A 57671-nucleotide genomic window follows, 5' to 3' on the forward strand; every position below is an offset into this window, starting at 1 on the left:
CCCTGTTTCTAATCGAAACAGGGTTTTTTCGTTTTTATTGGTTTTATTTTAAACAGCCAATAAAGATTTCTTGATATTCTCATTATTGCAATATTGGCTGTATCTACACTATTTTAATCCTTTGTATAATGAAAAGTAAATGCTCTGAAAGATAGAATTATTGAGGAATATAAATGTGAAAAGTGGCTCCTTCCATATGTTTTCCTGTCGCTGTAATTATTCCGTTATGATTGTCTACTATCTTTTTCACAATAGCCAGTCCTATTCCGGTTCCATCGTAATCATCTCTGCTGTGCAGTCTTTGAAAAACACCAAATATTTTCTCGCTGTGCTGGGAATCAAAACCAATCCCATTATCTTTAAAAGCAATGTGACAGTAGTTTTGCTCGGGCTGTAACTTTTCATTTTCTAATTCCTGTCCAGAAAGCAGACGGCTTTTAATTTCAATGGTAAGAGGAATATCTTTCTGTGAAAATTTTAAAGCATTATTGGTTAGGTTTTCCAGCAGTTGTACAAATAAAAATGGGATAATATAAATCTTACCATGTAGTTCAGTTGTAATGACAGCTTTTTTATCCTTGATGTTTTCAGAGAGAGCTTCTTTCACATTTTCAATAATGACGCTTAGGTCTGTATGTTCATAAATGTGCTCCGTAGTGCTTGCTTGTGAGAATACTAGTAAATCGTTAATTAGATTTCGCATGCGGTTGGCTGCATATAAAATCCTGTCAAATTTTGATTTTCCATCTTCGCTCAAATTCGAATATTCTTTTGTAAGAATCATGTTGGAAAAAGTCTGGATTTTTCGCAGCGGTTCCTGAAGATCATGGCTGGAAATCTGAGTAAATGCATCCAGTTCCGCATTCTTCTGTTTTAATTCTGCCGCATATTTTTCAATAGCTGCATACTGTTGAGCTAATTTTTCGTTAGCTTTTACAATTTTGTGATTTAAGGCAGCTGTTTCTTCTTCCTTAAGCTGCAGTTCCTTATTCTTTTTATACAATTCGGTAAAAACTAAAACTTTGGCTTTAAGAATTTCTGAAGAAAGCGGTTTAATCATATAATCCACAGCTCCAGATTGGTATCCTTTGAAAATATAGTCGGAAGTATCCATATTAGCTGTTAGAAAGATAATAGGAACATGCTTAAGTTTATCACTTTGGCGTATGAGCTCGGCTGTTTCAAAACCGTCCATAAGCGGCATCTGCACATCCATGAGGATAATGGCAAAATCTTGGTTTTTTAGGAGTATTCTTAAAGCATCTTTACCTGAAGAAGCTTCTACAAATTCATATCCCTGACCAGCCAGAATGACTTGAAGAGAAAGTAGGTTTTCTTTCTTGTCATCGACTATTAATATTTTTACGGGATGTTTTTCCATGAGGCTTTCCATATTAAAATATTATTTTAGCCATACTCTCATCAGTGAAGACAGCTGTTCTACATTGACAGGTTTGGTAATGTAGTCAGAAGCTCCAGATTCAATACATCGTTGTCTGTCTCCTTTCATGGCTTTAGCAGTGACTGCAATAATAGTCAGATCTTTATGTCTAGGATTTCTTCGAATAATTTTCATAGTTTCATAACCATCAAGTTCGGGCATCATGATATCCATTAGTACAATATCGATAGTTTCGTTTCCGTTTAGTATTTCAACCGCCTCGTGACCACTTTCGGCGCTTATAACATCCAGTCCAAATCGTTCCAGTGCTGTAGTAAGGGCAAAAAGGTTTCGAACATCGTCATCTACCAAAAGTACTTTTTTATTTAGTAGTACATCTTCTTTTAAGTAAAACGTTTCAATACGCTTTTTCATATCTTCAGGCAGTTCTTTATGCACACGATGCATGAAAAGAGCAGTCTGGTCCACAAGCTCATCCATTGAAACAGCACTTTTGCTAATAATACTATGGGCAAAACGGCCGAGTTTACTGCGCTGTTTTTTGCTTAGATCACCAGCTGAATGGACAATAATTGCTGTTTCCTGTCCGCTGATATTGTTTTCAAGATCGCTGATGAGATCTAGTCCGTCTGCATCAGGAAGAACAAGATCTAGTATAATACAGTCGAAAGATTTTGTCTCAATAAGCTCCACTGCCTGTTTTGCTGTCAAAGCAGTATCAATTGAAATATCGTCTCCCTGTACCGCTTTAATTATACGGTCCAGTTCCGCTGGATTGTCATCTACAATAAGCAGGTTTTTTTGTGCATTATTTTTGAAATTCTGAATATCATTAAAAAGTGAGGTTAGAATATCATTTTTTACAGGTTTGACTAGAAAGTTTCTGGCACCTCGTTTGAGTCCTTTGTTTCTTTCATCTTCTCCCGAGATAATATATACGGGAATGTGGCGCAGGGTAAAATCAGTTTTTAATCTGTCTAGAATTTTCCAGCCGCTGGTATCGGGCATATTAAGATCCATTGTAATGGCATGAGGCTGGAAGTGATTGATATAATCCACCACGTCATTACCTCTTGTGGTTACAATAGCTTTAATATTGTGCTGATGAGCTCTCTCAAGAAGAATTTTAGCAAAAGTTTCATTATCCTCTGCGATCAGCAGCACTTTGTCTTCTGGTTTGATAGAAGTCCTGTCATCACCAATTTCGTCTGCAAAATACAGATCAGTATCTGATGATTTAAAACTCGAAGATGGAAGTGATTTTAAACGGCTCTTTCCAGCATGAAGCACACTTGTTTCTTCATTGACTGTAATATCTTCGATTTCTGGAATATGGACAAATTTTAAAGGTAGAAATAAAGTGAATTTACTTCCAATGTTGGTGTCACTTTCCAGTTCTATGCTTCCTCCCAGTAGGTCAGAAAGTCCTCGGCTGATTGATAATCCAAGACCTGTTCCTCCATACTTACGGCTTGTAGAACCTTCTGCCTGTTGAAAGGCTTCAAAAATAATATTCTGTTTTTCTTTAGAGATTCCAATTCCAGTATCTGATATTTCAAAAGCTACGACAGCTTCGGCATTATCCAGACTGCTGCTTTTAGCTTTCCAATTATGTTCTGCCTTGTAAATGTTTAGTTTAACAGATCCTTTTTCAGTGAATTTAAAAGAGTTGGATAAAAGATTTTTCAGAATTTGGTTTAAACGTTGTGAATCAGTTTCCATAATTTCAGGAAGATTTTCATCCATTTTGATTTCAAAATTAAGATGTTTGGCTTCTGAAATAGGGTTGAAGGTAGAAGCTACAAAACGGCTTATTTCCTCAAAGCTAATCGGGTTGTAATCCACAGAAATATACCCTGACTCAATTTTAGAAAGATCTAGGATGTCATTAATCAGCTGAATAAGGTCATCTCCACAAGAGTTAATGGTTTTCGCAAACTGAATTTGTTTTTCGGATAAATTCCCGTCTCGGTTCGCAATTAGTTCATTAGCTAGAATCTGTAAACTGTTCAAAGGAGTACGAAGTTCGTGAGACATATTGGCCAAGAACTCGGATTTGTATTTTGAAGTAAGCGTCAGCTGATCGGCTTTTTCCTCAAGTGCTTTACGGGCAACCTCGACTTCTTGGTTTTTAAGTTCTACTTCTTCTTTCTGATTGGCCAATAATATTGCTTTTTCCTCTAATTCTTCGTTGGTATTTTTAAGTACTTCCTGCTGACTTTTAAGCTCGCTGGCAAGTGATTGGGATTGTACCAAGAGCTCTTCAGTTCTTGAATTGGATTCGATGGTATTAATTACAATACCAATACTTTCTGTAAGTCCTTCAAGGAAATCCAAGTGTATCTGGCTGAAGGTATCAAGTGATGCCAATTCAATAACTGCTTTAAGTCTGCCTTCAAAGAGCACTGGAAGAATAATGACGTCTTTAGGTCTGGCATCGCCAAGTCCTGAATTTATTTTAATGTAGTCTTTCGGAACGTTGCTCAGTATTATTCTTTCTTTTTCTACTGCAACCTGGCCAATTAGACCTTCTCCCATACCGTATTGAGTAAGGGAATTTTTTCGTTTTATATAAGCGTAAGAAGCAATTAGGTTTAATTTAGAATCCATAAATTCTTCGCCTTCTTCTAAAATATAAAATAGACCATGCTGAGCGGTTACCACTGCAGCAAGTTCTGAAAGGATTTTTTTAGTAACTGCATTCAATTCTTTTTGACCCTGAAGCATTTGGGTAAACTTAGCCAAATTCGATTTCAGCCAGTCTTGTTCCTGATTACGTAAAGTAGTTGCTTTAAGATTAAAAATCATCTGATTAATAGTGTCTTTAAGTGCCTCAACTTCACCTTTTGCTTCAACACCAATAGTTCGTGTTAAATCTCCCTGTGTTACTGCCGATGCTACCTCAGAAATCGCACGTACCTGAGTGGTTAGATTCGCCGCTAACTGGTTTACATTTTCTGTTAAGTTTTTCCACGTTCCAGAAGCTCCTGGTACGTTTGCTTGTCCTCCCAGTTTTCCTTCGGCACCAACTTCACGCGCAACTGTTGTTACCTGATCTGAGAATGTGGCAAGCGTATCAATCATTTCGTTGATGGTATCGGTTAACTGTGCAACTTCACCTTTGGCATCAATGGATAATTTTTGTTTTAGATTTCCTTTTGCTACAGATGTTACCACTTTTGCGATTCCACGAACCTGACCTGTTAAGTTAGAAGCCATTACGTTAACCGAATCGGTTAAATCTTTCCATGTTCCCGCAACACCTTTTACTTCAGACTGTCCGCCCAGTTTTCCTTCGGTACCCACCTCACGCGCCACACGCGTAACTTCAGAAGCAAATGAATTTAACTGTTCTACCATCGTATTAAAGGTATTTTTCAAATCTAGAATTTCTCCTTTTACGTCAACGGTAATTTGTTTGGAAAGGTCACCATTTGCAACTGCTTTGGTTACATCGGCAATATTACGCACCTGACCGGTTAAGTTCGATGCCATCTGGTTAACCGAATCCGTTAAATCTTTCCATGTCCCAGCAACACCAGGCACGAATGCTTGTCCACCCAGTTTTCCGTCGGTACCCACCTCACGCGCCACACGAGTTACCTCAGAGGCGAAGGCACGAAGCTGATCCACCATTGTATTTACGGTTTCTTTCAATTGTAGAATTTCTCCACGAACGTCGGCCGTAATCTTTTTCGACATATCTCCGTTGGCTACGGCAATTGTTACTTCGGCAATATTACGAACCTGAGTCGTTAAGTTACCCGCCATCTGGTTCACCGAATCTGTTAAATCCTTCCATGTTCCGGCAACACCTGGTACATTCGCCTGACCTCCCAATTTTCCTTCGGTTCCTACCTCACGAGCCACACGAGTTACCTCAGAAGCAAATTCACGAAGCTGGTCCACCATTGTATTTAAGGTTTCTTTTAGCTGCAAAATTTCTCCACGAACGTCAACAGTAATTTTTCGGGACATATCTCCATTCGCCACTGCAATTGCCACATCGGCAATATTACGTACCTGAGCGGTAAGATTTCCTGCCATTTGGTTAACGGAATCTGTTAAATCTTTCCATGTTCCGGCAACTCCTGGTACGTTTGCTTGTCCTCCCAGTTTTCCTTCGGTTCCTACTTCTCGTGAAACCCTTGTTACCTCCGAAGCAAAGCCTCGAAGCTGATCCACCATGGTATTAATTGTATTTTTTAACTCTAAGATTTCTCCTTTTACATCAACCGTAATCTGAAGCGATAAATCTCCTTTTGCTACGGCTGTTGTTACTTCGGCAATATTACGCACTTGTCCAGTAAGGTTGGATGCCATTTGGTTTACCGAATCCGTTAAATCTTTCCAAGTTCCACCAACACCTTCAACCTGCGCTTGTCCTCCCAGTTTTCCTTCGGTACCAACTTCACGTGCCACACGAGTTACCTCAGAAGCGAAAGAGTTCAGCTGACCCACCATGGTATTAATTGTATTTTTTAACTCTAGGATTTCTCCTTTGGTATCAACCGTAATCTGGCGGGATAAATCTCCTTTTGCTACGGCTGTTGTTACCTCCGCAATATTACGTACTTGTCCGGTTAAGTTGGAAGCCATTTGGTTCACAGAATCAGTCAAATCTTTCCATGTTCCTCCGACACCTTTTACTTTCGCTTGACCGCCTAGTTTTCCTTCTGTACCCACCTCAAGTGCCACACGCGTAACCTCAGAAGAGAAAGAGTTCAGCTGATCCACCATTGTATTAATGGTTTTTTTCAACTCGAGGATTTCTCCCTCGGCTACAGCTGTAATTTTTTTCGAAAGGTCACCATTTGCCACGGCCGTTGTTACCTCTGCAATATTACGAACCTGTCCGGTAAGGTTAGATGCCATCTGGTTCACCGAATCGGTTAAATCTTTCCATGTTCCTCCGACACCTTTTACTTTTGCCTGACCTCCCAGTTTTCCTTCAGAACCTACCTCACGCGCCACACGAGTTACCTCGGCACCAAATGAGTTCAGCTGATCCACCATGGTATTGATGGTGTTTTTTAATTCCAGGATTTCTCCTTCAACGTTTACGGTAATTTTTTTAGATAAATCTCCTTTTGCCACTGCTGTTGTTACCTCGGCAATATTACGCACCTGACCTGTTAAGTTGGATGCCATTTGATTTACCGAATCGGTCAAATCTTTCCAAACTCCGCCGACCCCTCGTACTTTTGCCTGGCCGCCCAATTTTCCTTCGGAACCTACCTCACGAGCAACACGGGTTACTTCAGAAGAGAAAGAGTTCAGCTGATCCACCATCGTGTTAATGGTATCTTTAAGCTCCAGGATTTCTCCTTTTACGTCTACTGTAATTTTTTTAGATAAATCTCCTCTTGCTACGGCCGTTGTTACATCGGCAATATTACGTACCTGTCCGGTTAAGTTGGATGCCATCTGATTTACGGAATCCGTTAAATCTTTCCAAGTTCCGCCGACACCTTTTACTTGTGCTTGTCCGCCCAGTTTTCCTTCGGTTCCTACCTCACGCGCCACACGAGTTACCTCAGAAGAAAAAGAGTTCAGCTGATCTACCATGGTATTGATAGTATTTTTTAATTCTAAGATTTCCCCTTTTACGTCAACGGTAATTTTTTTAGACAAATCTCCTTTTGCTACCGCAGTGGTTACATCTGCAATATTACGTACCTGACCCGTTAAGTTACTCGCCATTTTATTTACAGAGTCTGTCAAATCTTTCCATACACCGCCCACACCGCGTACTTTTGCCTGTCCTCCCAGTTTTCCATCAGTTCCCACCTCACGGGCTACACGGGTAACCTCCATAGAGAATAGGTTCAGCTGTTTTACCATCCCGTTTACCTCTTTGGCAATTCTAAGGAATTCTCCTTGAAGTGGATTTCCTTCAATGGATAAAGGCATTTCCTGTGATAAATTTCCTTTTGCAACAGAGGTAATTACGTGTGCAATTTCAATTGTTGGATGCACCAGATCAGAGATCAGTGTATTAACAGAATCCACGCAGGAACTCCACGAACCGCGTGCACCGTCTAGAACGACACGATTCGTTAATTTTCCTTGTTTACCAATGCTTTTTCCAACTTTCTGAAATTCGAATACCATTCGTTCATTCAGATCAATTATTTCATTTAAAGTGTCGCAGATTGATCTTTTGATACCATTTTGATCGGTAGGAAAACGCTGCGAGAAATTACCGTTTTTTACTTTCATCAGAATTTTTAAAAACTCGGCATCGCTTAGCACGGATTCTTCGGACTGATCTTTGATCTTGGCGCTTTTTTTATCAGTTACCACGGGAAGTACAAGCAGTTCTTCGCCGCTGGATTTTTTTGTGACAGGTTTTGATTTTTTCATAATAGACGGTTCTTGGTTTGATTATTTTTTTGGTTTATGGGATGTGTAAAAGGAATGCTTTATACGCTTTCGTCCAATAATATTTTACGCAGATGAAACTGTACAAAAGCATCCATTGAATCAGGTCTTTTGGTATTGTCTGTATAATTGAGAGGCTTTATAATATAGCCTGATATTCCTAAATTTTCTGCATTGATGCGGTCATTACTTTCAGAGGAGGTAGTCATTATAAAAACTTTCAGGTCTTTTAATTTTTCATCTCCACGTATGATTTTAAGAAACTCTATTCCATTCATTCTTGGCATATTAATGTCCAAAAGAATTACATCAGGATAAAGGGCTTTACCAGCTTCACCACGTAGAAGATGCAACGCTTCAAGTCCGTTATAAGCCGTATGAAGCTCGTATTGGATTTCTAGTTTTTTTAATGAACGTTCTACAGATATAGTGTCCAGTTCATCATCTTCAATTAGTAAAATGGTGGGTGTTTTCATATTCTTTTATTATTTTTCCAAGTGAAAGTAAATGTTGTTCCTTCTCCCAATCGTGAGTGTACTTGTATGCTTTCTCCCTGATCGTCAATAATTTTTTTTACAATTGCCAGACCAACACCAGTGCTTTCCATTTCATTTTTTTCTCGGAGTGTTTGAAAGATTTCAAATATTTTCTTGTGATATTCGGGATCAATTCCAATTCCATAATCTTTTACGGAAAATTCGTAAACATCTAAAATTGTCAGGCAATCAATTTCAATACGGCCCTCGTTTGGTTTTGAATACTTAACGGCATTGCTGATTAAATTAGAAAATACCTGTTCAAGTTTAAGACGCTCGGTAAAAATTTCAGGCAGGTTACGCAATTCAACAGTAAAATCCCTCGGTACTATGGCTTGAGTGATTTCATTTACAAGTGCATTTGTATCAACTAATTCGGGAGCTGATTTCTGGTTGATGCGGGCATAGTCGAGCAGTCCGTTGATCAAAGCTTCCATGCGTTGAGTTCTTTTAGGTATGATGTTTAAATAATTGCGAAGAGCAGGAGAAATTTCCTCCGACAAGTCTTCTTCAATCCAGGTAATAACATTATAAATCCCACGCAGCGGCGCCTTTAGATCATGAGAAACCACATAAGCAAATTTATTAAGTTCTTCATTTTTGTTTTCTAGTTCCTGAATATTCTTCTCTAATTTTTGGGACATGATGTTTAAAGAGGAGGCTAAGGCGCTAAGCTCGTCGTTTTTAGAATCCCGAACTATGGTAAAACGACCTTTTGAAATGGTATCAGCAAGACGCACCATCGAATTAATGCGGTTGGTTATCATAATTACAATATAAGCAGTACTGCATATTCCAGCGAAAATAGTCAGGGACAAGAAAATCAAAGAATATGTTCTTGTCTTATGAAGGGAATGCAGCAGCATTTCACTATGATGTTTTCGAGTTTTATATTCTAACTTGTCAAATCTTTTAAATTTAGCTGTTATAGAATCATTAATATTCTTACCGACATGTTTTCGAAGTTTGGAGTCTAACAGTAACTGATAAGTTTCAGGGTTTTCCATTCTGGCGTTTATTATTTCAGCAGTATAGACAAGCCATGCATCATGAAGCACGGCTACTGAGTCCAAAATACGGCGCTGTGTTTCATTATCATCAATAAGTTTATGCTGTTGTTTGAAAAATAGCGGTACTTTTTCCAGTCCCTTGTAATAGGGGCGCAGAAAAGTGGTATCATTAGTAAGCAGGTAGCCCCTCAAAGCACTTTGCATTTCCAGTATAGCTCTATGGGTCTTGTTTGAGTTACGGATCACATCTTCTGATTTGGAGAGAAACTGTGAGTTGAGATGCACTTTACGAGATAAGCGGTAATTCGAATATGAATCTGCAACAGAAAGTAGTATGATCAGCGAAAACGCCAGAAGTATTTGTGTTGATAATTTCATTTTCCAACTGTTATAAAGCCCCGTAAATGGTCAGTTTCTTTAACGATAAAAATAGCGGGAAATATGCTGTTTCTGAAAATGAATACATTACCAATCTCAGGTGTAAATTTCTCACGCTGTATAATGGGCTAGAATTTTTTTCATTTCATCAAAGTCACTTGGTTTGGATATATATTCATCAGCCCCATAGTTTCTTGCTTTGCGTTTTATCTCTTCCATCTGTGAAGTAGAAAAAATAATAACTGGGATGTTTTTTATAATTTCCTGCTTTTTTATTTCAATTAAAAACTCAAAACCAGACATAATAGGCATATTCAAATCAAGGAATATTATATCAGGTTTAAGTTCTTTTAGAATCAATTTGTTAAGCGCTTCTACAGGATTATGCATAGAAGTATATCCCGCTTGAGATACTGCCTGGAGCGCTTCCATAAAAAATTCGCAGTCGTCAATATCGTCATCTATCTGCAGTATATTTTTATAATTCATTTTAGTTTGCTGTTAAATTAAAGTGCAATAATTAGGAAGCCTCATTAACCAAAGCTCGCTGTGCGAGCCGTTAAAGTATCGGTGAGTTAGAGAAGTATTTTGCATTCGTCTAATCTTCATTTTTAAATTTTGGGACAACCGGATTTAATTATGCTGTTAATTAACAAACAGTAAAAATTTTGAGTAATTTTTTTTCATATTAGATTTTTAGATGTATAGAATTTGGTAACTGAAAAGTAAAATTACGGCAACAATTAAATTTATATAATTTCAACTTCGATTTATATAATTAACATTTTAAATTGTTTTTTAATCAAATTTATACAACTAATAAGGTGGAATATTTTTATTAAATCCATTTCATTTAAAGAATTTACCTTGCTGTAAATTAACATCTACATATCTGAATTTTCTCGCTTTGAATGATCAAACTCCACATTAAATCTATGTTAAAAATGTAACGCATTTCGATTTTAGTTTGAACTTTGTATAACTGTTTAATTAATAATAAGATAGTCATGGAAAAGCAAATTATTGAACTGGAAAAAAAATATTGGCAGGGAATGGAAAATCACGATTATGAAACGGTGAAACAACTTACTCATTTTCCCTGTATAATCGCTGGAAAGAATGGTGTGCAAAGTGTAAATGAAGATAAGTTTAAAAAGATGTTTGAGTCAGGAGATGGAGATAAAATAAAAGTATTGAATATTTCTGATATTGAAGCGCAGTTACTTACTGAAAATACGGCGATAATAGCTTATTCAATAGAATTAGGAATAGCAGATGATACCAAAAAAAGTTCTATGAAATGTGCCTGTACTTCTACTTGGATTAAAGAAAATAATAATTGGGTTTGTGCGCTACATACAGAAGCTGAATTATCGCAGCAGTAAATTATTTTGTACAATAAAAAGTAATGAATTGTAAGAGCACTTCAAAATCCCGTATTATTTATTACGGGATTTTAATTATGAATAAGTGCTGCATTTAAATTTTATTTGGTTTGCTGACATATTTGTTTTCTTTAATGAAAAACCTCCACGGAAGCAAAGCATGGTCTTGAGCATAAGCTACGCCAACTCTCGGCGATGCAGCAATTTGTTCCTCATCATAACGGATGCCATGATCTTCAACCCATATTTCATCGCCGCCTAAATCTTTTTTATTAAAAGAGCGATCAATTCCTAAGGCTTTTGCTGCAGAGCCAGGTCCAGCCGAAATTGCGCCTTTTGAAGCAGACATTTTCCGTCTCTCTTCCATAATATCTTTTCCTATCAATGGTTCGATACCTCGTATTAAAACGGCATGTGGTTCGCCTTCAACAGAACTTACAATATTAAACAAGTGATGAATTCCATAACAGAGATAAACATAAGAAATACCGCCTTGGCTGTAAAGTGTTTCTGTTCTATCAGTTCTTCGTCCGCCATATGCGTGAGAAGCTTTATCATGTACACCAAAATAGGCTTCTGTTTCAACAATTATTCCAGCAGTTATTTTTCCATCGATTTGAGTAAAAAGTACTTTTCCCAAAAGATCTTTCGCAAGGAAAATAACATCTTGGTTTAGAAAATAAGAAAATGGCAGTTTAATAGGAGTTGTGAAAGATAATTTAGTCATTCTAGGTTTTTCATTTATCATTAAAGAAAGTAAAAATTACGGAGAATTTTTGGATCAAGTATTAGGTGGTATAAAATAATTGTAATTGAATTTTTAAGGATTAGTAAAATATAATGTCTGTCACAGCTACTAATGATGGTTGCTGCAGTTTTTTTAAGTTAAGATTCTGTTTAATAAAGAACTTATCAAACATGAATAAAACGTACCTTTAAGTAAGAAAAAGTTACAGTTATAATATCTCTAATTAAATGGGGAATTATTTTCTGTCAAAAAAATGCGATACATATGAAATTATTTGAAACAGCTATAAAAGAAAATATAGAAACAGAAGAACAAAATAAAAATAATTTTCTTCAGGATGTAATTGCTGGTTTACGGCAGCATCCAAAACATCTCCAGTCAAAATATTTTTATGATCAACGTGGCGACACACTTTTTCAGGAAATTATGAACTTACCTGAATATTATTTGACTCGCTGTGAAATGGATATTTTTGAAAATAAAACTGCTGAAATAGCGGCTGGTATTAATGCAGCTCAAACGCCATTTGATTTAATTGAATTAGGAGCAGGTGATGCATCAAAATCAATGCATTTGCTGCGATATCTAAAAAATGAACTTACAGATTTTAGATACATGCCAATTGATATATCAGGAAATATACTTTCGGTTTTAGATGAAAAATTGAAGAAAAATATACCAGGCCTAGATATTTTATGTCTTGAAGGAGAATATTTTGACATGCTGTACAAAGCTGCACAACTTTCCTCTCGTAGAAAAGTGATATTGTTTTTAGGAAGTAATATCGGCAATATGGAGCTAGAAGAAGCCTATCGTTTTTGTTTTGAACTGAGAAAGAATCTCAATAAAGGCGATATAGTTATGATTGGCTTTGACTTAAAAAAAGAACCTAATACAATTCTTAATGCATACAATGATGCAAAAGGAGTAACAGCTTCCTTTAACCTTAATCTGCTTGAGCGTATTAATAAAGAGCTGAAAGCTGATTTTAAGGTGGATAAATTTGAGCATTATGAAACTTATGATCCTCTTAGCGGCGCGTGCAGAAGTTATCTAATTAGTCTTGAAGATCAGAAGGTTTCTATTGACGACGCTGTATTTCATTTTGCCGAAAATGAGGCGGTTTATATGGAGGTTTCACAGAAATTCTCTATTGAAGATACCGAGAAAATGGCCGCACAGTCGGGATTTACACAGGTTTATAGCATTAAGGATAGCAAGGAGTGGTTTGTCGATGCGTTTTGGAAAGCCGTTTAAAAGCAATAATTATGGAACAGACAGCACAAAAAAATGATGCGCTATTAATTTTATCGCAGTACAAAAAAATACGCAGACATTCTGAGACAATATGCCGTCCACTTGAAATAGAGGATTATGTAGTACAGCCTATTGCAGATGTGAGTCCGCCCAAATGGCATTTAGGACATACAACTTGGTTTTTTGAGACTTTTATTCTTATTCCGAATTTTCAAGGATATAAAGAATTCAATCCACAGTACAACTTTGTTTTTAACAGCTATTATGAAACTGTAGGAGCCAGAGTAGTGCGTACAGACCGTGGTAATCTAAGCCGTCCGTCGGTTGCCGATATATATGCATACCGAGCTCATGTCGATGAACAGATGGAAGCTTATTTAAATCACGATAATGATCTTTCAGACGAGCTTTACGCTGTTTTAGAATTAGGTTTGAACCACGAACAGCAGCATCAAGAACTTCTATTAACCGACATTAAATATATTTTAGGGCACAATCCACTTTTTCCTGTCTATAAAGAAATGGAAGAAGTTATTGTAAAAAGAGAAGAATCTCGATTTATTGCGATGCCAGAGGATATTTATGAAATAGGATTTAATGGAACAGGTTTTAGTTTTGACAACGAATCTGGAAGGCATAAAAAATATTTAGGAGCTTTTGAAATTGCGTCATCGCTTGTAACGAATGAGGAATATCTCCAGTTTATGGAAGAGGGTGGTTACGAAAATTTTAAATACTGGCATTCAGAAGGCTGGGACTGGGTTATGCAGCAAAATGCAAAAGCACCACTTTACTGGCATTCTATTGATGGTAAATGGCAGCACTATACTTTGAGCGGATTGCAGGATATTGATCCACTTGATCTAGTCTGCCATGTGAATTTTTATGAAGCTTCGGCGTTTGCAGCATGGAAGGGTATGAGACTGCCTACAGAAGAAGAATGGGAAGCAGCGTCTAGTTATTTTAATTGGGGTGAAAGATGGGAATGGACAGGAAGCGCCTATCTTCCTTATCCTAGGTATAAGAAAGAAGCAGGTGCGATTGGTGAGTATAACGGTAAATTTATGGTCAATCAGATGGTTTTAAGAGGAGCTTCAATCGCTACTCCACAAGGTCACAGCCGTTCGTCCTATCGTAATTTTTTCCACCCAAAACACCAATGGCAATTTTCAGGAATTCGTCTGGTAAAATAGAAAGTTATTTATAATAATATTTTTTTGCCGAAAACATACAAGCTCGTCAATTTTTACAGCTTTTTACTCACTAACAGTAAAGCTGTAGTTATACCTAATCCTGCAAGCAGTCCTAAACCGAAGTTATGAGTAGTTTTTGACGGAAGTTTTCCATGAACTCGAAGAGGTTCTTTAGAGTTTTCCAAAACATTTCCAGGATTATTTTCCTTATTGTCGTTAAGCTTCATTTTTAACCTTACGGCTGCAGATGCTGTATTAATCACAGTTTTTGGAAAAACTCGATAAAGGTTTGTTATTGCCGCAGCGGGAAAATCGGGAAACATATCTTTTTTTGGATGTTTTGCTAGTTCTACCATTTTAGCTGCGGTATTACGCGGATCAGAAGCAATAAATGGAATTTTCATATCAAAACCCGAGTATTTTGCTGAATGCAGATTTCCAGTTGAATTTTGTAACTGAGGATATAGATTACAGATGTGGATATTTGAACGGTTTGATATTTCACCTTGGAGACATTCCATCATACCTTTTATTCCAAATTTTGAAGCAGAATACACAGCGCTATAAGGTGCAGGCATAAATCCACCAATAGATATGTTATTAATTAAAATTCCTTCATCTTGATTCTTAAAAATTTTAATGACATTATAAGCCCCATGCATGTATCCGAACAAATTGGTTTTAATGACCTGCTGATGAATTTCTAAAGGAATTTCTTCAAATTTTCCGCTTGCCATCACTCCGGCATTATTTACCCATATATCAATTTTACCATTTATGGCAAGGGCTTCTTTAACGACTTTCTCAACATCTTCAGCAATTGACATGTCTGCACTTACACCAACACACAAAACATTTAAACTTCGGCAATAGTCCACAACTTCATTAATGCCTTTCTGACCTCTGGCAACTGCAATAATATTACAACCCTCTCTTGCGAATGCTTCTGCTGCAGCCCGGCCAACACCACTGCTTGCTCCAGTTATAACTACATTTTTTCCTTTAAGACTGTTTTCAAGTATTTTAATATCTTCCATCATCTTTATTATTTTAAGTTGATAATTATTATTGTCCTATAACATTTATTTAAGTTACTAAAAATAATTTTTGGAGTGTTAAGCTTTAAGAAAACTTTAATTTACAGAAGATTAGTTCAGTTATGTTTGAATTGTCTCTTTTTTTATACGACGAGTATTTATTGCTGTTAATAATGTAATCTTCGAATTGTAATTCTATATTATAAAAACCAAGATTTAGCAGAAATTTGTAAATCATTCATCATTCGATGTATGAGCACTAATCTTTTTCTGTCTGTACGTTCATTCAGAATTTTTTAAAATAAAACTGCTATGGAACAAAATAATAACCAAAACAAACGTTATCGTCCCTTAAGTTTATCAGGACTGGGCGGAGTCGCAGCGGGAAACGGATTTCATGAAAATCCCGATACTAGTATTACGCAAGCCTTGGAAGAGGCATGGAATAATGGTGTACGTTATTTTGACACTTCACCTTGGTATGGCTTAGGACTTAGTGAACGCCGCTTCGGGCATTTCCTTAGAAATAAAAAACGTGAAGAATTTACTCTTTCCACAAAAGTAGGCCGTTTGCTTACTCCAGACAAAGATTTCAAATTAGAAAATGGTTTGTGGAAAGGAAAACTTAATTTTTCTTATCGTTACGATTATTCCGCAGAAGGAATTAGAAGAAGTATCGAAGATAGTTTGCAGCGCTTAGGCCTGCCGTATTTAGATATTGTTTATATACACGATCTCTCTCCAGATAACGAAGATATGAAGGAAAACTGGACAAAGTACTTTGATGAAGCCATGAAAGGAGCAATTCCGGAACTAACCAAAATGCGTGAAGAAGGTATTATAAAGGCCTGGGGTTTTGGTGTAAATACTCTTGAACCAGCATTGAAAGCAATTGAGCATGCAGATCCCGATATTTTCCTTTCAGCAACACAGTATTCATTAATTAAGCACGAAGAGGCATTAAACAAATTGTTTCCTCTATGTGAAGAAAGAGATATTTCTATAGTTGTAGGTGCTCCGCTAAATGCTGGCTTTCTGGCAGGTGTTGAACGATACGATTATTTGGGAACATTCCCTGACGGTGTAATTGAAAAGAGAAACAGACTGCTTGATATATCTATAAAACATGACGTTGATCTACGTACAGCTGCGCTTCAGTTTTCGGCAGCACCTAATGTTGTTTCTGCGGTTATTCCGGGAGCCTGGAATGCAGAACAGGTTTTTGAAAATGCCAATTCTTTCAAGAAATCAATTCCTACAGCATTTTGGGAAGAGCTAAAACATGAAAAACTGATTGCAGAAAATGCTCCTGTGCCTAATGATAAATAAAATGTAAATTTCCAGAGGGGGGACTTAAGACAATTTTTTTAATGCTGAATAATTTATAGTAAGTATGAAAAGTGCAAACAATACAGAGTCTTAGCTTAGATAGATTTTTGTTTTTATTAATTTTTTTTTTGCTGTAATTTTGTGTCATATTTATGCCTCAAAGGTGTAAATCATTATAATAACAAATGACTATACAAGATTTAGCAGGTAAATATTCCATTTCTGGAAGTAATCAAGATGAGAGTAACGAGATAACCTACAAGGGTATTTTAACCTTGACACTAGATAAAAATAATAGAATTGCAGCGCATTGGCTTATTAACGATTCGCAGATTCAAAAAGGACATGGCTTTTTTAAGGATAATATTTTAGTAATTAATTTTAGTTACAAAGGAGATGATAAGAAAACTTATAAAGGTGTTGCAGTTTATAGATGCATTACCAAAGATGTCTTAAATGGATTTTGGTCGGAAAAACACGGAAATCCGCTATATTTGGGAGCAGAAAATTGTTTAAGAATAGAAAGTACCGAAAGATTAAATTAAATCTCGTAGAAAATCCAAACTAAATGTAGATATTAGATTTTCATTATCTTTATTTCAAGCAAGGTAACTGCAAAACATTCGCATTCAACGGCTGTTCTATTTTTCTTTCCAGCTTTTCATCATTTACGGTAATATAAATTTCCATCGAACCAGTTCCCACTTTTAGAGCAAGGATGTGACCTCCATAAGCATCAAATTTGTCATCGGTTGCAACTCCGTGCATGTGTATCGATGATTTGTTTTCACTCCAGGCAATAGAACCAGTAATACTTCCCATTTCTACTTTATTGAAAGTTTTTGGATGAAATTTCTTTTCTCCAAAATCATAAAAACCAAAAGTAGCATCTTGGGCAAAACCAATTCCTGTAAAATTTGCTGATGGAATTTTTTGTTCTTTTGCCAGATTTTCAATTTGAGAAAGAACATTATCGCCTTCGCGAAGAACCATTAAATAGCCATAATTTGTTTTGGTATAACGACATTTTTGAGTGTCATTACTTTGCTGCGCTTGTGATAAATTAAAAGCCAGACAAAAAAATATTCCAGGAATAATTCTCTTTATTTTAGTTTTCATAATCGTAAATTTTAAGTTAATTGGTATTTGTACGCGTATCTAACTGCATAATTCTATTATAATCTTCGTTATATTTTTCCGGATCTGAAGCCGCATATTCATTTTCTGGTTCTGGAATTACATGAATTTGTGAATCACTTATAGAGATTACTGCCGAACACACATAAATTCCAACTTTTCCTTCGTTGTATTTAAAATCCAACAAAGTTAATTTGACAATATCATTAATTGAAAGTTCATAGTAATTTCCGTAACGAATAATCTTAAAATAGATTTGTTTCTCTTCTCCAATTTCAAATTGATTGGTTTGAATATTTTCGAAGATAAAATTGTTCTTCACATCTTTTTCATTAAATCCCCACGCTCTAAACTGAACAAAGCCATTCATAAAATCAATCGAAATATAATATCCTGTTCCTTCTTTGTCACATTCAATTACAAAGCCGGTTTTTCCCATTCCTTCAACAGCAAGAGTTCCTTCCCAGACAAAATCGCTTGAAGGTTTTTCGAAACCATAAATTTCGTAACCGCTTCGACAGCCAAAGCGCCATTTATTTTCATTCTCTAAAACAAATTCGGCGGTTGGATTTCCTAAAATAGGCAAGGGATGAGGGAGATCTTTTTGTAGAATGGTCTTTTGATAAAGTTTTTCCCAGTAATAATAGCTTTTTAAAAGAAGTCTTCCGCTTTTATCAATATCTAATTCTTTGGGCGGCGGGATAACACGGTGTGTGTTCACATTTCCGTCAGCGAAATAAAAATTATAGACCAAAAAGTGTTTACCATCTTTTACAACACGTGCGGCATAATTTCCTTGTGGCAGCAATACATTATTATGAAAAGCAAAATATTCGCCTTTAAATTCAGGAGCAGACCAATAACGGACTTTAATATCTTCTCTAATAGATCCTAAAAGATAGTGCATTCCCTTGATTTCGAAAACGCATGGGCATTCCACATCGTCATAAACGTATGGAATATGAAGCGGTTTTTGCAACACATATCCGTCTTTTTCTCTCTTGGCAACGCCAATGCAACCTCGGCGATATATTGGCCCAGAGGCACTTCTAGCACATATTAAGAGATAATCTTCACCTTTATATTGATATTTAAAAGGATCTCGAAAACTAATCCATTCTCGCGGATTATTATTTTTTCCTTCATAATGCGGTGCTTCGCTTTTAAACGGAAGTCCGTATAAGTTTTCCTTTTTCCAAGTAATTAAATCGGCAGAAATTGCTCGGCCAACTTTCTGTTCAATTCCTTTATCTTGACGTTTTAAGCCTGTATAATACATTTCATAGCCATCACCTTCCGATTTTTTACTGACATGCATAGTCCATAACATATCATCATCCCATTCTCCTGGATCGCCTACAAATAAGGCGTTTTTTACCCTTTTCCACGAAAGACCGTCTTTTGATACTGCATGAGCAATATAATCGTGATTTGGAATAATTAAATGAAATAAATGGTGAATTCCTTTTTCATCTATAAATACATCAACATCTCCAATTTCCCAACTACTAAACCCTGAACCTGAATACATTTTATTACTTATTTAATCTGTTAGTATTTTTTTTTTTNTCTATGTTTCTATATATTTATTATTAAATAACCAGCCTGTTATTTAATGATTTTATAATGTTTCAATCCTTCTAAAATCCCTTCAGATGCTGCAGTTTTAGCTACGTAAATGCTTTTTGTTGTCTCGTAATCTGCCAGCTCGGCACTTCTGTTTCCAACAATAATTCCTTTTACAGGACCTCTAAACATATCTACATCATTTCCTGAATCTCCTGCCGCAATGACATTTGACAACGGAATAGACCACTTACGGCATAGAAATTTGATAGCATTTCCTTTAGAAGCTCTTTTCGGAATAAAATCCAAAAACTGACCGTGACTCGGAATTATATTTACTTTGTACCAGCCCGTTCCTAAAACGCGGATTAGTTCTTCATGATCGTAGTTTTCCTTTTCATAGTAAAAAGAAATTTTATAAGGATTCTGAGCTTCTTCTTCCTGTAATTTGATCCATTTAACAGAGCTTAATCTGTTTACAATGTCATCTCTTTTCCATCGTCCTGCTAAAAATTTTGCCCAGCCTTTGTCAAGAATATAATCTTTGCCGTTCGTATAATAAATTTCTGTTCCAACAGAGCAGATAATAAAGTCGGGGAGAGGAAATTCTTCTTCGTCAATTACTTTTTTGACCAAATCTAAATTTCGTCCAGAAGCCATTGCAAAAGCCATTTTATCAGTACGATTGATAAGATGTGTTTTTAATTCCTTTAAACCAGGATTGGCAAGTTTAGGTTCGATAAGAGTTCCGTCAATATCTGAAACTAATAAATGATCGATTTTTCTTTTTAAACGGCTGATATTAATATTAGGATAGTGCTGTTTTTTAATTCCAGCTCCAGAAGAAAGCGATAAATTTTCATTAATCAATTCAACATATTGATTGACGTGGCTTACCCAGCTGTAATGTTTTTGAATATTGATGGCGCCATTATTAGAATAATATTTCCATTGATTTTCATCGGTTAAAATATTTCGAAGTGCTTTTTTAATTTGATTTTCTTCCTGCGGATCTACTAATTCTCCATTTTGGCAGACAGGAATAATTTCTGATGGTCCTCCGTTTTTGGTAACAACTACCGGAAGTCCCGAACTTGCTGATTCAATAACGGTCAAGCCGAAATTTTCATGCAAAGCCAAATTCACAAAAACACCTCTTTTTTCTGCGGCATATCGATAAATAATAGAAACTTCATTCTCGACATCATGCTTTTTAGGAATGGCCATTTTTCCGTACAAATCGTATTTATCCATTAGCAGAAGCAAGTCAGTCAAAACGTTTTTTTCAGATTCAGGCATTTTGGCTATATCTTTTCGGATACCAGCAAAAATCACCAAATTGGCAATGCTTTGGAGCTCTTTGTCTTTTCCGTAAACTTCAATTAACGTATTCAAGTTTTTATGACGGTCAGGTCTTGAAAGTGCCAGAATAATAGGCTTATGCGGATTAGTAAGAAATTTTGAAATGCTTTCTGAAACCCAGTATTTTCGCTGTATTTCTTCCATATTTTTTTCAGAATCACCTTCTTGAAAATAATACGGAACAAATTTTCTTGTATCTATTCCTGGAGAAATCGCATGGTATTTTCCTAATTCGAAATTTTTGTAAGCTTTATAAGTTTCAATTTCCTGTTCGGTTGAAGTAACAATAAATTCGGAAAGTTCTAAGGTTCTTTCTTCAGCCGCCATTCTTGCTTTAAATTTGAATTTCTTTTCAAGATCTTCCTCAATTTGTCCGCTTTCTAATAATTTTTTCTTTTTGTAGAAACCTAATGAATGTCCTGTATGAGCAAAAGGAATATTTAAAATTGCTGATAATTCTGCAGCAGCATATCCGGCATCGGCATAATGAGAATGCAGCCAGTCGGGAAAAATGTTGTACTGTTTAATATGTTGTACAACGCCATTTACAAAAGTGTCCAAACCTTCCCAAAGTTGTTCTTTTGCCTTGTATTTTTTTCCTAAAAACGGAATTCGTCTGATATCTAATTTTTCGTTGATAATTTCAACTGGAACTGCGTATTCGGGAGAAAGAGAAGGATCGTCAATTAATCTTGTAAAAAGGTGAACATGCTCTACATCTTCATGTTGTGATAAAAATTCTGCTAATTCGTAAATGTATTTGGTTTGTCCTCCATTATCAGCATCTCGTCCTATTTCAAGACCAGAACCTTTTAGGAGTCCGTGAATATTTATAAGAGAAATTCGTAATTTTTTCATCATTCTTCATTATTGTTTGAATCGCCAAGTTACTATGCTCATGCTGATTTAGTAGAAATAATTACAGCTTTAATTTACATATTTCCCATGTTTTCCGTGCATTTTCTAATGTTATAACTATAAAAAAGCCCGATATTGAGATATCGGGCTTATATTAATAAATTTTAATTTAGTGCTAATTTTTATTTATTAAATCGTCAATAGCCACTAACGGAATTTCAGGGTTTGCACCATCCAATCCTGCTACTAAGGCTCCTGTAGCACAAGCAAAATTTAAAGCTTCCTGCGGTTCTTTGCCAGTTAAAAGAGAAGTCACTAAAGCGCCTAAGAAAGAATCTCCAGCACCAACAGTGTCGGCCACTTTAATGGTATAACCAGAATTTGAATAAAGATTTTTGTCCCATAATAATAATGCTCCGTCTTTACCTTTTGTTACACATATAGCTTTTGCATTAGTCAAAGAACAAATAAAATTCATGTTTTCTTCTAAAGTATGAAAAGGAGAATCTAAAGCCTGGCTAATTTCTGTTATTTCTTCATCATTAAACTTTATAAAATCCGCAGACTGCATTAGTTGCTGGAGAATCTCGTATGTGTAATGGGGCTTTCTTAAGTTAACATCAAAAACTTTATAAGTATTCGTAATTAATAATTCTTCAAGCGCTTGTCTGGAGACCTCATCTCTGCAGACTAAACTTCCGTAGATTAAAACGTCTGCATCTTGAACTAATTTTCTAGCCGTATCATTTGGAATAATTTTATCCCATGCAGACGGATATAGAATTTCATAAGTCGCAGATTTACTTTCGTCTAAAGTTACATTCACTAATCCTGTTGGAAAATCGTCTGATGTTAAAATCGTATCTGTATCTAATCCCAGTCTTTTTACCTCAGCAATAATCGCTTCTCCATCCATATCGTTGCCGACACAGCTTATCATATTTACATCAGCTCCTAATGATTTCATTCGAAGTGCAACATTAAGCGGAGCGCCACCGATTTTTTTTTCATTTCCAAAAATATCCCACAATACTTCTCCGAAAGCGACAGCTTTAAGTTTTTTGTTGTTAATCATTATAAGTTTTCTTTTTGTAAATTATAGGCTATTTGGATTTTGCCCTATTTTATAAAAATAAGAAAGAATAAAGGTTTGTGCAAATACTACTCTTGCCTAAAAAATGTTAAAAATGATTTAGATGCTATAAATGGAAATTTAAATAGGCCATTTTCGATTTTATTTGTTAAAATAATAATGTTCATAAACTGTTGATAAATAATACATTGCGAACTGTGTTAAAGTATTATTTCCAGTCATTAATTATTATAAATTTATAATTGAATGACAGCTAATTACTGTGAAAATTTTTAAATATGGGAAAAGCTATACAATTACAGGTTCGTAAAGAGCTGAACGGAAGACAACAGTTCAATATTATTAAATTAAAAGGCAGTTTAATCTCTAAAGGATACACTGAAATTATACATATCAGTGATCAAGATGATGAATTTCATATTAATTCATTTGAGACCAAAATGGAGGCAAGGGGAGAAGTGCAGGAATTCATTCAGGATTTTATTATGAAAGAAGACTTGGCTAATACCATTAGTGTATTAAGATAATAGCCGTTAAGTCATATAGTTCATAATTTTAATTTAAATGAGAAATACAGCAAGAAAGACAGTTCGCCAGAACTGTCTTTCTTGCTATAAAAGAGATTTTTTAACCGTGTGCTTCAACAGAAACATTGTTCCATTTCTCCCAATTTTCTAATCTTTGTTCATAGCTCTGTTTTACAAATGGCAACGCTATTTTTCCAAGTAATAATCGTAAAGGAGGATTTTCGTTTTCGACTAATTTTACAATTATAGGAGCTGTTGCTTCAACTTTTCCGAATATATTTTCTGATGCCGCCATAGCTTTTTTAATTTCATCATAAACAGGTAAACTTTCGCTGTTAATTCCAGTGTGCCAGATATTTGACGCGTATCCGTTTGGTTCTAGTATCGTTACTTTGATTCCGAATTGTTTTACTTCCGAAGCTAAAGTTTCACTTAAACCTTCAATAGCAAATTTTGAAGCGCTGTAAAGTCCCATTGTGGCTGGTAAAGTTGCCAATCCTAAAATAGAAGAAACTTGAATAATATGCCCGCTTTTTTGCTCTCTCATAATAGGTAAAACGGCTTGTGTTAACCACAAAGTTCCAAAAAAGTTAGTTTCAAATTGTTCTCTTGCTTCCTGTTCACTAGCTTCTTCAACCGCGCCGGTAAGTGCGTAGCCTGCGTTGTTTATTAAAACGTCAATTGTTCCAAAATGCTGTTTTACTTTTTGTATTACTTGAAGAGATTCCTCTCTATTATTTACATCCAATTGTAAAGGTAGAATCGTATTCCCGTATTTTTCTTTTAAATCGTTTAAAGTATCTAGATTTCTAGCAGTTGCTGCTACATTGTATCCTTTAGCTAAAAAAGCTTCTGTCCAAGTTCTTCCAAATCCTTTTGAAGCTCCTGTAATTAAAATTGTTTTTGACATGGTAATTGTTTTTATAATTAATTAATTGAAAAATGTGACTGATCGGTCATTTTTATGGTAAAAAAAATTATATCGAGTTTTCAGATATAATTTTTTTAAGTGTTTCTTCTATTGTTTTCATATTATCATTATTGCCAGACATGCGCGACATTAAATGACCGCCTTCAAGCATGGCAAAAAGCACAGTGGCAAATTCTGATCCTTTCCATTTTGGATTAAATTCTCCATCAGCAATTCCTTTTTCTATAATAGCAGATAAAAGCTGTTGTCCTCGTTTAATGCCTGTGTTCACTTTTTCTTTTACAATCGGATTAGTATCGTCAGCTTCCGTTCCAAAATTTAATAACGGACAGCCGCCGCTAACAGGTGGATTAAGTGGATTGCTGAAAAAATCGATATAAGCAAAAAGCTGTTCTTTGGCACTTTTTCCCTGACTTAATTGCGCCTGAAGTTTTGTGCTTAATATTTTCATATTGTGGTCTACGGCAGCGCAGGCCAAAACATCTTTATTTTCAAAATGAACATACATACTTCCTTTAGACAATTTGGTTGCCTCCATGATATCGCTCATAGAAGTAGCTGCAATTCCTTTTGTATTAAAAATAGGAGCGGCTTTTTCTATAATAAATTGTTTGGTTTCTTCCCCTTTTGTCATGATAGGTTGTATTTAATGATGCAAATATATGACCGATTGGTCATATATACAAGTATTTATGAGATTAATTTTTTAATTATTTGGTTTTAAGGTTTTTATTGAGAGTTGTTTTAAGTAAAAATTGCTTAAATCACTGGACTTAACGCAGTTTTTTATCAATTTAATTCGCTCGATCTCTTTCGCCTTCATTTCCAAAACCACGATCTAATTTATTAGATTCATTGGTTGTACATTATTCCAAAAGATAAATAAAAGTTACTGATGGAAATCAGATTTTAATGAAAAGTGGCAAGGCTTTACAAGGCTTCCAAAATAAGAAGGTCTGCTCTCGACACGGCCGCAAAAGCCATTAAAAGATAGCTTACGCAAGCTCCAACCATTGCAGTATCTGGTAGATAATCCAAATCACGGATATATGTCGACATTCCTATGAGCAGAACCTTCTTCTTTAATTTTAAGTTTTAATCGAAATTTGTTTTGAAATGTTTTTAAGCTTTTTAATTTGGACAGGGTAAATATATTAGAATCATTTTTTTCAAAACATGATTCTAATCATGCTGTTAGATATTTATTTTTTTATTTTTTGCCTAACTTTTATCGATTATATAAAATAATAAAGCTGCAACTTTTTTAGTGTTGCAGCTTTATTGTAAGAAGTATAATGTCTTTTATTTTTCTATTAACTAGAGAAATGTAAACCTTTGTTTTTAAAACTATTATATAATTCTTGTCTCGCCAGACTTATTGTTTCTTCGGTTCTGTAAATACTACACCAAAATTTGATCAGAAGTTTATATTTTCCGTCAGAAATAGCGCTGTAATAAATCTGAGATGGTTTTGCATTATTTACCATTGGCAAGTTGGCAAGTGTTTCGTTTACAACTAAATTGATTTCTTCTGGAACGGTTTCACCAACGATTTCAAAAGTAACTTCAACAAGTTTGAAATTATCAGTATACGTCCAATTGGTAATATTTTGTGATAATAAATTACCATTCGGAATAATAATTTCGGCACCGTTTGGCGCATTAATTTTGGTAGTTCTCAGTCCCATAGATTTAACGCGGCCAGATTCTGAACTAATTTCAACAACGTCACCAATCTGAATCGGTTTATCAAAAATCAAAATGATTCCCGATACAAAGTTGCTGACGATATTTTGAAGACCAAGTCCGACACCGACACCTAAAGCTCCTAATAAAATACTTAATTTGTCTAAAGGCATTCCTGACGCCGCAACCGCAAGCAGATATCCGCTTATTAAAACTACTAATCGGGTAATTAATAATTTTGAATGCTGTCTTTTGTTGACGTTTTCTTCGTTTTCATCATCAATTTCACCAAAGAAATACGCCACATACTTTTGCAATAAATGCGCAACCCAAATAATAATAAAGAACAGAACAATGTTACCAAGTGTAAATGTGATGCTTCCGATAGTATTTGGATGGTTTAATATTTTTTGAAAAGCAGCACGAAGTGATTCCCAAATATTAAGATTTGAAGCAATTACAACAAGCCACATATAGCTGATTACGATAATAAAAGGCTTTTTTAAGGTATCTGATAAATTTTCGAAATCAAACATTTTTTCGATGCCTCTTTTTACTCGCGTAGTATAAATCTGCAAAAGGATAATCTCTAAAATAATTTTTAATAAAACGCTTAAAGCGACAATCTGCGTAAGCGAAATAAATGCTGTAAGGCTTAACATATTGGAAAGAGAAACTCTTCCGAACAAATTAAAAAGAATTGATAAACCATTTAATCCGATAAAAATGATGCTTGCCCATTTAAAAAATCCTTTAATATAAAGTTCTTCTTTTAGGGTTTTAATTTGCACCAAACCATATCGAATTCCTAAAATATTAATTGCAACAAAAGCAAAACGCTGTAATAACCCTATTGTAATAAATAAGTCTAAGAAACAAAGGGCAAAAAACAATCCGAGTAAGAAAAGCCAATTGCGCATAGCAACTTTAGACCATTGATTTTTAAAGAGTACAGTTAAAACTCCAAGTAAAAGAAGCTGCATTAATTCTAAAAATAATGCTGGTGCATATAAATTAGTAACAACAGCAATGTTTAGTGCAATTACTAAAACGGGCAGTAACACACCACGATTTAAATATTTAAAATTTAAAAGAGAAAGACTTTCGCTGTATCCATTTGCATTTAGATATTTTACGTTTCTGGAGATGTACCAAAACAAAAGTCCCATGAAAAAACATAAAGTGATCAATCCGCCGGCTTTGTAACCTAGATAATAAGCAGCAACATTTTCTTCAATTATAATTTTATTTTTAATGTTGTGTGTTACCTTTTTATTGGCAGCCGAATCTGTGATCTGCCATAAAGTTGGATATTCTTTCTTAAAAATGCTGATTCCAGATTTTTCAAGTTTACTTTCAACTGTAATTAAAGCGCTAGAAACAGCAATTTTTCGCTGTACAGTCAATCGCTTCTTATTGTTTAAAATGGTTTGATTTTTAGTCATAAGACTATCAGTTCCAACATATCTCTTTCTAAGATCAGCAAATTCTTTCTTGAACTGCTTACGGCGAATGGTGTCTTTAAGTAAAGTAATTAAAGTTTTGTCTTTACGAAGATCAATTACGCGGGTTTTAATTTTTTCAAGATTAAGATTTCGAGCGTTTATAGCTTTATTCTGTTCTTCTAATTCTTGTTGGATTTCCTGCAGTACAATGCGGTACATCTGCTGGTTGCGCACATTAGGATTGGCGCCTTTTAAACTGGCTAAAATAAGGTTTAGTTTACTTTCTGTGCGTTTCATTTCGCCAAAAAGATGATGAGTATCACCTTCAAAATCAATGTCATTGTAGGCAGATTCTAATACTTCTCCTGCTTTTTCGATCGCCATTAGGTAATCGCTGTCTGTTGCTGTGGTGTCGTTAAATAATCTGCCGGAACTTTCTTTTTTGACAGGTTTTTGTTCTTGCGAAAAACTTTGCAGAGAACAGAAAAGAAATAAAAACAGAGCGAAAAAATAAAATGTTCTTTTTTGAAAAATCATAATGTAAATGGCTTATTTAGGGAGATCAAATTTAATTTTTTTTGCAAAACTTTTCGTGAAGAAAAAATTAAATTAGACATTTCAGCACATTTTATCGTCAGATTACGATTATATATCTCTCAAAGCGATTTCTTGCTTAATTTCTTTTAATGAATTTGAGTTGTCAATTATAATTGAAATCATAGAAAAGGGAATTACAATTAAAGCGCTAAATTCCTTTTTTAGAAATAAAAACACGATAATTAAGAGTAAAAGTATAGAAGCGCCCAGTAGAATATATATCATAAATTGTATTGTTTTCTGTCTTTTTAATAGTTGCTCGGTCGTCATTTCGCTAGGTTTCTTTGTTTTCATTTTATATTTTTACATTAAGTTTTATACAAAATTTAATTAAAAAACATTCCGAAACAATAGGTCAGATTTTCTTGACTACCCAATAAATTATGGAAGAAACAGAAACTTGTCCAGCACAAAGACTTTTAAAAATGTTATCTGGTAAATGGAAAGCAGAAATTTTTCGTTTAGCAGTAGAATCACCTCTACGATTTAATACTTTACTGCGACAAATTCAGGGTTCCAACAAACAATCTTTGTCTACCGCTTTGAAAGAATTGGAAGAAGAAGGACTTTTAGAAAAAACGACAATTAAATTAAAGCCTTTGCATATTGAATATTATCTGACAGCGAAAGGAAAAGCTTTGATCCCAGTTTTTGAACAATTGGAAGGATTATCTTAACTGAAATGGAAAAGATTTGCTGTTGTTAATAAAACAAACCTAGTAAATTTAGTTTTGATTATTTTTTAAATTTTACTTTAAATAAAATGCTGTAAATTGCTTATTATCAATTTTATAACATAATATGATAATGTTTTTTTATTCTTTACTAATCTGAATTACCTCATTTCCAGCAATAGCATAAACAATATCTTCAACATTAGGTTTCAGAAAATACTTTCCAGTAAACTCACCAAAAGCAGGTAAAATCATTTGATTTGGTTTATGAAAAAAGCAAGGAAGTCTAAGACTTTGTAAACCTAAACCACGCAAGAGAATTCCAGGATGAATATGCCCAGAGAAATTAAAAGAATTCTCTTTTTCAGTTGGGTGATGTGTAAAAAAGAAGTGATCAATTTCTAACATTTCAACTACAATTACGCCAATTTTTCTATAATGAGTTTCATCGATAATATCGTGATTTCCTGTAATTAAATACGTCTCATGATTATTATCTAAAACCCAGTTTTCAAACAAATCCCATTCTGCATTTTTGGTACTGTGGAATAAATCTCCTAAAAAGATAATTTTATCGGGATTAAAATAATCTAAAACTTCTGTAATTTTTCTGAAATTCTCTGAAATGGCATTCTGCGGAATTGCGATTCCGTGTTTTCTAAAATGCGTCACTTTTCCTAAATGAACATCAGAAATAATTATTGTATTTTTTTCTTCCCAAAAAACAGCTCCATTGCAATGCAATATAAATGTTTCGTTGTTGATTTTAATTTTCATAAAGTATTATTTCATGTAAGAAGCGGTCATTTTCTGAATTCTTTCTGCTAATGTTTCGCTTGAAAGTTTTTCTCTTAAACGGTCCGTAATTATAGGAAAACTAAACGGAGTAGGTTTAAGACATTGTTTCCAAACTATTTTTTGATTGGCAATTCGTTCCAAAGCCAAAATCAAACGACCTTCTTCCAGCTGATGTTCGAAGGTCTCACGATACGCTTGATGCAGCAATAAGTTATCAGGCTCAAAATCTCTGAATACTTCAAACAGCAATTGAGAACCGCTTTGTAGATGTTTTGTTTTGACCATTTTTCCAGGAAAACCTGTAAAAACCAATCCTGCAATTACGGCAATATCTCGAAATTTTCTTCTTGCCATTTCCGTCGAATTTAAACTTTTCTGCAAATCATGATGTACATATTCTGTTGATAATAGATTGTTATCCAATACCGCTTCAATATCAATTTCCTGATCAGAAAGCAATTCAAATCCGTAATCATTATAAGCCAGAGAAAAACTGATCGATTGCAGTAAACTAATTCTGTAGGCCAATAAACTTGCCAGCGCTTCGTGTACAAAACGTCCTTCAAACGGATAAAATATTGCATGATAACCTTCTCGGCTTTTAAAAGTTTCTATCAAAAATTCATTGTTATCAGGAACAATCGATTCCTTTCGCTGTCTATTAAACAATGGCTGAAGCGCTTTTAATTCGGGTGAAAGATTCTCAGTATTGGCTCGATATAATTCCTGACGAAGCAATTCACTCATTTGTGCAGATAACGCCATGCGTCCGCCCATCCAGCTGGCAATTTTCGATTCTTTTTTTGGACTGGCTTTTTTGACCAAAACCTGCATATTTCGAATTCGGAATAATTCCAGTTTTTTTCCTGCAAAAATAAAAGTATCGCCGGGTTTCAATTTCGAAATAAACCATTCTTCAATAGTTCCAATATAACCGCCGCTCATATATTTTACATTCAAAACAGCATCGCCTACAATTGTTCCAATCTGCATTCGGTGATGCATTGCAATCATTCGGTTATTAATTTTATAGCGCCCGTCTTCTTCAATTTCTACTTTTTTGAATTCGTCGTAAGCGTGCAGACTCTGACTTCCGTTGGTAATGAAATTGAGTATCCAGTTCCAGTTTTCTTTTGTAATGGTTTGGTAGCTGAATGTTTCCTGTACTTCTTTAAAAATTTCATCTGGAAAGAAACCGTCAGAAACCGCTAAAGTATTGAGATACTGAACCAAAACATCCCAACTGTTTAAATACGGAACACGATCTTCGATTACGCTGTTTTCTACTGCTTTTTTCAAAGCAGAAGCTTCTATAAGTTCGATAGCATGAGTGGCAAGAAAATAAATAACACTTTCTTTTCCTGGCTGATGACCGCTTCGTCCTGCTCTCTGCATAAATCGCGCAACGCCTTTTGGACCACCAACCTGAATAATAGATTCGACTGGAGCAAAATCAACTCCCAAATCTAAACTAGAAGTACAAACTACGACTTTTAATTCTTCATTTCGAATAGCATTTTCAACCCATTGTCTGGTTTCTCGATCAATACTTCCGTGATGCATCGCCATTTCGCCGGCAAATTCAGGATATTTTTCTAGTAATCTCTGATACCAAATTTCGCATGCCGAACGAACATTGGTAAAAATAAGTGTTGTTTTACTGGCTTTTACAATTTTTGCTGCTTCATCAATTAAATGTAAGCCCATGTGTCCTCGCCAAGGATAAGTATCCATTTTCTCTGGAATAATCGAAACAACTTTTATTTTTTTATTAATTATGGCTTTAATTAAAACAGAATTATGATAAGCCTCAGAATCGACACCGAGCAAAACTTCCTGAGCTTGCTGCAAGTTGCCAATTGTTGCAGAAATTCCCCAAATGCGAATGTTTTTTGCAATTGTTTTGAGTCTCGATAAACCTAATTCTACTTGAACGCCACGCTTTGTTCCCAGCAATTCATGCCATTCATCAATTACAATTGAACTGCAATTTTTAAAAGTAGATTCGTATCCTTTTGAGGCTAAAAGCAATTGCAGGCTTTCTGGAGTTGTAATTAATAAATCTGGCATTCTTCCTTTTTGCTTGGCTCTTTCCGCTGCGGAAGTGTCTCCAGAACGGATTCCAACCGTCATTTTAATATCTAAATCATTTATAACTCTTTCTGCAGCTTGTTTGATTTCGACTGATAAAGAGCGCAAGGGCGTAATCCAAATAGCTTTTAAACCAGGAGTTTGTTTTGTTTTATAGTTTGGATTTTCTTTAATATAATTTAAAATAATTGGAAGCCAGAGTGCATACGTTTTTCCGCTTCCGGTTGGAGCGTTTAGCAATCCATTTTTTCCCTGCAGGAAAGCAGTCCATGTCTGAGTCTGAAACGGAAAAGGTTTCCAGCCCTGATTTTCAAACCAAGTGCTGGCAATTGTAAATAACTGCTCTCTATTCATTTATGAAATCATATTTTTTAAATCCTCGATCGAATTGGCATCTTCTATTTTTTTATCCTGACGCCATCTTAAAATTCTGGGAAAACGGGTTGCAACACCGCTTTTATGTCTTTTAGAAAGTGCAATTCCTTCAAAACCAATTTCAAATACTAATTTTGGAGTTACACTTCTTACAGGCCCGAATCTTTCTAGAGTATTTTTTTTAATAAAATCGTCTACCATTCTAAACTCAGCGTCGGTTAAACCAGAATATGCTTTCGCGAAAGTGACGAGTTCACGTTCGTTATTTTCATTTTCATGCCACAACGCAAAAGTATAATCGGTAAACAAATTAGATCTTCGTCCGTGGCCACGCATGGCGTAGGTCAGTACCGCATCTATTGTTAAAGGTTCAATTTTCCATTTCCACCAATCACCTTTTTTTCGTCCAACTAAATAAGGAGAATCTTTTCGCTTCAACATTAAACCTTCGCTTCGCATTTCGCGTGATTTTAGTCTTTCAGCTGTTATTTCTTCCCAAGTTGAAAAATTAAGTCTTTCTGATAATTGAAGCGGAATATCTTTTCCGATTAAAGTCGTAAATAATTCTTCTAATAATGTACGGCGTTCTTCATAAGGCAGATTTCGAATATCATTTCCCTGCCATTCCAGTAAATCATAAGCTTTGATGATAACTGGAGTGTTTTTTAAAACAGAAGCTGATACATTTTTTCGTCCAATTCTCGTCTGCAGATCATTAAAAGTACCAATTTGATTATCTATGAAAGGAAGAATCTCGCCATCAATTACAGTTCCATTTGGAATATTTCCGATAAACGAATTGAACTCTGGATATTTATCGGTTACCAATTCTTCTCCTCGGCTCCAGACGTAAATTTCATTATCGCGGATAATAGTTTGAGATCGAATTCCGTCCCATTTATGTTCGGCACTCCAATCTTCTGGATTTCCAAGATTTGAAAGTTCTCCTTCAACTGGATAAGCTAAATAGAACGGATATGGTTTTGATAAATAATCGCTGCTTCTTTCGTCTAAAATTAACTCTTGAAAAGTAATCGTGTTCGGATTCCAGTCTCCCATTAATTTGTATGCAAGAGTATCTTCGTCAATATTTTCAGATTTAGAAAGTGCTCGAGTCATCAATTTCTGACTTAAACCAATTCTAAAACTACCTGTAATTAACTTTGTGAAAACGAATCGTTCATAATAATTTAAATTAAGCCAATTGGTCTGTAAATATTCTTTTTTTTCGAAATCGGTTTTCTTTTTTAGAGCGATAATTTCTTGTAGAAATTCCGTCAGACTTTTATCAGAATGTTCTTCTGTAGTTGGAATAACCAATGCAATAGTTTCGGCCAGATCACCCACAATATGATAACTTTCCTCAAAAAGCCAAAGCGGTATATTCGCCAGTTCGTTTGCCCACAATCTTAATAAAGTCGTATTAACAGGTCGGGGAGGGCGACGGTGAGAAAGAATAGCTATTGTCCACACTTTATCTTCATCGCTGGCTTTTTGAAAGTAATTCGTTAAAGCATCAACTTTTACCGATGTTTTATTAGAACTATCCAGGGTTTTTATAAGCTCGGCAAAGTTTTTCATAATTTTTTTGGTTGATGGTTGATGGTTAATGGTTGATGGTGATAGTTGATGGTTATTGTTAATGCTCTGTATTGGTGATCGATATTTAGGGTGTGATTTTGAATAAATTGACAACTCCTAATTCACAACTCACAATTCACAACTCACAATTCAAAACTCCTTTCAGTTTTCTTCAGAATCATTCGTTTCTCCTTCATATTGTGTGTGGGCGGTTCTTGCATCGTACCCCAATTCTCTTAAATATTTAGAGAATATATCCGAATATCCATGGGTGCAGATTACTTTTTCTGCGCCTGTCGCTTGAATGCTTTCTAATAATCCTGTCCAGTCGCAATGATCACTTAAGACAAATCCGCGGTCCACAGCTCTTCTTCGTCTTGCGCCTCGAAATGCCATCCAGCCGCTTGCTGAACCTGTTACAAAAGGCGTCATCCTTCTAATCCAAGTACTTCCATGCGCGCTTGGAGGTGCGATAACGATACTTCCCAACAAATCTTCTTTTTTAGTTTCAGGCGTTACTCGAATTGTTGCAGGTAAATCAATTAACGGACGAACAACTTCGGTCATATTTTCGATTGCACCATGAGTGTAAATTCTTCCAATATTTGGATCCAAATTTTTTAATAAACGTTGTGCTTTTCCTAACGAATAACCAAATAGAACAGAGGTTTTTCCTTCAGCGCGATTTTCTGCCCACCAATTATTAATATCGGTCATTACATCTGTCTGCGGTTCCCATTTAAAAGCGGGAAGTCCAAATGTACATTCCGTTATAAATGAATGGCATTTTACGACTTCATAAGGGGCAGAAATTCCATCGTCTTCTGTTTTGTAATCTCCTGTAAATACCCAAATCTCACCTTTGTATTCTACTCTTATTTGAGCAGAACCAATTATGTGGCCAGCAGGATGAAAAGAGAATTTTACACCGTTTATAGTAAAATTTTCGTTCCAGTCTTTGCCGGTTACATTAATATCGCCAAGACGATGTTTTATGATGGGCACATTGGTATAATGCGTGATATAGTTTTGATGTCCCCACCTTGAATGATCTGAGTGACCGTGTGTGATAATGGCATTTTTAACTGGACGCCAAGGGTCGAGATAAACATCTGCCTGCTGACAGTAAATGCCCTTATCGTTAAATTGTAATAATGGTGGATTCATCTTTATAATTTTAATAATTAGATAATTTGAGAATTAGACAATTACAATTTATGTACTTGCAGCAATAATAAGATAGGCGATAAGAGAAATACTCAAAACAAAAAGCATCATTGTTATAAACGTCAGCATTGCAGTTGAATATTGGTATTTGCCCTGTTTCAATAATTTGACAGTTTTAGTGTAGCGCAAATAAGATAGAAGAATCGTTAATGCGCCTGCAATCAATAATCCAATTCCTAAATAGATAGTAAAATTACTATTTGGAGGTACAGTTTCTGCTAAATATTTAGCCGGAAGCTGTTTTAAAAACAATGAAAATTTTACTGCTACAAAACCAAAAACCATTATGCCAATTCCAGTACGAAGCCACGCTAACAAAGTTCTTTCGTTAGACAAATATTCATTCATTATTTCTTGATCATTTTTTGGCGACATAATTTACTAAAGGTTTTTTAATTTTCAAGATTTTTATAAGGAGGATTAGAGTATTTTTCGTCTTCATGATCCAAATTATAACTATCATACGGATTTGATTGATCATAAGTTGAAAATGAAGTATTATCTTCAGCTAGATTTAATCCGCTTTCTATAATTTCATAACTATCTTCAGAAAACTGATCACATTTATTTCTATAAGTAGTATCAGGATTTTGGCCAGTTGTGAATTCTTCATCCATTGCCTCATTTTCATGAGCTGTATCAATATGATCTGGTCTACTGCATATGAAGTGATTTTTTGCAGCAATGCTATTGTCGGCATTTGTTTTCATAGCTGTTATTTTAAATTAATAAACATTCAACTTTTGCATATATACAAATTTGAAAATTAGTTATTTAAAAAAATTATAGGATTTAATTTTAATCTTACATGATTGTTTGCTTTTTATTTTATAAGATTCGAATTTAATTCTATAAAAAAATCAATCGCCTATTTTGCAACTTTGTATATCAATAATTTAAAAAATTATATTATCATGGAAACTTCAAGAAAAGATTCGAAATCTGGAATGAAAGATTCTGGAAAAACTCAAAAATCATCAACTGGTTCTAGAGGAAAAAGCACTACAACAAAATCAACAGATTCAAAAGGTAGAGGTAGTCATTAATTTTTAGTTTGAAATAAACTAAATAATAAAAGCGTGCTGTTTAAATATAGACAGCACGCTTTTACGTTTTTTAAATGTTTCTTTTATTTGAGAATTTCTTCAATAGTTTTTATAAAGGTTTCTACAGGCTGTGCTCCAGAAACTGCGTATTTGCGGTCGAAAACAAAAAACGGAACTCCTTGAACTCCAATTTCACCAGCTTCTTTAATATCTGCTTGTACTTCTTTTATAAATAAATTATCGCTTTCAAGTACTTCTCTAATTTCATTTTCTTCCAAACCCGCTTCAATTCCTAATTGAATTAAAGTAGGACCGTTGTTTAAATCTTTTCCATCAGTGAAATAAGCTTTGAAGAAAATTTCTTCCATACGATCACCAATGTTTTTGGTTTTAGCCAATTGAATGATTCGGTGGGCGTTTAATGAATTTGATATAACGGCTTTGTCAAAATTATATTCTAAACCAACACTTTTAGCGCGTTCAACGACTCCTTTGTGCATTTCTTTAGATTGTTCGATTGACATGCCTTTTCTCTCAGCTAAAAACGTGTAAACGTCCATATTTGGCTGAGAAGTAATAGTTGGATCCAATTGAAAGCTTTTCCATTCAATTTCAAAATCATTATTTGGGAACACAGCAAGCGCTGTTTCCAACTGTCTTTTTCCGATATAACAAAACGGACACATGATGTCCGACCAAATTTCTATTTTCATTTTACAAAGTTACAGAAAATTTTGTTTCAGGTTTTCAAGTTTCACGTTTCAGGTTTAAAGTTTAACCGCAAAGGTCGCAGAGGTTTTTCGCAAAGGTCGCAAAGTTATCATAGAGCTTTGCGAACTTTTTGCGTTTGTAGACATATAAAGCTTAGAAAAAAAACTTAGCGAACTTTGCGGTTAAAAAACATACAGCATATGTACAAACCTGAAACATGAAACCTGAAACAAAACCAACCAAACCTTAAAATAAAAAACCGCAACTCTTTATAGGAATTGCGGTTTCTAGGTATAAAAAATGGTTGGTTAATAGCGATATCTTTTTTTTTTACAATGATAGATCTTTAATCTGAAACTAAAAAATATCCCTGTAACAGAAAGAAACTTTAATGTTAACTATTTAACATTACAGGCATTACAAGCATAGTAACTGTTTCTCCCTCTTCTAAACCATCTACAGGCGTTAAAATACCTGCTCTATTTGGTAATGACATTTCAAGCATAATCATGTCAGATTGCAGGTTTGTCAGCATCTCAGTTAAGAAACGAGAGTTGAAACCAATTTGTAAATCATCTCCTTGATAATCACAAGTCAATCTTTCTTCTGCTTTGTTTGAGTAATCAATATCTTCTGCCGAAACATTCAATTCAGCTCCAGCAATTTTTAAACGAATTTGGTGTGTAGTTTTATTAGAGAAAATCGCAACACGCTTAACTGAACTTAAGAATAAAGAACGGTCAATCATTAATTTGTTTGGATTTTCTTTTGGAATAACTGCTTCGTAATTCGGATATTTTCCGTCGATTAGACGACACATTAAGATATAATTGTCAAATGAGAAAGTCGCATTTGAATCGTTGTATTCGATTTTTACTTCAGCATCAGAAGTTCCTAAAATACTTTTTAAGATATTTAAAGGTTTCTTTGGCATAATAAAATCTGCTACTTGAGAGGCTTTTACATCTGTACGAGCATATTTTACTAATTTGTGCGCATCAGTTGCTACGAAAATTAATCCTTCAGGTGAAAACTGGAAGAAAACTCCAGACATTACAGGACGTAAATCGTCGTTTCCAGCAGCAAAAATAGTTTTACTTACCGCAGTTGCCAAAACTTCTGCAGGAACAAGTGTTACAGACGGATCTTCTAGACTTACCGCTTTAGGAAATTCTTCTCCAGCCGCATAAGCCAATGCATATTTACCAGAATTTGAACTAATTTCTACTGTATTGTTATCCTCAACAGTAAAAGTTAATGGCTGTTCTGGGAAAGTTTTTAAAATTTCAAGCAAAAGTTTAGCTGGTACAGCTACGCTTCCTTTACTTGTAGAATCGATCGATAATGTAGCCGACATTGTCGTTTCAAGATCTGAAGCCGAAACTGTTAACTCATTATTGTTTAGTTCAAATAAAAAGTTGTCTAAAATTGGCAACGTGTTGTTGCTATTGATTACACTACCTAAAACTTGTAATTGTTTTAATAAGTACGAACTCGATACTATAAATTTCATCTGTTTTATTTTATTTTTTGATGGATCTTTTAGCAAATAAAGGGCTAAATATACGGATTACAAATATATCTTAAACAATCCAAAGTATTACATTTTTTTATTAACATCTACTTACTGTACCTTCTTTTTCTGATAAAGGTAAAGGCAAGTCCGAAAACTAATAAAATTAGAATTGGAACTCCGATAGTTATGAATTGGGTCATAGTGTAGCTTTCGTAAACTTTTTCTTTATCTAATAAAGGCAGCTCCACATCTTTACTTCTAATGTTAATAAGTCCAGTATCATCCAGCAGATAATTGATGCAATTCATGATAAAGTCTTTATTGTCGTAAAGATTTCCAGTTCTTTGATCGTAACCTAATTCTACAGGCATTCTGTTTTTGTCTAATTGATTTCTTGCCAAGTCTCCGTCAGCAATAACAATCATTTTATTTGGTTTTCCTTTTGCGGTAAAAGAATTGTCTTTAAATGGCAATACTCTATTTTCAAAAGCAGAGTGGAAAGATCCTTCTAATAATACGGCAAGCGGTAAATTTCCTTTATTCAAATACTCTTCTGGAGTAGATTTTTCGGTTACCATATTCAGGTTGATTTCTGCAGGCGAACCGATAGTTTTAGAATATTGGGAAGACTGTAGCAAAACAGTTTTTTTAATTCCATTTTTTAAAGTGTCAATCGGACTTGCAAAATCGAATTTAATACCGCCAAGATTTTTAACGATCGGGTGCTGGCTTGCTGGGTAAACCTGAGGCGCGAATTTCCAGACAAAATCCTGATATTGAGTTGCACTTCCTTGTTCGCCGGTTGCCAGTTTTATTGGGCTTCCTTGTTCATCTTTTATCAAATCAGGATTAATTCTGAACCCGTATTTGAAGAACATATCATTAAGATTTAAATCTCTCGGATATGCTAAAGTGGCGCCCATATCATTATACAAACTATCCATATCGGCAGCAACTTGGTCAATTAGCCAAATTGTTTTTCCTCCGTTCATTATAAACTGATCCAGAACTTCTTTTTCTTCGTCAGTGAATTTTTCTGTTGGTTTTGAGATAATGGCTAAATCGTATTTTTTTAGCGCATTTAAAGTTCCATTTGGATCTTTTGCAACAGAATCTAATGTAAATGGTCCGATGAAATAACTTTCTCTAATCTGCAGCAGCATTTTAGCGATATGAATTTCTTTCAATTCACCGTTACCTCTTATAATTGCAACTTTTTTCTGTTTGTTTTTAGTAATTTTATTGATGGCATCTGCGATAGAATATTCTAAATGCTGAATAGATCCCATTACTTTTTGTGTAGTCGAAGCACCCATTATATTTTTCAATAATGGAATATTAACTTCTTTTCCGTTATAAACTGCGATTGCCCAAGGAAAAACCATTGCTTGAGATTGTTTTCCTTTATCGTCAACTGTTATGTTTACTGGCGTTAATCCTTTTTTGAAAAGTGATTTTGTAAGTTCGTCACTTTCTTCTTCATTTTCTAAAGGATCGACAAATTCGAAAACAATATTTTTATTATACGCTTGAAATTCTTCTAGTAATTGTTTGGTTTCCTGCTGCAAACGTTTAAAATCTGCTGGAAGATCGCCAGCCATATAAATTTTTATAGAAAGCGGATTCTCAACTTGTTTTACAATTCCTAATGAAGTTGGAGACAGCGTATAACGTTTGTCTTTAGTTAAATCAAAACGCTGGAAAAATAGTGTTCCAAGTACATTTAAAACAACTAAAATGAATATAGTAATGCCTAATGTTTTTAAATTCTGCTTTGTAGATGCTTTCATTACGCTTTATAAGATTTTAATTGGTAAACAGTAAAAGATAGAAAAGCGATTGTAATGCTTAAAAAATAAATAACATCGCGTGTATCAATAACACCGCGGCTCATGCTTTTAAAGTGATTCTGCATTCCTAAAACTGCAACAATATTGTTTGAACCAGGAATTAAAGAACTTACACCTTCAAAACCAAAATACAAGAAAAAGCATAAGAAAACAGCAATAATAAAAGCTACAATCTGATTTTCTGAAAGGGTAGAAGTGAAGATCCCGATTGCTGAATAAGAAGCTATTAAAAATAACAATCCGAAGTAAGAACCAATCGTGCTTCCCATATCGATATTACCTTCAGGTAAACCTAAATCTGAAATTACTTTTACATAAATAAGTGTCGGAACAATTGCCAAAATAATCAAAAGAAAAGAGCCGAAAAATTTTCCGTTTACAATTTCCCAGATTGATAAAGGTTTTGTCAGTAACAATTCTAAAGTTCCTTGTTTCTTTTCGTCAGAGAAACTTCTCATAGTTACGGCTGGAATTAAGAATATTAGAATCCATGGCGCTAAAGTAAAAAACGGAGTTAAATCGGCATAACCTGTATTTAGAATATTGTAATCTCCTTCAAAAACCCATAAAAATAGTCCGCTGCTGATTAAAAAAATCGCAATGACCAAATAGCCGATAGGAGAGCCAAAAAAAGATTTTATTTCTCTTAAAATGATTGATTTCATTCGTGTTTTGTTTTTATTGTTTCATGTTTAAGGTTTCAAGTTGCCTGCTTAACGTGAAACTTGAAACTTTAAACTATTTTAAACTAACCAATTTATCCACGCTCCAAGCTTCTGGCTTTGCATTGAATAATTTTTTTGTAAAATCCCAAACCGTATTAAAAAGCTCAGAATTCCTATAATTTTCCAAATCAGCTTCGGTTTCCCAATAACTGTAAGTGAAAAAGATGCATTTATCATTTTTATCCTGATACAGTTCTAAAAAACGATTTCCCTCAGCATTTCTTATTTTTTCTTTCACGGATTTAAAATTCTCCAGAAAATCAGGAATTTTTTCTTCATGAAAACTCATTTTTACTATTCTGACAAACATGTTGTTATTTTAAATTTGATAGTCCAAATTTTAGATTTTTTTAAATTGTCTAAAGTCTTACAGGTGCGCAAAAATACCAAATTTGATTGTTGTTTTTATAAAAAAATAAAATTCCAATAGAGAAATTCCAAATTCCAAACTTTAGAGTTTCCTTAATCTAAAATCTATCCCGTCCTGAGGTTTCGGGATCGGGACTAAAATCTAAAATTATTTACGAAAACTTAATCGTAATCACATCACGATAATTCAATCCTAGCAAACTATTAGCAGAACCTACTTTAGAAGGATTGCTTCTAAATATTGCGATTTCAAGAAAACCAGCTTCATTAAAAATCGCCAGTTTCTCTCCTTCATACGTTTTAATCGGATACTTATCAGAAGTTGCAATAGCCGAATAATTAGGTAAAATCGTTTTGATATTTTTAGGTTTCATTACAATTTCATACTGGCGTCCGCGTGAAACTTCTAAGAATTGTTTCTTTGAAATATTAGTGACAACGTTTCCAAAATGATCAATATAAATTATATAGCCTTTTAACGAGTTTCCGTCGTCGGCAACAATAGCTTGAAGTTCAGTTGCTTCTTTTATTGAGGTGATTTCTTTTCCAATTACATTCAATAAACCGCCTTTTGATAAATGAGAAGCCACTTGAATAAAGATATCCATATCCGTTGATTCTATCGGGAAACGATCATGAATATTTATCGCAACAATTTTTTGCGGTACGATCTTCTGTGTAAGCATGCTCAAAATTCCGTTATCGGCACAAATAAAATAGTGGTCATTCCACTGCATGGCGATATGCTGGTTCTCTTTATTGCGTTCAATATCGACGCCAATAAGGTGTACAGTTCCTTTCGGGAAGCTTAAATAAGAGGCGCCAATTACATAACTGGCTTCTGCAGTATTAAAGGGATCAATGTCATGAGAAATGTCAATTATTTGAACCTCCGGATTTTCAGAAAGTATTTTACCCTTCAGCGACCCCACAAAGTGATCTTTTAAGCCGTAGTCTGTAGTAAGGGTAATTATTGACATCATTTTGTTTATAACTATTGATAGTATTTAAATCTAATTTTCATTAAATTTGAGAAATGCAAAGCTAATAATAGTAAACACAAATTGAAAGAAAGAAAAGACAAATTGTGATTTTAAAAATTAACTTGCTGTTATAGAAGTCTCTGTGGGAATGCAGCTCCAAGTTTCTACAAAAATGGAAAACTGAAACTGCAGCTGGAAACTGAGACTAATAAAAAAGACCCGACAACCCCTAAATAAGAAAAAAGGAATTTTAATTTAAAACTACTTCATTTGAACGAAAGAATAATCGAGCTAGTAGATATTGCTCCAAAAGAATTTTGGGGCGCACAGGACAGCCATCTAGAAATTATTAAAAAGTATTACCCAAAGCTTAAAATCGTAGCGCGAGGGACAACTTTAAAAGCATTTGGCGAAAAAGAAGTTTTAGATGAATTTGAAAAAAGATTTCAAAGATTAATGCTTCATTTCACACGATACAATAATATTGATGATAATGTAATTGAACGTGTAATCATGAGTGATGGTCAAGAAGATAAAAGAAGTTACGATCATGACAAAATCTTAGTTCATGGTGTTGGCGGTAAGATTATCAAAGCGATGACGCCAAATCAGCAATTGCTGGTTGATACCATTAAGAAAAATGATATGGTCTTTGCTATTGGTCCTGCTGGAACTGGAAAAACGTATACCGGTGTCGCTATGGCGGTTAAAATGTTAAAAGATAAAGAAGTAAAAAGGATTATTTTGACTCGTCCTGCAGTGGAAGCCGGAGAAAATCTCGGATTTCTGCCTGGGGATATGAAAGAAAAACTCGATCCTTACATGCAGCCGCTTTACGATGCGCTGCGTGACATGCTTCCCAACGAAAAACTCGAAGATTACATTTTAAAAGGAATTATTCAGATTGCGCCGCTTGCGTTTATGCGCGGTCGAACGCTTGATAATGCGTTTGTAATCCTTGATGAAGCCCAGAACACCACTCACTCACAGATGAAAATGTTTTTAACCCGTATGGGAAAAAACGCTAAATTTATGATTACTGGCGATCCTGGACAGGTCGATTTACCACGAAGAACTATTTCTGGTCTGAAAGAAGCGATTTTGGTTCTGAAAGATATTGACGGAATAGGAATTATTTATCTGGATGATAAAGATATCGTTCGCCACAGATTGGTTAAAAAGGTAATTGATGCCTACAAGCAAATAGAGAATCACGACTAATTTTTAATTTTAGTAAAATGTTAAATGTAAATCGTGAATTGTGTTTTAACATTTATTAATATTCGTTTTACACTTGTTTCTTTGGAAAAGTGTAAAACGAATATTTTTTTAGGAAATAAATAAGGAAAGGGTCAATTTTATAGATGGAAAGTAAAATTATATTTGTAGTAGGTTTTATTATTTTTTTTGCATTTAAGTTTTTTGCTCAAAATAAAAATTCAGATAATAACATAAAGAAATTATCAGGAAAAGAAATTGTTGCAGAACTAAATAGATTAAATTTTTTCAATCTCACAGACAAAAAAGATTTAAAAATAACAAAGGAAGCTTTTAAAAAATCATATGATGAATTAAGTTTCTTTGAAGGTCATATGAAAGAAGATTTAAGTTTTACCGATAATAGATTTTATTTTATCGATAGTGAAACATTATTTGAAGGAGAGGGATTAATACAATATTTGGAAACTATAAAAATTTCATTTGACAAATTAAATTTAAAACTTTTAATATCAGAGGAATTTGAAAATCAAACTGATAAGCATTTACTTCATAAGATTAAATTAAACGGTAATGAATATGTAGCTTTCGATGATAATTTTGGAGATCATGATTGGACTATCGCCTATTTAAATTTTATTGAAATGTTGAATAATGAGCTTAAGATTCAAGGGAGTGAAGAACAATTTTATCCAATTAGTTCAGGGAATGATGGTAGAACAGTACTTCTAACTAGAGATTTATTTGAATTTGTAAAAGAAAATTATCCTGATGATTGGGAACATCCAAAAAACATAAATGAATGGAAAGTTGGACTTAATTTTTGAATTTCAAAATGAAAAAACCAGATGATTTCTACTTAAATCAAGAAGAACCTGTAAAAGGAATATTTTTGGCATTAAAAGAAATCATTTTGAAACAAGATGAAAATATAACGAATACTTTAAAATACGGAATGCCTTTTTTCTGTTATAAACGTAAAATGTTTTGCTATTTATGGATTCATAAAAAACTTAAAAAACCGTATATCGGAATTGTGGAAGGAAAACATTTTGACGAACCATTTCTGATTCAGGAAAAGCGTTCGAGAATGAAAATTATGATGTTTGATGTTAATGAAGATTTACCTTTAGAAGAAATTGAAATTGTAATTCAGAAAGCTGTAAACTTATATAAATTAGGAATTATAAAAGTTTAAAATATTTAAATCGCAATATTTAATCAAATAGTTAAATAAATAATAAACTTAGCCCATTTTTGGATTTCAAAGTTAGGAAACTTTGTCTAAACGAGCTTAAAGCCGTAAATTTGCATAACATCAATATTTGATAATTAATATGACAAAACTTAAAAATATAAAAGTTGTAGTAAGTGACCTTGATGGAACTTTACTCAACCCTCAACACAGAATTTCAGAATATACTAAATCAATTTTTCAAGAACTGCACAATCAAAATTACCTTATAGTTGTAGCAACTGGCCGTCATCATCTTGATGCAATGGCAATTATTGAAAGACTTGAAGTTCCTGTATATTTAGTGAGTTCAAACGGAGCTAGAATTCATTCACCAAATAAAGAAGAGCTTTTTGCTTTTAACCTAGACAGTGATGTGGTTAAAGCCGCATTGAATGTTGAAATTGATCCTGCAATTACAGTAGTTTTATTTAAGGAAAATGTTTGGCAGACTAACAAATGGAACGAAAGACTTAATTCTTTTCAAGCCGAATTAAAATACCGCCCAGAATTAGTAGATTATAAAAATCTGGAAGATTTTGGCGCAATCAAAATTTTCTTTTCATGCGACGATCATGAAAAATTAGTAAAACTAAAGGACGATGTTTTAGCAAACTCTTCAGAACATTTGCATCATGCTTTTAGTTTACCAACCTGCTTAGAGTTTATGGATAAATCTATAGATAAAGCAGTTGCAATTGAACAAGTATTAGAAAAAGAAGGTTACACTTTAGATCAAGCAGTTTCTTTTGGCGACGGATTTAATGATGTGCAAATGTTATCTGCGTCTGGAAAAGGCTTAATTATGGGCAATGCACCAGCGGTTCTAAAAGAAACTTTACCAGATTTAGAAGTTATTAAAACCAATGCAGAAGATGGTGTAGCAAGATATATTGCATCTAAAATTTTAGATAAAGAATTAGCTTCAAGTTAATTTTGAATCATATTCAAACTAAAATCCTTAAATATTTTATTTAGGGATTTTTTTATTTCTGAATCTTAAAATTTCATGGTGTAACTCTCTGAAATAATTTTAAATTTGCATTCATAAAAAACAACACAACTAGATAATGAGCAATACAATCACAACTACAAATTTTAATTTCCCAAATCAGAAATCAGTTTACCGCGGAAAAGTTAGAGAAGTTTATAATATCAACGACGAACTTTTGGTAATGGTAGCAACCGACAGACTTTCTGCTTTTGATGTAGTTTTGCCTAAAGGAATTCCATACAAAGGACAAATCTTAAATCAGATTGCTACTAAATTTATGGAATTGACTCAAGATATTGTTCCTAATTGGTTAATTGCAACTCCAGATCCAAACGTTGCTGTTGGACATTTATGTGAGCCTTTTAAAGTAGAAATGGTAATTCGTGGTTACTTGTCTGGACACGCAGCTCGCGAATATGCAGCAGGAAGAAAACAAATCTGCGGTGTTACTATGGCTGAAGGCTTAAAAGAAAATGATAAATTTCCTGAGCCAATTATTACTCCAACTACAAAAGCAGATAATGGTTCTCATGATGAAGATATTTCTCGTGAAGCTATTTTGGCAAAAGGAATTGTTTCTGAAGAAGATTATTTGATTTTAGAAAAATATACTCGTGCTCTCTTTCAAAGAGGAACTGAAATTGCAGCTTCTCGCGGATTAATTTTAGTGGATACAAAATACGAGTTCGGAAAAACTAAAGATGGTGTTATTGTTTTAATTGATGAAATTCATACACCAGATTCTTCTCGTTATTTCTATGCTGACGGATATGCCGAAAGACAAGAAAAAGGGGAGGAGCAAAAACAACTTTCTAAAGAATTTGTTCGCCGCTGGTTGATCGAAAATGGTTTTCAAGGGCAGGAAGGACAGCAGATTCCAGATATGTCTGATGAATATATTGAATCTGTTTCTGAAAGATATATTGAATTATACGAGAATATCTTAGGAGAAAAATTCGTAAAAGCTGATATCGATAATATTGATCAGCGTATTAATAAAAACGTATTAGAATACCTATCTTCTAAATAATAATTTCTGGTTTAAACTAACTATTTAAACCGTAAAGTAAAAAGAGTGCCCTGCTATTTGTATATCTTACAGCAGGGCATTTTCTTTTGTGAAGATTGATTTGAAATAGCAAATTCAAATTAAAAATATAATGTTAATTATGCAAAAAGCGCATTTCAGTTTTTCTGATTGCGCTTTCTTGTTTTAAGAGTTTTTAATTTTTTTTTCATTTTGATGCAACGTTTTGCCTATAAGATGCGTCTAATTAGAAATCATCACAATCATTAATCATTTAACAAACATCAATCATGAAAAAGAAAGTAATCATTCTGGGAACGGCTTTGGCTGTATTTACAAATTTTGCAGCAGCTTCTAATCAAAAGCCGGCAATTAAAAATCAAATTGAAATTTCAACTTACTTAGCATCACCTTTGCATGAAGCTATATGTCAGGGTAATCTTGAAAACGTTAAAAAAAGTATCGAATATGGTGCTGATGTTAATAAAATTGTACGAAATATGACGCCTTTAATGCTGGCCGCTCGTTTTAATCATGTGGACATCATTAAAATTTTATTAGCCAATGGAGCCAAACCTTCAATCGAAAATGACCATGGCTTAAAAGCATTAGATTATGCCAAATATGCAAAATCAGATGAATCTGTAGCTATTTTAAAAGGGTTGAGATAATACCATTAAAAAAAGAAAAGCATCATTGATAAAATGACGCTTTTCTTTTTTTAAAGTCTATTTTATTTTTCTTCCATTATATTTTTCAGATTTTCCAAACCTTTTTGTAAATCTTTTCCAATCATTTGGTCTAATCTAAGCATTGGAAGCATAATATTTGTTGGATACGGAATTTTACCATTTATTTCCCATTTTACTTTTGTCTGATTTCCAGAAAGAGGTTCTGTTGACATAAATCCAACTGCTGTATCTTCCATTGGTTTTTTAAAGCGAAGTGCAAAATCTATTTGTCTGTTTTCTTTTATTTTAGTTATTTCTTGTTCACCAACTCCAACTTCTTTTACATTACTTTCCCAAGAAGAAATAGAACCTACAGTTCCATCGGTACCTTTGTAACTCACTTTCATTTTCGGATCAATATTGGCCCAAACACTAAATTCATTCTGATTTCTTAATGATTTTACATATTTAAAAACGCTGTCAACTGGTTTATTAATTGTAATTTCTCTTTCAACCATATATTCTTTTGGCATAAAATAAGCCACTATTAATACTAATGAAATAATTAAAATTAAAACGACGAGTATTCTTTTTATAATAATCATAGCTATTGATTTATTGGTTATTATTTTAAGTAAAATGCTATAAATCTAATGGTTTATAGTTTGAATAGAATAGTAAAATTAAAAAATAAAGATTTCGATATACGCTGATGGACAGAATTTTGAAAAATAAAAAAAAAGTTTTTTCGAATTTATTGTAACATTTTTCATTTTTTGTAGTCTATTATAGTAAAACCATGAATTTGGTAACATTCAAGTCTTTTAATTATGGTTTTATTAAGTTACTGTTAACAATTGGTTAAAACATGGTACTTTGTAATGCATAATACGATAAAAATAGTTACTTTTACATGGAAATTAAAAATCATCATCAATCATTTTAACAACAATCAATCATTATGAAAAAATCAGTTATTTATTTAGGACTAGCCTTGGTAACATTTGGAAATGTAGCAATGGCTTCAAGTGGAGTTTCAACAATTAAAAATCCAATTGAGCGTACAGGTTATACAGCAAACCCATTAAATATTGCAATTAGTAAAGGAGATTTGCAAACCGTTAAAAAGTTTATTGAATACGGTGCAGATGTTAATCAAATCTCTGAAGATTTTACACCTTTAATGATCGCTGCTCGTTATAACAAGCATGAAATTGTTAAAATTTTATTGGAAAATGGAGCTCGTCCAAATTTGAAAAATGAAAAAGGATACACTGCATTAAAATATGCAGAATTATCAAATGCTACAGAATCGATTGCGATTTTGAAAGAATTGAGATAACAGTTTAAAAGTTTTGAGTTAGTATTAAAAAGACCTTTCTGAGCAAAAGGTCTTTTTTTATGCTTTATTTTCTTGTACAATTTATAAACAGAAAAGCACCATTACAAAGAATGATGCTTTCCTTTTTTAAATCCAACAAATTGATTTAAACTAAAACTATTAAAATTATTATTCAATTGGTACATGTTTTTTTCTGTTGAATACCCAGAATAAAATTGGAAATACCAATAAAGTTAAAACTGTGGCTGTTATAAGTCCTCCGATAATTACAATTGCAAGTGGTTTTTGCGATTCTGATCCAATTCCTGTAGAAATTGCAGCAGGCATTAATCCAATTGAAGCCATTAATGCTGTCATTACAACCGCTCTTGTTCTGGCTTTTACTCCCATAAAGATGGATTCTTCGAGCGTGAATTTGGCCTTTAAATTATGATGGAATTCAGATATCAAAATAACTCCATTTTGAATACAAATACCTAACAGGGCAATAAAACCAACCCCGGCAGAAATTCCGAAATTCATTCCTGTAATATGCAGTGCAATAATTCCACCAATTATAGCAAACGGAACATTGGCTAAAACAAGAAGAGAATCTTTAAAGTTTCCGAACAATATAAACAGCAATACAAAAATTCCAATTAAACTAATAGGCACAACTTGAGCCAAACGCGCACTGGCACGAACCTGATTTTCAAATTCTCCAGTCCATCCAGTTGTGTAACCTGCAGGTAATTTTAATTTATTAACCTTTGCCTGTGCTTCTGCAATTGTACTTCCTAAATCACGATCACGAACAGAGAATTTAACACCAATAAAACGTTTCGTATTATCTCTATAAATAAATGCTGGACCGGTAATGGTTTTAATATCGCAGATTTCCTTCAAGGGAATTTTGATGCCGCTTATGGTTGGAACTTTAATTTCTTCCAAATCTTTTTCATCTTTTCTGTATTCTTTAGAAAAACGAACACGAACATCAAATTTCTTTTCATCCTCGTATTTTTCAGTAGCAGTTTTTCCTCCAAAAGCTAATTCTAATACCGCTTGAGCATCACTTAAGGTTACTCCGTAAGCTGCCATTTTTTCACGATCTAAGATTACGCTTATTTCCGGCTGTCCCACATTTCTTAAAATTCCTGCATCTTTTATACCTGGAATATCTTTAATTTGAGCGAGGACTTCATTGGCAAGCTGATCTAATTTATTTAAATCATCACCATAAATTTTAACCGCATTTGAAGCTTTAAATCCAGCTACAGATTCTGCAACGTTATCAATTACGGGTTGGGAATAATTATAAGTAATTCCTTGGTGGACTTTTAATTTATTATCCATTTCATTAATCAGCTCATCCATAGAAATTTTTCTTGTCCATTCTGCTTTTGGTTTTAAATCAACTTGAAGCTGGATAAATCCAAAACCATTTGGGTCGGTTCCATCATTGCTTCGCCCAGTTTGCGATAAAACATTTTTAACTTCTGGAAAACTTTCTAGGTCTTTTCTAATTATTGCTGCTGTTTTAACACTTTCTGGCAATGAAGTACTCATTGGTAATTCAGCAGTAACCCATAATGCACCTTCATTTAACTGCGGCAAAAATTCCGTACCTAAAAATCCTGCAGAAAAGAAAACTGCAGCTAATAATCCAATAGAAGCAATTAATGTTTTTGCTTTATGTTTAAATGTCCAAGCAAAACCTTTAGAAACAATTCTGTCCCAAAAATTCACAAACGGATTATGTTTCTCTTTTACATTTTTATTCAATAAAATATGAGAAAGAACAGGAACTAAAGTTAAAGTGAAAATAAGTGCCCCCAATAATGCAAAACCTAAAGTAAAGGCTAGGGGAGAGAACATTTTTCCTTCTACTTTCTGGAATGAGAAAATTGGAAGTAAAGCTGTAATAATAATCAATTTAGAAAAGAAAATAGCCTTACCCATTTCTGTTCCTGTTTTTTTAATTAAGCTTCCTTTTGCAATTTTATTAAATTTTTCCATTCCCAATTGATGCGCTCGATGATCTAAAACCACAAACAAACCTTCGACCATTACGACGGCACCATCAATAATAATTCCGAAATCGACTGCACCTAAACTCAATAAGTTGGCGCTCATTCCCATCATTTTTAGACATAAAAACGCAAATAATAACGAAAGCGGAATAACAATAGAAACTGTAAAAGTAGTTCGCCAGTCGGCCATAAAAAGAAATACAACACAGGTAACCAGGATAATACCTTCAAATAAATTGTGCATTACCGTTTCGGTAGTGAAATTCATTAAATTATCTCTATCGTAGAAAGTCTCTATTTTAATGTCTTTTGGAAGAACATTGTCATTCAAATCTTTGATTTTTGCTTTTATTAAGGCAAGCGTTTCCTGCGGATTTTCTCCTTTTCGCATTACAACGATTCCTTCAACCGCATCGTCATTATTTCCAAGACCAGTTTGTCCAACCCTTGGCATAGAACTTTCGTAAACATCAGCTAGATTTTTAACCAAAATTGGGTTTCCACCAGCATCATCAACAATAATATTACCAATATCAGCTTTAGATTTTAATAAACCAACACCTCGAACGACAAAAGCTTGTCCATTTTTTTCAATTACGTCACCACCAACATTTAAATTTCCTGCATTTACAGCATTGTAAACTTGTAATGGAGTAATATTATATTTGGCAAGTTTAATAGGATCTACACCAACTTCGTAAGTTTTAGTCTGCCCTCCAAAAACATTTAAATCTGCAACACCAGGAAGAGAGCGAAGCTGTTTATCTATTACCCAGTTTTGATAAGTCAATAACTCCCTGCTGTCTCTACTGTTACTTTTTACAATATATCTGAAAATTTCACCAGTTGGGCCGTATGGCGGCTGAACATCTGGTTCTACATCATCAGGAAGAGAAACGTTTTTAAGTAAATTATTTACTTGGAAACGGGCAAAAGTATCGTCGACTCCATCATCGAAAATGATTTTAATAACAGATAATCCGAACATAGTAATGCTGCGAACACTCGTTTTTTTCTGAACTGAGTTCATTGAGATTTCGATAGGAGAGGTAACAAAACGTTCTACTTCTTCAGCACTTTTCCCATTCCATTGTGTAATTATAATAATCTGTGTATTGGTAACGTCTGGAAAAGCATCAATAGGCATATTTTTGAATGAAATAAAACCTGCCACAGCCAATAATCCAACCCAAAAGAAGGTAAATGCTTTATTCTTTAATGAAAAAGCAATAATATTTTTAATGAATTTGTTCATGTTTTAATTATTTAAAGCACCATAAATAAACAGCTGATTGTTTGTGATTACCTTTTCGTTTTCTTTTAAACCACTTGAGATATAAGTAATATCGCCAACAACTCTATATACTTCTACTTGTCTAGTTTCTATATTATTACGGTCTTTAAATACCACAACAAAGTTTTTACTTTTATCAAATACAATAGCTTTACTAGGTACGGCTATCATAGATTGATTTTCGCTAAAAGACAATTTTATATTTGCATTCATATCCGGTTTAAGCAGGTAATCCGTATTTTTCAATTTGATTCTTGCCTGCATCGCTTTAGTTTCGGGATCAATTACGTTGTAGATTTTGTCAACTTTTCCGTAAAATGTTTTATCTGGATAACTCAATGTAGTAACCGCGGCACTTGTTCCCAGTTTTACTTTATTAATATCAATTTCGTTGATGTTGGCCATTGCCCAAACTTCACTGATTTCTGCTATATCAAAAATGTTTTCAGAGCGGTCATTACGTAAAAGCATGTCTTGATTAATACTTTTTTGAATAATAAAACCACTGATTGGCGCTGTTACTTCGTAAATTGATCCTGGCTTGATATTATAAATTTTGTAGGTTTCCTGAACCTTGCTCAATTGCGACTGCGCTTTATTTACTTCAGATTTAGCTTGAAGCACATCACTTTCAGAGTTTAATTTACCATCGAATAATTCTTGGGCAACTTTTAAGTTGTTTTTAGCAACAAGCAAATCACTTTTAGCATCTATCGACTGCTTTTCAAAATCTGCTACATCGGTACTTTTTATAGTTGCAAGGACTTGCCCTTTCTTTACATAATCTCCAAGTTCAACGTTTACTTTCATTACATTTCCTCCAACTAACGGATAAACATCGATCATTTTATTGTTGTCAGCGGTAATTTTTCCATAAAAACTAAGTTCATTTTTTAACGGCTGAGTTTCCGCAGCAGCAGTTGTAGTAGTTTTTAGCATATCGTTACTTAAAACAAAAGAGGTATTTGTTTCAGGATTTTCTACTTCTTTTTTGCAGCTTGCCAGAGATAGACTTACTATTGCGATTCCTATGAATAATGTGTGTTTCATTTCTTTAATTTTTTAAAATAAATCTTTATTTACTGTACTGTTTAATTCTTCACCCGCCAACACTACTTTTTTCTTTAATTCATTTAATTGAATTATAGCTTGATTGTAGCTTTCCATAAAATCGGTAAATTCTAAAAGACTTACGTTTCTTTTCTGAAAGTTGGTCAGCATTCCGTTGTAAACAGCTTCAAAATCTGAATTTACAGTTGGTTTAATAACAGCATAATTTTGTCTCGATTCATCCCATTTAGTCCAAGCCGAAGTAATCTCTGTTTGCAGCTGCAATTCGAAGTTTTGTTTTTCAATTTTAGATTGTTCCAGAATAGTTTGAGCATATTTAATATTTCCTTTATTTTTATTCCAAAGCGGTAAAGGAATTCCAACTGTTAAGTTAGCTTCATTATTAAAGGCTCCACTTCGCTGATCGTAATTTGCACCCAATGTAATATCCGGAACAGAAAGCGATTTTTGCCATTTGACATTCAATTCGTTAGCATCAATTTCTTTTTGTTTTGCTAAATAATCTGGTCGATTGGCAATTGCTTGGTCTTCGAAACCTTTTAGATCAAACGGAATTGTTTTCAAATATTTATCAGAATCATCTTTGCTTACAACTGGAATCACATTTTCAGTTTCATTGAGCAGCAGTTTTAAGTTTGCCTGTTCTTCTATATTGTCATTAACGACTTCCATTCGTTCATTCTTAAAATTAAGATAGAGCGATTGTAAACGCACAACATCTTTTAATGGAATATTTCCCTTTTGAGCCTGAACTGAGTACGAATTAATTAAGTTTTCAATATGTACAATTTGCTTATCAGTATTTTCAAGATTCTTTGTGTTGTAATACACGGTGAAAAAACTTTTGCGAAGCTGTAATTTTAAGGTGCGGAGTAGATCGTTGAATTGAAGTTCTGCAAGCTTTTCATTTGCTTGCGCTAATCTTACTTCATTTCTTTTTTTTCCGCCAAGATAAATTAACTGTTCTACCGCAAAAACTTTCTGGCCATCTTTACCAATGTCAAAATACTTATCGCGTTCTGGATTATAAGCATTCAATTCTGCAGAAAGTGTGGGGTTATCCCAAATACGGGCCTGAATGGTTAATGCTTTTGAGGCATCGATGTTGTATTGAGATGCCAGTAAAAAAAGATTCTTTTTTAAGAATTGGCTTTCGCAGTCTTGAAGTGTGACTGTTTTTTGAGCCATTACTATTTGATTGAGCAATACAAATAGTAAGAATGCATATAGTTTTTTCATTCGTATCAAATTTATTTTATACAAATATGCTATCGGCTGACTTTAAGACACCTTAAAATCCACCTTAAAAATAGCTTAAAATAAATTATTTACGAAAAATAATACAAAATAAATTTATGTTATTAACTGGAATACTGTATGTTATGTGTGAATTATGAAGAGTAAGGATTCTATTTACAATACGAAGTCCAAGTCCAAAACCTGTTATTCCTTTCGCATTTTCTCCGCGCATAAAAGGCTGGAAAAGATTTTTTTGTTCTAACTCTGTCAAAGTTCTGCCAGAGTTAGAAATCGATAAAACAAGCAAATCGTCTTCTGTACTAATTTTAACTTTAGCCTGCTTATTATCTGAATAAACATAAGCGTTTTTTAAAACGTTTGTAATGGCTATTTCTAAAAGATTTCTGTTCCCCTCAATTTCTAATGCAGTTTCTAGATCATCACTTTCCTCCATTTCAAAAAGAATCACAAAATCTGGAAAAGTTTTGTTTATCTTTTCAATAGATGAAAATAAAATTTCGTCTATGCGCTGAATTTCATGACTTTCAGCATTTCGATTGTCGATTTTTGAAAGAATTAATAACGAATTAATTAATTCACTTAAGTGATTAACATCTGTTAATATTGCATTTAAGAAGGATTTACTTTTAGGTTTAATATCAGGATCTGCAACTGCATTTTCTATTTGTGAAGTCATTCTAGAAAGTGGTGTACGCAATTCATGCGAAGCGTGTGCCGTAAACTCCTTTTGTTTTTGGTAGGAGATTTCAATTCGATCCATCATAAAATTGAATTCGTCGGCAATTAGATCAATTTCATCTTTACTGCTTTTAGATTCAATTCTGGTATCGAGATTATTTTCGTTTATGTTTTTTATTTTTTGATGAAAAGCATTAAGCGGATTCATAGCTTTCCTAACCATGAAAGAAGTCAAGAGCCAGCAGATAGTAGTGAAAAAAATGTATGAAATGACCAAAGTATATCGAAGAAAAAGCAGTTTTCTATTTCCGTAATCATCTGTTGCAGAAATTAAAGCATAAAAATCCTTATCATTAGTATCATAAAAGACACCATAAACTTCATAATCACCCTGTTGTTTAAAAAAAGTTTTATTCTTTTTTAAATACTTTAAATCGTCAACAGACCAATTAATTTTAGCATCATCAATACTGCTGTAAATCAATTTATAATTAGAATCGAAAACTAATGTTTTTTCATCATATAATTTATTAATAGAATTTTGATCTATTATTTTAAGAAGCTGATTGTCAACCTGTTTTACGTTTACTAATAATTTTATATTAGATAATGCTTTGTTTTCAAGTCGTTCGCGAAATTCTTCTTTCCTATAATTCGAATATAAAATGAATATCACTGTAGAAGCCAATCCAAAAAGGATGGTAAACAGTAAACTAACTAAAAGTGATATTCGATTTTTTAATGTCATTCTTGATCGCTTAGATAATATCCGTAACCAACTTTGGTTCGAATAAGTTTTGTATCATGATCTTTGTCTATTTTCTTTCTCAAAAAATTAATATAAACTTCAATAGTATTTTGATTGGTTTCAATATGATAATCCCAAAGCTTTTCTGCAATAAATTGCTTTGAAAGAACCTTTCCTTTTGCATGTGCGAGAATAAGAATAAGTTTAAACTCTTTTGGAGTAAGTTTAATTTCCTCACCAGATCTAAAAACCTTCATGTCGTCTTCAAAAATCTCAAGATCTTTTATCACTATTCTGTCTTGTACCTGTTGCGGAACATCTTTTCGTCTTAAAAGAGACTGAACTCTAGCATACAATTCATCAAAGTGAAAAGGTTTTACTAAATAATCATCTGCGCCATTATCAAAAGAAGATAGTTTATCTTCAATTTCGCTAAAAGCAGTCAGCATAATAATAGGTGTCTTTTTGTCGACTTCTCGAATACCTTTGCAGACATCGATTCCGTTTGTGCCAGGTACATTAATATCAAGAATGATTAGATCATATTCATATGGTAAATATTTTTTCAGCAATAGAGAACCATCATAATAAGGAATACACTCGAACGTCTTAGAAGTAAAGAATGCTGAGATTTCCTTTGATAATGTAAAGTCGTCTTCGAGTAGTAATATTTTCATGTGAATTTATTATTTGTAAACCCGGTTAAATCAAATTCAACCGGATTTACATTTATATCTTATTTAAAATATGAAAAAGTCTCGTTATTTTCAATTTTCAAAAGCGATTCATAAATCAATTGAATTACATTTTCAACATCATCTCTATGAACCATTTCTACAGTCGTATGCATATAACGCAATGGAAGTGAAATCAATGCTGACGGAACTCCACCATTACTATAAGCAAAAGCATCAGTATCTGTCCCTGTAGATCTTGATGTAGCATGACGCTGAAATGGAATTTTATTTTCTTCTGCAGTATCAACAATCAAATCGCGTAAATTATTCTGTACAGCAGGAGAGTAGGCGATAACTGGACCTTTTCCCATTTTCAAATCACCTTCCACTTTCTTATCAATCATCGGAGTTGATGTATCGTGACATACATCAGTCACAATAGCAACATTTGGTTTTATCCTATGTGCAATCATTTCAGCTCCGCGAAGACCAATTTCCTCTTGAACAGAATTGACAATATATACACCAAATGGTAGTTTTTTATTATTCTGATGAAGTAATCGAGCCACTTCGGCAATCATAAAACCACCCATTCTATTATCGATAGCGCGGCAGACAAATTTATTTTCATTTAAAACCATAAATTCATCTGGATAAGTGATCACACATCCAACATGGACACCAAGAGCTTCAACTTGCTCTTTATTTTCGCATCCTAAATCAATAAAAATATTACTTGTTTTAGGAACTTCTTCCTTATCACGTAATCTAGTATGAATCGCCGGCCAGCCGAAAACGCCATTTACAATACCTTTTTTAGTATGGATATGAACGCGCTTAGAAGGTGCAATCTGATGATCTGAACCTCCATTTCTAACAACATACAATAATCCATCTTCAGTAATATAATTGACGTACCATGAAATTTCATCAGCATGACCTTCAATAACAACCTTATAAGGAGCATCAGGGTTAATTACTCCAACAGCCGTTCCGTAAGTATCAGTGATAAAAGTGTCAACATAAGGTTTCAAATAATTCATCCAAAGCTTTTGTCCTTCGCTTTCGTAACCAGTAGGAGAAGCATTATTTAGGTAGCTTTCTAAGAAAGCTATAGAAGTATCTTTTAAGATAGATTTTGTACTCATAAAAATATTTTTCCGCTAAAATATAAATTTGGTATTAGAGTTGTATATAAATATATAATTTTACATTTAAATTATGATTCAATGAGATTTACCAGTTTTATTTTGTTTATACTATTAGTTTCCTTTTCATCCAGTGCCCAAGTTACTCCAAAAGAGAACGAACAAATGGGGTATATACTAACAGAACAGGATTCTATTTTAAACGATACCATCCAATTACCTGAAATAATTATTTCAAAAGGAGAGAAGATGAACCCTGAGGAATTAAAACAATTTCAAATTCTTCAGAACAGAGTATATAAGGTTTATCCATATGCTAAATTAGCTTCGGATAGATTAACAGCTTTGAATAACGGAATGGCACGTTTAAAAACAAATCGTGAAAAAAAGAAATATTTTAAAATAGTAGAAGATTATTTAAATAACGAATTTGAAGAAAGACTTAAAAAGCTTTCGAGAAAGCAAGGGCAGATTCTTGTAAAATTAATTC

Annotated in this window: 50 protein-coding genes (1 of these 50 running past the window's edge); 16 read left to right on the plus strand and 34 right to left on the minus strand. The window is 33.8% G+C overall.

The features are described 5' to 3' along the window. Positions 1–157: 157 nt before the first annotated feature. The 5 genes from ASE40_RS01240 to ASE40_RS01260 all read right to left on the minus strand — a co-directional run bounded on the left by ASE40_RS01240 (position 158) and on the right by ASE40_RS01260 (position 10199). Positions 158–1393 (minus strand): sensor histidine kinase, encoded by a 1236-nt coding sequence (locus ASE40_RS01240; protein WP_082586727.1) that lies wholly within the window; start codon positions 1391–1393, stop codon positions 158–160. Positions 1394–1402: 9 nt separating this feature from the next. Further along, entirely contained in the window at positions 1403–7768 is a 6366-nt protein-coding gene (locus ASE40_RS01245) for a HAMP domain-containing protein (protein WP_082586728.1), read from the minus strand. A 59-nt stretch (positions 7769–7827) separates the two neighbouring features. Next, on the minus strand, positions 7828–8262 hold the full coding sequence (locus tag ASE40_RS01250; RefSeq protein ID WP_057114995.1) for a response regulator: 435 nt from the start codon (positions 8260–8262) through the stop codon (positions 7828–7830). Then, a complete protein-coding gene (locus ASE40_RS01255; protein ID WP_082586729.1) occupies positions 8259–9710 on the minus strand; it encodes a sensor histidine kinase in 1452 nt (483 codons plus the stop codon). The genes ASE40_RS01250 and ASE40_RS01255 overlap by 4 nt, the downstream gene beginning before the upstream one ends. 111 nt (positions 9711–9821) lie before the next feature. Next, the gene (locus ASE40_RS01260) at positions 9822–10199 is read right to left on the minus strand and encodes a response regulator (protein ID WP_057114997.1); all 378 of its coding nucleotides are present in this window, start codon (positions 10197–10199) and stop codon (positions 9822–9824) included. A gap of 518 nt (positions 10200–10717) precedes the next feature. Here ASE40_RS01260 and ASE40_RS01265 point away from each other — a divergent pair. After that, complete coding sequence (locus ASE40_RS01265; RefSeq protein WP_057114998.1) at positions 10718–11095, plus strand: nuclear transport factor 2 family protein; 378 nt, start codon at positions 10718–10720, stop codon at positions 11093–11095. A 94-nt stretch (positions 11096–11189) separates the two neighbouring features. On the opposite strand, the gene ASE40_RS01270 is transcribed toward ASE40_RS01265, so the two are convergent. Beyond that, positions 11190–11822: a DNA-3-methyladenine glycosylase gene (locus ASE40_RS01270; RefSeq protein WP_057114999.1), complete on the minus strand. Its 633-nt coding sequence runs from the start codon at positions 11820–11822 to the stop codon at positions 11190–11192. A 285-nt stretch (positions 11823–12107) separates the two neighbouring features. Here ASE40_RS01270 and egtD point away from each other — a divergent pair, with 285 nt between their 5' ends. Continuing rightward, positions 12108–13100, plus strand: a complete 993-nt coding sequence (egtD, locus tag ASE40_RS01275) for an L-histidine N(alpha)-methyltransferase (protein ID WP_057115000.1) — start codon at positions 12108–12110, stop codon at positions 13098–13100. 11 nt (positions 13101–13111) lie between these two features. Further along, complete coding sequence (gene egtB / locus ASE40_RS01280; RefSeq protein WP_057115042.1) at positions 13112–14293, plus strand: ergothioneine biosynthesis protein EgtB; 1182 nt, start codon at positions 13112–13114, stop codon at positions 14291–14293. A 53-nt stretch (positions 14294–14346) separates the two neighbouring features. On the opposite strand, the gene ASE40_RS01285 is transcribed toward egtB, so the two are convergent. Further along, on the minus strand, positions 14347–15333 hold the full coding sequence (locus ASE40_RS01285; protein ID WP_241774307.1) for an SDR family NAD(P)-dependent oxidoreductase: 987 nt from the start codon (positions 15331–15333) through the stop codon (positions 14347–14349). Between the two features lie 309 nt (positions 15334–15642). Here ASE40_RS01285 and ASE40_RS01290 point away from each other — a divergent pair, with 309 nt between their 5' ends. After that, positions 15643–16659, plus strand: coding sequence for an aldo/keto reductase (locus ASE40_RS01290; RefSeq protein ID WP_057115002.1), 1017 nt, complete (start codon positions 15643–15645; stop codon positions 16657–16659). A gap of 185 nt (positions 16660–16844) precedes the next feature. Next, positions 16845–17204: a hypothetical protein gene (locus tag ASE40_RS01295; RefSeq protein ID WP_057115003.1), complete on the plus strand. Its 360-nt coding sequence runs from the start codon at positions 16845–16847 to the stop codon at positions 17202–17204. A 49-nt stretch (positions 17205–17253) separates the two neighbouring features. On the opposite strand, the gene ASE40_RS01300 is transcribed toward ASE40_RS01295, so the two are convergent. The 4 genes from ASE40_RS01300 to ASE40_RS01315 all read right to left on the minus strand — a co-directional run bounded on the left by ASE40_RS01300 (position 17254) and on the right by ASE40_RS01315 (position 22657). Continuing rightward, positions 17254–17778, minus strand: coding sequence for a PPC domain-containing DNA-binding protein (locus tag ASE40_RS01300; RefSeq protein WP_057115004.1), 525 nt, complete (start codon positions 17776–17778; stop codon positions 17254–17256). Positions 17779–17794: 16 nt separating this feature from the next. Further along, positions 17795–19327, minus strand: coding sequence for a glycosyl hydrolase family 32 (locus ASE40_RS01305; RefSeq protein ID WP_057115005.1), 1533 nt, complete (start codon positions 19325–19327; stop codon positions 17795–17797). A 77-nt stretch (positions 19328–19404) separates the two neighbouring features. Further along, positions 19405–21585 carry an HAD-IIB family hydrolase gene (locus ASE40_RS01310; RefSeq protein WP_057115006.1) on the minus strand — a complete coding sequence of 727 codons (2181 nt, stop codon included), beginning with the start codon at positions 21583–21585 and terminating at the stop codon, positions 19405–19407. A 172-nt stretch (positions 21586–21757) separates the two neighbouring features. Continuing rightward, positions 21758–22657: a carbohydrate kinase family protein gene (locus ASE40_RS01315; protein ID WP_057115007.1), complete on the minus strand. Its 900-nt coding sequence runs from the start codon at positions 22655–22657 to the stop codon at positions 21758–21760. Positions 22658–22953: 296 nt separating this feature from the next. Here ASE40_RS01315 and ASE40_RS01320 point away from each other — a divergent pair, with 296 nt between their 5' ends. Further along, positions 22954–23202 carry a hypothetical protein gene (locus ASE40_RS01320; protein WP_057115008.1) on the plus strand — a complete coding sequence of 83 codons (249 nt, stop codon included), beginning with the start codon at positions 22954–22956 and terminating at the stop codon, positions 23200–23202. 100 nt (positions 23203–23302) lie between these two features. Here the strand turns inward: ASE40_RS01320 and ASE40_RS01325 are convergent, their stop codons facing one another. The 4 genes from ASE40_RS01325 to ASE40_RS01335 form a co-directional block, all read right to left on the minus strand. After that, positions 23303–24112, minus strand: a complete 810-nt coding sequence (locus ASE40_RS01325; RefSeq protein WP_057115009.1) for an SDR family NAD(P)-dependent oxidoreductase — start codon at positions 24110–24112, stop codon at positions 23303–23305. A gap of 67 nt (positions 24113–24179) precedes the next feature. After that, entirely contained in the window at positions 24180–24767 is a 588-nt protein-coding gene (locus ASE40_RS01330) for a TetR/AcrR family transcriptional regulator (RefSeq protein WP_057115010.1), read from the minus strand. Between the two features lie 296 nt (positions 24768–25063). Next, entirely contained in the window at positions 25064–25192 is a 129-nt protein-coding gene (locus tag ASE40_RS22465; protein ID WP_262487353.1) for a hypothetical protein, read from the minus strand. A gap of 254 nt (positions 25193–25446) precedes the next feature. After that, positions 25447–27801, minus strand: a complete 2355-nt coding sequence (locus ASE40_RS01335) for a mechanosensitive ion channel family protein (RefSeq protein ID WP_057115011.1) — start codon at positions 27799–27801, stop codon at positions 25447–25449. Positions 27802–28244: 443 nt separating this feature from the next. Here ASE40_RS01335 and ASE40_RS01345 point away from each other — a divergent pair, with 443 nt between their 5' ends. After that, complete coding sequence (locus tag ASE40_RS01345; protein ID WP_057115013.1) at positions 28245–28538, plus strand: winged helix-turn-helix transcriptional regulator; 294 nt, start codon at positions 28245–28247, stop codon at positions 28536–28538. A gap of 138 nt (positions 28539–28676) precedes the next feature. Here the strand turns inward: ASE40_RS01345 and pdeM are convergent, their stop codons facing one another. From pdeM to ASE40_RS01375, 6 genes are all read right to left on the minus strand, one after another. Then, positions 28677–29312, minus strand: a complete 636-nt coding sequence (gene pdeM, locus ASE40_RS01350) for a ligase-associated DNA damage response endonuclease PdeM (RefSeq protein WP_057115014.1) — start codon at positions 29310–29312, stop codon at positions 28677–28679. A gap of 6 nt (positions 29313–29318) precedes the next feature. Then, positions 29319–31778 carry a ligase-associated DNA damage response DEXH box helicase gene (locus tag ASE40_RS01355; RefSeq protein WP_057115015.1) on the minus strand — a complete coding sequence of 820 codons (2460 nt, stop codon included), beginning with the start codon at positions 31776–31778 and terminating at the stop codon, positions 29319–29321. Next, positions 31779–33380 carry an ATP-dependent DNA ligase gene (locus tag ASE40_RS01360; protein ID WP_057115016.1) on the minus strand — a complete coding sequence of 534 codons (1602 nt, stop codon included), beginning with the start codon at positions 33378–33380 and terminating at the stop codon, positions 31779–31781. A gap of 162 nt (positions 33381–33542) precedes the next feature. Continuing rightward, on the minus strand, positions 33543–34547 hold the full coding sequence (locus ASE40_RS01365) for a ligase-associated DNA damage response exonuclease (protein ID WP_057115017.1): 1005 nt from the start codon (positions 34545–34547) through the stop codon (positions 33543–33545). Positions 34548–34595: 48 nt separating this feature from the next. Beyond that, the gene (locus ASE40_RS01370; protein WP_057115018.1) at positions 34596–34982 is read right to left on the minus strand and encodes a YidH family protein; all 387 of its coding nucleotides are present in this window, start codon (positions 34980–34982) and stop codon (positions 34596–34598) included. A 17-nt stretch (positions 34983–34999) separates the two neighbouring features. After that, positions 35000–35317 (minus strand): hypothetical protein, encoded by a 318-nt coding sequence (locus ASE40_RS01375; protein ID WP_057115019.1) that lies wholly within the window; start codon positions 35315–35317, stop codon positions 35000–35002. Positions 35318–35521: 204 nt separating this feature from the next. Here ASE40_RS01375 and ASE40_RS22470 point away from each other — a divergent pair, with 204 nt between their 5' ends. Further along, entirely contained in the window at positions 35522–35653 is a 132-nt protein-coding gene (locus tag ASE40_RS22470) for a hypothetical protein (protein ID WP_262487354.1), read from the plus strand. An 83-nt stretch (positions 35654–35736) separates the two neighbouring features. On the opposite strand, the gene ASE40_RS01385 is transcribed toward ASE40_RS22470, so the two are convergent. The 6 genes from ASE40_RS01385 to ASE40_RS01410 form a co-directional block, all read right to left on the minus strand. After that, positions 35737–36366: a DsbA family protein gene (locus tag ASE40_RS01385; protein ID WP_057115021.1), complete on the minus strand. Its 630-nt coding sequence runs from the start codon at positions 36364–36366 to the stop codon at positions 35737–35739. Positions 36367–36758: 392 nt separating this feature from the next. After that, entirely contained in the window at positions 36759–37877 is a 1119-nt protein-coding gene (gene dnaN, locus ASE40_RS01390; RefSeq protein WP_008469033.1) for a DNA polymerase III subunit beta, read from the minus strand. 107 nt (positions 37878–37984) lie between these two features. Next, positions 37985–39670: a gliding motility-associated ABC transporter substrate-binding protein GldG gene (gene gldG, locus ASE40_RS01395; protein ID WP_057115022.1), complete on the minus strand. Its 1686-nt coding sequence runs from the start codon at positions 39668–39670 to the stop codon at positions 37985–37987. Further along, positions 39670–40395, minus strand: a complete 726-nt coding sequence (gene gldF, locus ASE40_RS01400; protein ID WP_057115023.1) for a gliding motility-associated ABC transporter permease subunit GldF — start codon at positions 40393–40395, stop codon at positions 39670–39672. Before gldF ends, gldG begins: the two co-directional genes overlap by 1 nt. Before the next feature lie 73 nt (positions 40396–40468). Next, positions 40469–40765, minus strand: a complete 297-nt coding sequence (locus ASE40_RS01405) for a putative quinol monooxygenase (protein ID WP_057115024.1) — start codon at positions 40763–40765, stop codon at positions 40469–40471. Between the two features lie 211 nt (positions 40766–40976). Further along, positions 40977–41804: an S-adenosyl-l-methionine hydroxide adenosyltransferase family protein gene (locus ASE40_RS01410; RefSeq protein WP_057115025.1), complete on the minus strand. Its 828-nt coding sequence runs from the start codon at positions 41802–41804 to the stop codon at positions 40977–40979. 273 nt (positions 41805–42077) lie between these two features. Here ASE40_RS01410 and ASE40_RS01415 point away from each other — a divergent pair, with 273 nt between their 5' ends. The 6 genes from ASE40_RS01415 (at position 42078) to ASE40_RS01440 (ending at position 46951) form a co-directional block, all read left to right on the plus strand. Beyond that, entirely contained in the window at positions 42078–43028 is a 951-nt protein-coding gene (locus ASE40_RS01415; protein WP_057115026.1) for a PhoH family protein, read from the plus strand. Positions 43029–43171: 143 nt separating this feature from the next. Then, on the plus strand, positions 43172–43852 hold the full coding sequence (locus ASE40_RS01420) for a hypothetical protein (protein WP_057115027.1): 681 nt from the start codon (positions 43172–43174) through the stop codon (positions 43850–43852). Positions 43853–43860: 8 nt separating this feature from the next. Beyond that, positions 43861–44223, plus strand: coding sequence for a DUF1801 domain-containing protein (locus ASE40_RS01425; protein WP_057115028.1), 363 nt, complete (start codon positions 43861–43863; stop codon positions 44221–44223). 139 nt (positions 44224–44362) lie between these two features. Next, entirely contained in the window at positions 44363–45193 is an 831-nt protein-coding gene (locus ASE40_RS01430) for a Cof-type HAD-IIB family hydrolase (RefSeq protein WP_057115029.1), read from the plus strand. A gap of 136 nt (positions 45194–45329) precedes the next feature. Beyond that, positions 45330–46283 (plus strand): phosphoribosylaminoimidazolesuccinocarboxamide synthase, encoded by a 954-nt coding sequence (locus ASE40_RS01435; protein WP_057115030.1) that lies wholly within the window; start codon positions 45330–45332, stop codon positions 46281–46283. Between the two features lie 287 nt (positions 46284–46570). After that, on the plus strand, positions 46571–46951 hold the full coding sequence (locus ASE40_RS01440; protein ID WP_057115031.1) for an ankyrin repeat domain-containing protein: 381 nt from the start codon (positions 46571–46573) through the stop codon (positions 46949–46951). 62 nt (positions 46952–47013) lie between these two features. On the opposite strand, the gene ASE40_RS01445 is transcribed toward ASE40_RS01440, so the two are convergent. Continuing rightward, positions 47014–47556, minus strand: a complete 543-nt coding sequence (locus tag ASE40_RS01445; RefSeq protein ID WP_057115032.1) for an SRPBCC family protein — start codon at positions 47554–47556, stop codon at positions 47014–47016. Between the two features lie 356 nt (positions 47557–47912). Here ASE40_RS01445 and ASE40_RS01450 point away from each other — a divergent pair, with 356 nt between their 5' ends. Further along, positions 47913–48293, plus strand: a complete 381-nt coding sequence (locus ASE40_RS01450; protein WP_057115033.1) for an ankyrin repeat domain-containing protein — start codon at positions 47913–47915, stop codon at positions 48291–48293. Positions 48294–48461: 168 nt separating this feature from the next. Here the strand turns inward: ASE40_RS01450 and ASE40_RS01455 are convergent, their stop codons facing one another. From ASE40_RS01455 to ASE40_RS01480, 6 genes are all read right to left on the minus strand, one after another. Then, positions 48462–51560, minus strand: coding sequence for an efflux RND transporter permease subunit (locus ASE40_RS01455; RefSeq protein ID WP_057115034.1), 3099 nt, complete (start codon positions 51558–51560; stop codon positions 48462–48464). A 3-nt stretch (positions 51561–51563) separates the two neighbouring features. Then, entirely contained in the window at positions 51564–52649 is a 1086-nt protein-coding gene (locus tag ASE40_RS01460) for an efflux RND transporter periplasmic adaptor subunit (protein WP_057115035.1), read from the minus strand. Between the two features lie 12 nt (positions 52650–52661). Beyond that, positions 52662–53909, minus strand: a complete 1248-nt coding sequence (locus ASE40_RS01465) for a TolC family protein (RefSeq protein ID WP_057115036.1) — start codon at positions 53907–53909, stop codon at positions 52662–52664. 85 nt (positions 53910–53994) lie between these two features. Further along, complete coding sequence (locus ASE40_RS01470) at positions 53995–55356, minus strand: sensor histidine kinase (RefSeq protein WP_057115037.1); 1362 nt, start codon at positions 55354–55356, stop codon at positions 53995–53997. Further along, positions 55353–56033, minus strand: a complete 681-nt coding sequence (locus ASE40_RS01475) for a response regulator transcription factor (protein WP_057115038.1) — start codon at positions 56031–56033, stop codon at positions 55353–55355. Before ASE40_RS01475 ends, ASE40_RS01470 begins: the two co-directional genes overlap by 4 nt. Positions 56034–56092: 59 nt before the next feature. After that, positions 56093–57181 carry a M42 family metallopeptidase gene (locus ASE40_RS01480; protein ID WP_057115039.1) on the minus strand — a complete coding sequence of 363 codons (1089 nt, stop codon included), beginning with the start codon at positions 57179–57181 and terminating at the stop codon, positions 56093–56095. Between the two features lie 81 nt (positions 57182–57262). On the opposite strand from ASE40_RS01480, the gene ASE40_RS01485 reads away from it, so the two are divergent. After that, a protein-coding gene (locus tag ASE40_RS01485) for a DUF4294 domain-containing protein (RefSeq protein WP_057115040.1) crosses the window boundary here: on the plus strand, positions 57263–57671 show its 5' portion. Its footprint extends 275 nt past the window's final position; 409 of the gene's 684 nt are visible here — the first part of the coding sequence; its start codon is at positions 57263–57265; its stop codon lies beyond the right edge, outside the window.

The organism is Flavobacterium sp. Root935 (assembly GCF_001429295.1).
Classification (GTDB): Bacteria; Bacteroidota; Bacteroidia; order Flavobacteriales; family Flavobacteriaceae; genus Flavobacterium.

Bases quoted from the DNA above. Each gene is read 5' to 3' on its own strand.
- ASE40_RS01240 (WP_082586727.1), bottom strand. From the start codon at position 1,393: ATGGAAAGCCTCATGGAAAAACATCCCGTAAAAATATTAATAGTCGAT.
- ASE40_RS01245 (WP_082586728.1), bottom strand. From the start codon at position 7,768: ATGAAAAAATCAAAACCTGTCACAAAAAAATCCAGCGGCGAAGAACTG.
- ASE40_RS01250 (WP_057114995.1), bottom strand. From the start codon at position 8,262: ATGAAAACACCCACCATTTTACTAATTGAAGATGATGAACTGGACACT.
- ASE40_RS01255 (WP_082586729.1), bottom strand. From the start codon at position 9,710: ATGAAATTATCAACACAAATACTTCTGGCGTTTTCGCTGATCATACTA.
- ASE40_RS01260 (WP_057114997.1), bottom strand. From the start codon at position 10,199: ATGAATTATAAAAATATACTGCAGATAGATGACGATATTGACGACTGC.
- ASE40_RS01265 (WP_057114998.1), top strand. From the start codon at position 10,718: ATGGAAAAGCAAATTATTGAACTGGAAAAAAAATATTGGCAGGGAATG.
- ASE40_RS01270 (WP_057114999.1), bottom strand. From the start codon at position 11,822: ATGACTAAATTATCTTTCACAACTCCTATTAAACTGCCATTTTCTTAT.
- egtD (WP_057115000.1), top strand. From the start codon at position 12,108: ATGAAATTATTTGAAACAGCTATAAAAGAAAATATAGAAACAGAAGAA.
- egtB (WP_057115042.1), top strand. From the start codon at position 13,112: ATGGAACAGACAGCACAAAAAAATGATGCGCTATTAATTTTATCGCAG.
- ASE40_RS01285 (WP_241774307.1), bottom strand. From the start codon at position 15,333: ATGATGGAAGATATTAAAATACTTGAAAACAGTCTTAAAGGAAAAAAT.
- ASE40_RS01290 (WP_057115002.1), top strand. From the start codon at position 15,643: ATGGAACAAAATAATAACCAAAACAAACGTTATCGTCCCTTAAGTTTA.
- ASE40_RS01295 (WP_057115003.1), top strand. From the start codon at position 16,845: ATGACTATACAAGATTTAGCAGGTAAATATTCCATTTCTGGAAGTAAT.
- ASE40_RS01300 (WP_057115004.1), bottom strand. From the start codon at position 17,778: ATGAAAACTAAAATAAAGAGAATTATTCCTGGAATATTTTTTTGTCTG.
- ASE40_RS01305 (WP_057115005.1), bottom strand. From the start codon at position 19,327: ATGTATTCAGGTTCAGGGTTTAGTAGTTGGGAAATTGGAGATGTTGAT.
- ASE40_RS01310 (WP_057115006.1), bottom strand. From the start codon at position 21,585: ATGATGAAAAAATTACGAATTTCTCTTATAAATATTCACGGACTCCTA.
- ASE40_RS01315 (WP_057115007.1), bottom strand. From the start codon at position 22,657: ATGATTAACAACAAAAAACTTAAAGCTGTCGCTTTCGGAGAAGTATTG.
- ASE40_RS01320 (WP_057115008.1), top strand. From the start codon at position 22,954: ATGGGAAAAGCTATACAATTACAGGTTCGTAAAGAGCTGAACGGAAGA.
- ASE40_RS01325 (WP_057115009.1), bottom strand. From the start codon at position 24,112: ATGTCAAAAACAATTTTAATTACAGGAGCTTCAAAAGGATTTGGAAGA.
- ASE40_RS01330 (WP_057115010.1), bottom strand. From the start codon at position 24,767: ATGACAAAAGGGGAAGAAACCAAACAATTTATTATAGAAAAAGCCGCT.
- ASE40_RS22465 (WP_262487353.1), bottom strand. From the start codon at position 25,192: ATGTCGACATATATCCGTGATTTGGATTATCTACCAGATACTGCAATG.
- ASE40_RS01335 (WP_057115011.1), bottom strand. From the start codon at position 27,801: ATGATTTTTCAAAAAAGAACATTTTATTTTTTCGCTCTGTTTTTATTT.
- ASE40_RS01345 (WP_057115013.1), top strand. From the start codon at position 28,245: ATGGAAGAAACAGAAACTTGTCCAGCACAAAGACTTTTAAAAATGTTA.
- pdeM (WP_057115014.1), bottom strand. From the start codon at position 29,312: ATGAAAATTAAAATCAACAACGAAACATTTATATTGCATTGCAATGGA.
- ASE40_RS01355 (WP_057115015.1), bottom strand. From the start codon at position 31,778: ATGAATAGAGAGCAGTTATTTACAATTGCCAGCACTTGGTTTGAAAAT.
- ASE40_RS01360 (WP_057115016.1), bottom strand. From the start codon at position 33,380: ATGAAAAACTTTGCCGAGCTTATAAAAACCCTGGATAGTTCTAATAAA.
- ASE40_RS01365 (WP_057115017.1), bottom strand. From the start codon at position 34,547: ATGAATCCACCATTATTACAATTTAACGATAAGGGCATTTACTGTCAG.
- ASE40_RS01370 (WP_057115018.1), bottom strand. From the start codon at position 34,982: ATGTCGCCAAAAAATGATCAAGAAATAATGAATGAATATTTGTCTAAC.
- ASE40_RS01375 (WP_057115019.1), bottom strand. From the start codon at position 35,317: ATGAAAACAAATGCCGACAATAGCATTGCTGCAAAAAATCACTTCATA.
- ASE40_RS22470 (WP_262487354.1), top strand. From the start codon at position 35,522: ATGGAAACTTCAAGAAAAGATTCGAAATCTGGAATGAAAGATTCTGGA.
- ASE40_RS01385 (WP_057115021.1), bottom strand. From the start codon at position 36,366: ATGAAAATAGAAATTTGGTCGGACATCATGTGTCCGTTTTGTTATATC.
- dnaN (WP_008469033.1), bottom strand. From the start codon at position 37,877: ATGAAATTTATAGTATCGAGTTCGTACTTATTAAAACAATTACAAGTT.
- gldG (WP_057115022.1), bottom strand. From the start codon at position 39,670: ATGAAAGCATCTACAAAGCAGAATTTAAAAACATTAGGCATTACTATA.
- gldF (WP_057115023.1), bottom strand. From the start codon at position 40,395: ATGAAATCAATCATTTTAAGAGAAATAAAATCTTTTTTTGGCTCTCCT.
- ASE40_RS01405 (WP_057115024.1), bottom strand. From the start codon at position 40,765: ATGTTTGTCAGAATAGTAAAAATGAGTTTTCATGAAGAAAAAATTCCT.
- ASE40_RS01410 (WP_057115025.1), bottom strand. From the start codon at position 41,804: ATGTCAATAATTACCCTTACTACAGACTACGGCTTAAAAGATCACTTT.
- ASE40_RS01420 (WP_057115027.1), top strand. From the start codon at position 43,172: ATGGAAAGTAAAATTATATTTGTAGTAGGTTTTATTATTTTTTTTGCA.
- ASE40_RS01425 (WP_057115028.1), top strand. From the start codon at position 43,861: ATGAAAAAACCAGATGATTTCTACTTAAATCAAGAAGAACCTGTAAAA.
- ASE40_RS01430 (WP_057115029.1), top strand. From the start codon at position 44,363: ATGACAAAACTTAAAAATATAAAAGTTGTAGTAAGTGACCTTGATGGA.
- ASE40_RS01435 (WP_057115030.1), top strand. From the start codon at position 45,330: ATGAGCAATACAATCACAACTACAAATTTTAATTTCCCAAATCAGAAA.
- ASE40_RS01440 (WP_057115031.1), top strand. From the start codon at position 46,571: ATGAAAAAGAAAGTAATCATTCTGGGAACGGCTTTGGCTGTATTTACA.
- ASE40_RS01445 (WP_057115032.1), bottom strand. From the start codon at position 47,556: ATGATTATTATAAAAAGAATACTCGTCGTTTTAATTTTAATTATTTCA.
- ASE40_RS01450 (WP_057115033.1), top strand. From the start codon at position 47,913: ATGAAAAAATCAGTTATTTATTTAGGACTAGCCTTGGTAACATTTGGA.
- ASE40_RS01455 (WP_057115034.1), bottom strand. From the start codon at position 51,560: ATGAACAAATTCATTAAAAATATTATTGCTTTTTCATTAAAGAATAAA.
- ASE40_RS01460 (WP_057115035.1), bottom strand. From the start codon at position 52,649: ATGAAACACACATTATTCATAGGAATCGCAATAGTAAGTCTATCTCTG.
- ASE40_RS01465 (WP_057115036.1), bottom strand. From the start codon at position 53,909: ATGAAAAAACTATATGCATTCTTACTATTTGTATTGCTCAATCAAATA.
- ASE40_RS01470 (WP_057115037.1), bottom strand. From the start codon at position 55,356: ATGACATTAAAAAATCGAATATCACTTTTAGTTAGTTTACTGTTTACC.
- ASE40_RS01475 (WP_057115038.1), bottom strand. From the start codon at position 56,033: ATGAAAATATTACTACTCGAAGACGACTTTACATTATCAAAGGAAATC.
- ASE40_RS01480 (WP_057115039.1), bottom strand. From the start codon at position 57,181: ATGAGTACAAAATCTATCTTAAAAGATACTTCTATAGCTTTCTTAGAA.